The sequence below is a fragment of the Gracilibacillus marinus genome, assembly GCF_042651725.1.
Classification (GTDB): Bacteria; Bacillota; Bacilli; order Bacillales; family Amphibacillaceae; genus Gracilibacillus; species Gracilibacillus marinus.
This window is the reverse complement of sequence record NZ_JBHSDV010000001.1, coordinates 770,543-828,213: the sequence shown is the minus strand read 5'-3', so window position 1 is coordinate 828,213 and position 57,671 is coordinate 770,543. Positions and strand designations below refer to the sequence as shown.

Annotated in this window: 60 protein-coding genes and 1 other annotated feature (1 of these 61 cut by a window edge); of the genes, 23 read left to right on the top strand and 37 right to left on the bottom strand. The window is 33.7% G+C overall.

What is annotated here, in order from left to right; translation table 11 throughout:
* The 4 genes from ACFOZ1_RS03615 to ACFOZ1_RS03600 form a co-directional block, all read right to left on the bottom strand.
* Window positions 1-2,197, bottom strand: the 5' portion of a protein-coding gene (locus ACFOZ1_RS03615) for a nitrate reductase subunit alpha (RefSeq protein WP_390198048.1). 1,490 nt of this gene lie to the left of the window's left edge; 2,197 of the gene's 3,687 nt are visible here — the first part of the coding sequence; it begins with the start codon at window positions 2,195-2,197; its stop codon lies off the left edge, out of view.
* Window positions 2,181-2,465, bottom strand: coding sequence for a hypothetical protein (locus ACFOZ1_RS03610; protein WP_390195972.1), 285 nt, complete (start codon window positions 2,463-2,465; stop codon window positions 2,181-2,183). The genes ACFOZ1_RS03615 and ACFOZ1_RS03610 overlap by 17 nt, the downstream gene beginning before the upstream one ends.
* Before the next feature lie 68 nt (window positions 2,466-2,533).
* Window positions 2,534-2,827 carry a hypothetical protein gene (locus ACFOZ1_RS03605; protein ID WP_390195969.1) on the bottom strand — a complete coding sequence of 98 codons (294 nt, stop codon included), beginning with the start codon at window positions 2,825-2,827 and terminating at the stop codon, window positions 2,534-2,536.
* A gap of 15 nt (window positions 2,828-2,842) precedes the next feature.
* Window positions 2,843-3,259: a hypothetical protein gene (locus ACFOZ1_RS03600; RefSeq protein ID WP_390195966.1), complete on the bottom strand. Its 417-nt coding sequence runs from the start codon at window positions 3,257-3,259 to the stop codon at window positions 2,843-2,845.
* Between the two features lie 394 nt (window positions 3,260-3,653).
* Between ACFOZ1_RS03600 and ahpC the strand changes: the two genes are divergently transcribed.
* From ahpC to ACFOZ1_RS03585, 3 genes are all read left to right on the top strand, one after another.
* Window positions 3,654-4,217 (top strand): alkyl hydroperoxide reductase subunit C, encoded by a 564-nt coding sequence (gene ahpC, locus ACFOZ1_RS03595; RefSeq protein WP_390195963.1) that lies wholly within the window; start codon window positions 3,654-3,656, stop codon window positions 4,215-4,217.
* Window positions 4,218-4,234: 17 nt separating this feature from the next.
* A complete protein-coding gene (gene ahpF, locus ACFOZ1_RS03590) occupies window positions 4,235-5,761 on the top strand; it encodes an alkyl hydroperoxide reductase subunit F (protein WP_390195962.1) in 1,527 nt (508 codons plus the stop codon).
* Between the two features lie 266 nt (window positions 5,762-6,027).
* Window positions 6,028-6,618, top strand: a complete 591-nt coding sequence (locus ACFOZ1_RS03585) for a cell wall hydrolase (RefSeq protein ID WP_390195959.1) — start codon at window positions 6,028-6,030, stop codon at window positions 6,616-6,618.
* 66 nt (window positions 6,619-6,684) lie between these two features.
* Here the strand turns inward: ACFOZ1_RS03585 and ACFOZ1_RS03580 are convergent, their stop codons facing one another.
* Window positions 6,685-7,347: a DUF3298 and DUF4163 domain-containing protein gene (locus ACFOZ1_RS03580; RefSeq protein WP_390195957.1), complete on the bottom strand. Its 663-nt coding sequence runs from the start codon at window positions 7,345-7,347 to the stop codon at window positions 6,685-6,687.
* A gap of 109 nt (window positions 7,348-7,456) precedes the next feature.
* On the opposite strand from ACFOZ1_RS03580, the gene ACFOZ1_RS03575 reads away from it, so the two are divergent.
* From ACFOZ1_RS03575 to ACFOZ1_RS03560, 4 genes are all read left to right on the top strand, one after another.
* Window positions 7,457-8,638 carry a cation:proton antiporter gene (locus ACFOZ1_RS03575; protein ID WP_390195955.1) on the top strand — a complete coding sequence of 394 codons (1,182 nt, stop codon included), beginning with the start codon at window positions 7,457-7,459 and terminating at the stop codon, window positions 8,636-8,638.
* Between the two features lie 51 nt (window positions 8,639-8,689).
* Complete coding sequence (locus ACFOZ1_RS03570; RefSeq protein ID WP_390195953.1) at window positions 8,690-9,409, top strand: alpha/beta hydrolase; 720 nt, start codon at window positions 8,690-8,692, stop codon at window positions 9,407-9,409.
* A gap of 3 nt (window positions 9,410-9,412) precedes the next feature.
* Complete coding sequence (locus ACFOZ1_RS03565; protein ID WP_390195950.1) at window positions 9,413-9,838, top strand: GNAT family N-acetyltransferase; 426 nt, start codon at window positions 9,413-9,415, stop codon at window positions 9,836-9,838.
* Window positions 9,839-9,918: 80 nt separating this feature from the next.
* A complete protein-coding gene (locus ACFOZ1_RS03560) occupies window positions 9,919-10,593 on the top strand; it encodes a DUF421 domain-containing protein (protein ID WP_390195947.1) in 675 nt (224 codons plus the stop codon).
* Window positions 10,594-10,684: 91 nt separating this feature from the next.
* On the opposite strand, the gene ACFOZ1_RS03555 is transcribed toward ACFOZ1_RS03560, so the two are convergent.
* From ACFOZ1_RS03555 to ACFOZ1_RS03545, 3 genes are all read right to left on the bottom strand, one after another.
* On the bottom strand, window positions 10,685-10,975 hold the full coding sequence (locus tag ACFOZ1_RS03555; protein ID WP_390195944.1) for a hypothetical protein: 291 nt from the start codon (window positions 10,973-10,975) through the stop codon (window positions 10,685-10,687).
* Between the two features lie 65 nt (window positions 10,976-11,040).
* A complete protein-coding gene (locus tag ACFOZ1_RS03550) occupies window positions 11,041-11,289 on the bottom strand; it encodes a hypothetical protein (RefSeq protein WP_390195941.1) in 249 nt (82 codons plus the stop codon).
* Between the two features lie 75 nt (window positions 11,290-11,364).
* Window positions 11,365-11,736, bottom strand: coding sequence for a CotO family spore coat protein (locus ACFOZ1_RS03545; protein ID WP_390195938.1), 372 nt, complete (start codon window positions 11,734-11,736; stop codon window positions 11,365-11,367).
* Between the two features lie 196 nt (window positions 11,737-11,932).
* Between ACFOZ1_RS03545 and ACFOZ1_RS03540 the strand changes: the two genes are divergently transcribed.
* Entirely contained in the window at window positions 11,933-12,430 is a 498-nt protein-coding gene (locus ACFOZ1_RS03540) for a CotY/CotZ family spore coat protein (protein WP_390195935.1), read from the top strand.
* Between the two features lie 215 nt (window positions 12,431-12,645).
* Complete coding sequence (locus tag ACFOZ1_RS03535; protein ID WP_390195932.1) at window positions 12,646-14,178, top strand: glycine betaine uptake BCCT transporter; 1,533 nt, start codon at window positions 12,646-12,648, stop codon at window positions 14,176-14,178.
* 106 nt (window positions 14,179-14,284) lie between these two features.
* Here ACFOZ1_RS03535 and ACFOZ1_RS03530 read toward each other — a convergent pair whose 3' ends face one another.
* From ACFOZ1_RS03530 to mgtE, 4 genes are all read right to left on the bottom strand, one after another.
* Entirely contained in the window at window positions 14,285-14,677 is a 393-nt protein-coding gene (locus tag ACFOZ1_RS03530) for a thiol-disulfide oxidoreductase DCC family protein (protein ID WP_390195929.1), read from the bottom strand.
* Between the two features lie 68 nt (window positions 14,678-14,745).
* A complete protein-coding gene (gene fabI / locus ACFOZ1_RS03525) occupies window positions 14,746-15,525 on the bottom strand; it encodes an enoyl-ACP reductase FabI (protein WP_390195926.1) in 780 nt (259 codons plus the stop codon).
* A gap of 96 nt (window positions 15,526-15,621) precedes the next feature.
* Window positions 15,622-17,466, bottom strand: coding sequence for a monovalent cation:proton antiporter family protein (locus ACFOZ1_RS03520; RefSeq protein WP_390195923.1), 1,845 nt, complete (start codon window positions 17,464-17,466; stop codon window positions 15,622-15,624).
* A gap of 4 nt (window positions 17,467-17,470) precedes the next feature.
* Window positions 17,471-18,841: a magnesium transporter gene (gene mgtE / locus ACFOZ1_RS03515; RefSeq protein WP_390195920.1), complete on the bottom strand. Its 1,371-nt coding sequence runs from the start codon at window positions 18,839-18,841 to the stop codon at window positions 17,471-17,473.
* A gap of 194 nt (window positions 18,842-19,035) precedes the next feature.
* On the opposite strand from mgtE, the gene ACFOZ1_RS03510 reads away from it, so the two are divergent.
* The gene (locus tag ACFOZ1_RS03510) at window positions 19,036-20,226 is read left to right on the top strand and encodes an FtsW/RodA/SpoVE family cell cycle protein (protein WP_390195917.1); all 1,191 of its coding nucleotides are present in this window, start codon (window positions 19,036-19,038) and stop codon (window positions 20,224-20,226) included.
* A 28-nt stretch (window positions 20,227-20,254) separates the two neighbouring features.
* Window positions 20,255-20,986, top strand: a complete 732-nt coding sequence (prpE, locus tag ACFOZ1_RS03505) for a bis(5'-nucleosyl)-tetraphosphatase PrpE (RefSeq protein ID WP_390195914.1) — start codon at window positions 20,255-20,257, stop codon at window positions 20,984-20,986.
* A 50-nt stretch (window positions 20,987-21,036) separates the two neighbouring features.
* Here prpE and ACFOZ1_RS03500 read toward each other — a convergent pair whose 3' ends face one another.
* From ACFOZ1_RS03500 to yjbM, 3 genes are read right to left on the bottom strand one after another with little or no spacing between them, the layout of a single operon-like run.
* Window positions 21,037-21,930: an RluA family pseudouridine synthase gene (locus tag ACFOZ1_RS03500; RefSeq protein WP_390195911.1), complete on the bottom strand. Its 894-nt coding sequence runs from the start codon at window positions 21,928-21,930 to the stop codon at window positions 21,037-21,039.
* Window positions 21,931-21,946: 16 nt separating this feature from the next.
* On the bottom strand, window positions 21,947-22,750 hold the full coding sequence (locus ACFOZ1_RS03495) for an NAD kinase (RefSeq protein ID WP_390195909.1): 804 nt from the start codon (window positions 22,748-22,750) through the stop codon (window positions 21,947-21,949).
* Between the two features lie 15 nt (window positions 22,751-22,765).
* Entirely contained in the window at window positions 22,766-23,389 is a 624-nt protein-coding gene (yjbM, locus tag ACFOZ1_RS03490; protein ID WP_390195906.1) for a GTP diphosphokinase, read from the bottom strand.
* 205 nt (window positions 23,390-23,594) lie between these two features.
* Here yjbM and ACFOZ1_RS03485 point away from each other — a divergent pair, with 205 nt between their 5' ends.
* The 4 genes from ACFOZ1_RS03485 (at window position 23,595) to ACFOZ1_RS03470 (ending at window position 26,139) form a co-directional block, all read left to right on the top strand.
* The gene (locus tag ACFOZ1_RS03485; RefSeq protein WP_390195905.1) at window positions 23,595-24,164 is read left to right on the top strand and encodes a CYTH domain-containing protein; all 570 of its coding nucleotides are present in this window, start codon (window positions 23,595-23,597) and stop codon (window positions 24,162-24,164) included.
* Window positions 24,165-24,371: 207 nt separating this feature from the next.
* Window positions 24,372-24,773 (top strand): globin domain-containing protein, encoded by a 402-nt coding sequence (locus tag ACFOZ1_RS03480; protein ID WP_390198045.1) that lies wholly within the window; start codon window positions 24,372-24,374, stop codon window positions 24,771-24,773.
* On the top strand, window positions 24,770-25,666 hold the full coding sequence (locus ACFOZ1_RS03475) for a ClpXP adapter SpxH family protein (protein WP_390195902.1): 897 nt from the start codon (window positions 24,770-24,772) through the stop codon (window positions 25,664-25,666). The genes ACFOZ1_RS03480 and ACFOZ1_RS03475 overlap by 4 nt, the downstream gene beginning before the upstream one ends.
* A gap of 275 nt (window positions 25,667-25,941) precedes the next feature.
* Entirely contained in the window at window positions 25,942-26,139 is a 198-nt protein-coding gene (locus tag ACFOZ1_RS03470; RefSeq protein WP_390195899.1) for a hypothetical protein, read from the top strand.
* A gap of 578 nt (window positions 26,140-26,717) precedes the next feature.
* On the opposite strand, the gene pepF is transcribed toward ACFOZ1_RS03470, so the two are convergent.
* From pepF to ACFOZ1_RS03410, 12 genes are all read right to left on the bottom strand, one after another.
* Window positions 26,718-28,547 (bottom strand): oligoendopeptidase F, encoded by a 1,830-nt coding sequence (pepF, locus tag ACFOZ1_RS03465; RefSeq protein ID WP_390195897.1) that lies wholly within the window; start codon window positions 28,545-28,547, stop codon window positions 26,718-26,720.
* 55 nt (window positions 28,548-28,602) lie between these two features.
* A complete protein-coding gene (locus ACFOZ1_RS03460) occupies window positions 28,603-29,691 on the bottom strand; it encodes a competence protein CoiA (RefSeq protein WP_390195894.1) in 1,089 nt (362 codons plus the stop codon).
* 49 nt (window positions 29,692-29,740) lie between these two features.
* Complete coding sequence (locus ACFOZ1_RS03455) at window positions 29,741-31,135, bottom strand: MDR family MFS transporter (RefSeq protein WP_390195891.1); 1,395 nt, start codon at window positions 31,133-31,135, stop codon at window positions 29,741-29,743.
* 257 nt (window positions 31,136-31,392) lie between these two features.
* Entirely contained in the window at window positions 31,393-32,076 is a 684-nt protein-coding gene (gene mecA / locus ACFOZ1_RS03450) for an adaptor protein MecA (protein WP_390195888.1), read from the bottom strand.
* Window positions 32,077-32,506: 430 nt separating this feature from the next.
* Entirely contained in the window at window positions 32,507-32,902 is a 396-nt protein-coding gene (spxA, locus tag ACFOZ1_RS03445; RefSeq protein ID WP_390195885.1) for a transcriptional regulator SpxA, read from the bottom strand.
* 213 nt (window positions 32,903-33,115) lie between these two features.
* A complete protein-coding gene (locus ACFOZ1_RS03440) occupies window positions 33,116-33,715 on the bottom strand; it encodes a GNAT family N-acetyltransferase (RefSeq protein WP_390195882.1) in 600 nt (199 codons plus the stop codon).
* A gap of 294 nt (window positions 33,716-34,009) precedes the next feature.
* Complete coding sequence (locus ACFOZ1_RS03435; RefSeq protein ID WP_390195879.1) at window positions 34,010-35,227, bottom strand: putative glycoside hydrolase; 1,218 nt, start codon at window positions 35,225-35,227, stop codon at window positions 34,010-34,012.
* A gap of 223 nt (window positions 35,228-35,450) precedes the next feature.
* The gene (locus ACFOZ1_RS03430) at window positions 35,451-36,368 is read right to left on the bottom strand and encodes an ABC transporter ATP-binding protein (protein WP_390195877.1); all 918 of its coding nucleotides are present in this window, start codon (window positions 36,366-36,368) and stop codon (window positions 35,451-35,453) included.
* Complete coding sequence (locus ACFOZ1_RS03425; protein WP_390195874.1) at window positions 36,365-37,411, bottom strand: ABC transporter ATP-binding protein; 1,047 nt, start codon at window positions 37,409-37,411, stop codon at window positions 36,365-36,367. Before ACFOZ1_RS03425 ends, ACFOZ1_RS03430 begins: the two co-directional genes overlap by 4 nt.
* Before the next feature lie 17 nt (window positions 37,412-37,428).
* Complete coding sequence (gene opp3C / locus ACFOZ1_RS03420; RefSeq protein ID WP_390195872.1) at window positions 37,429-38,577, bottom strand: oligopeptide ABC transporter permease; 1,149 nt, start codon at window positions 38,575-38,577, stop codon at window positions 37,429-37,431.
* The gene (gene opp3b, locus ACFOZ1_RS03415) at window positions 38,577-39,509 is read right to left on the bottom strand and encodes an oligopeptide ABC transporter permease (RefSeq protein ID WP_390195869.1); all 933 of its coding nucleotides are present in this window, start codon (window positions 39,507-39,509) and stop codon (window positions 38,577-38,579) included. The genes opp3C and opp3b overlap by 1 nt, the downstream gene beginning before the upstream one ends.
* A 135-nt stretch (window positions 39,510-39,644) precedes the next feature.
* Window positions 39,645-41,315 (bottom strand): peptide ABC transporter substrate-binding protein, encoded by a 1,671-nt coding sequence (locus ACFOZ1_RS03410; protein WP_390195867.1) that lies wholly within the window; start codon window positions 41,313-41,315, stop codon window positions 39,645-39,647.
* A 517-nt stretch (window positions 41,316-41,832) separates the two neighbouring features.
* Here ACFOZ1_RS03410 and ACFOZ1_RS03405 point away from each other — a divergent pair.
* Together ACFOZ1_RS03405 and trpS are read left to right on the top strand one after the other, a co-directional pair.
* Window positions 41,833-42,183 (top strand): DUF3899 domain-containing protein, encoded by a 351-nt coding sequence (locus tag ACFOZ1_RS03405; protein WP_390195864.1) that lies wholly within the window; start codon window positions 41,833-41,835, stop codon window positions 42,181-42,183.
* 441 nt (window positions 42,184-42,624) lie between these two features.
* Window positions 42,625-42,799 (top strand) — a binding site (T-box leader).
* 90 nt (window positions 42,800-42,889) lie between these two features.
* A complete protein-coding gene (gene trpS / locus ACFOZ1_RS03400) occupies window positions 42,890-43,885 on the top strand; it encodes a tryptophan--tRNA ligase (RefSeq protein ID WP_390195861.1) in 996 nt (331 codons plus the stop codon).
* Window positions 43,886-44,697: 812 nt separating this feature from the next.
* On the opposite strand, the gene ACFOZ1_RS03395 is transcribed toward trpS, so the two are convergent.
* From ACFOZ1_RS03395 to ACFOZ1_RS03375, 5 genes are all read right to left on the bottom strand, one after another.
* Window positions 44,698-45,453: a DUF3603 family protein gene (locus ACFOZ1_RS03395; RefSeq protein WP_390195859.1), complete on the bottom strand. Its 756-nt coding sequence runs from the start codon at window positions 45,451-45,453 to the stop codon at window positions 44,698-44,700.
* A 76-nt stretch (window positions 45,454-45,529) separates the two neighbouring features.
* Window positions 45,530-45,742: a hypothetical protein gene (locus ACFOZ1_RS03390; protein ID WP_390195857.1), complete on the bottom strand. Its 213-nt coding sequence runs from the start codon at window positions 45,740-45,742 to the stop codon at window positions 45,530-45,532.
* Window positions 45,743-45,951: 209 nt separating this feature from the next.
* Entirely contained in the window at window positions 45,952-47,193 is a 1,242-nt protein-coding gene (gene fabF / locus ACFOZ1_RS03385; RefSeq protein WP_390195854.1) for a beta-ketoacyl-ACP synthase II, read from the bottom strand.
* A gap of 27 nt (window positions 47,194-47,220) precedes the next feature.
* Entirely contained in the window at window positions 47,221-48,156 is a 936-nt protein-coding gene (locus ACFOZ1_RS03380) for a beta-ketoacyl-ACP synthase III (RefSeq protein WP_390195852.1), read from the bottom strand.
* A gap of 229 nt (window positions 48,157-48,385) precedes the next feature.
* Window positions 48,386-49,351 (bottom strand): BMP family ABC transporter substrate-binding protein, encoded by a 966-nt coding sequence (locus ACFOZ1_RS03375; protein ID WP_390195850.1) that lies wholly within the window; start codon window positions 49,349-49,351, stop codon window positions 48,386-48,388.
* 226 nt (window positions 49,352-49,577) lie between these two features.
* Here ACFOZ1_RS03375 and ACFOZ1_RS03370 point away from each other — a divergent pair, with 226 nt between their 5' ends.
* Window positions 49,578-49,751, top strand: coding sequence for a DUF2929 family protein (locus ACFOZ1_RS03370; protein ID WP_390195847.1), 174 nt, complete (start codon window positions 49,578-49,580; stop codon window positions 49,749-49,751).
* A gap of 159 nt (window positions 49,752-49,910) precedes the next feature.
* A complete protein-coding gene (locus ACFOZ1_RS03365; protein ID WP_390195845.1) occupies window positions 49,911-50,609 on the top strand; it encodes a Crp/Fnr family transcriptional regulator in 699 nt (232 codons plus the stop codon).
* A 138-nt stretch (window positions 50,610-50,747) separates the two neighbouring features.
* Here the strand turns inward: ACFOZ1_RS03365 and ACFOZ1_RS03360 are convergent, their stop codons facing one another.
* Both ACFOZ1_RS03360 and ACFOZ1_RS03355 read right to left on the bottom strand, forming a co-directional pair.
* Window positions 50,748-51,059 carry a metal-sulfur cluster assembly factor gene (locus ACFOZ1_RS03360; protein WP_390195842.1) on the bottom strand — a complete coding sequence of 104 codons (312 nt, stop codon included), beginning with the start codon at window positions 51,057-51,059 and terminating at the stop codon, window positions 50,748-50,750.
* Between the two features lie 75 nt (window positions 51,060-51,134).
* A complete protein-coding gene (locus ACFOZ1_RS03355) occupies window positions 51,135-51,899 on the bottom strand; it encodes a prolyl oligopeptidase family serine peptidase (RefSeq protein ID WP_390195839.1) in 765 nt (254 codons plus the stop codon).
* A 144-nt stretch (window positions 51,900-52,043) separates the two neighbouring features.
* On the opposite strand from ACFOZ1_RS03355, the gene ACFOZ1_RS03350 reads away from it, so the two are divergent.
* Complete coding sequence (locus tag ACFOZ1_RS03350) at window positions 52,044-52,889, top strand: Cof-type HAD-IIB family hydrolase (RefSeq protein ID WP_390195837.1); 846 nt, start codon at window positions 52,044-52,046, stop codon at window positions 52,887-52,889.
* Between the two features lie 133 nt (window positions 52,890-53,022).
* The gene (locus ACFOZ1_RS03345; RefSeq protein ID WP_390195834.1) at window positions 53,023-53,214 is read left to right on the top strand and encodes a DUF3813 family protein; all 192 of its coding nucleotides are present in this window, start codon (window positions 53,023-53,025) and stop codon (window positions 53,212-53,214) included.
* 53 nt (window positions 53,215-53,267) lie between these two features.
* Here the strand turns inward: ACFOZ1_RS03345 and ACFOZ1_RS03340 are convergent, their stop codons facing one another.
* Window positions 53,268-53,702: a hypothetical protein gene (locus tag ACFOZ1_RS03340; RefSeq protein ID WP_390195832.1), complete on the bottom strand. Its 435-nt coding sequence runs from the start codon at window positions 53,700-53,702 to the stop codon at window positions 53,268-53,270.
* A gap of 132 nt (window positions 53,703-53,834) precedes the next feature.
* On the opposite strand from ACFOZ1_RS03340, the gene ACFOZ1_RS03335 reads away from it, so the two are divergent.
* Complete coding sequence (locus tag ACFOZ1_RS03335; protein ID WP_390195829.1) at window positions 53,835-54,098, top strand: NifU N-terminal domain-containing protein; 264 nt, start codon at window positions 53,835-53,837, stop codon at window positions 54,096-54,098.
* Window positions 54,099-54,523: 425 nt separating this feature from the next.
* On the opposite strand, the gene ACFOZ1_RS03330 is transcribed toward ACFOZ1_RS03335, so the two are convergent.
* A complete protein-coding gene (locus tag ACFOZ1_RS03330) occupies window positions 54,524-55,354 on the bottom strand; it encodes a BsuPI-related putative proteinase inhibitor (protein ID WP_390195826.1) in 831 nt (276 codons plus the stop codon).
* 89 nt (window positions 55,355-55,443) lie between these two features.
* Window positions 55,444-56,292, bottom strand: a complete 849-nt coding sequence (locus tag ACFOZ1_RS03325) for a YitT family protein (RefSeq protein ID WP_390195824.1) — start codon at window positions 56,290-56,292, stop codon at window positions 55,444-55,446.
* Window positions 56,293-56,570: 278 nt separating this feature from the next.
* On the opposite strand from ACFOZ1_RS03325, the gene ACFOZ1_RS03320 reads away from it, so the two are divergent.
* Complete coding sequence (locus tag ACFOZ1_RS03320; protein ID WP_390195822.1) at window positions 56,571-57,434, top strand: DegV family protein; 864 nt, start codon at window positions 56,571-56,573, stop codon at window positions 57,432-57,434.
* Window positions 57,435-57,671: the final 237 nt, after the last annotated feature.

The window sequence follows — 57,671 nt, the reverse complement described above, 5'->3', positions numbered from 1 at the left end:
CTAATACTTGATCATCCCCACCAATGAGATGCTTCACAAAATACTCATGTCCTTTACCACTATCACCAAGTAAATTGGAACGCCAGTTAAAAAACACTCTCGGGAAATTATTAGGATGATCAGGATGCTCAATTGCCCAATCTAACTCACCTTTTTTAATCTTTTCTGTTACCATTCCGATAATTTGCGACTCTGTTATCGCACCATCTTTCTTGGCATCTCGGATGATATCAATACTATTTTGAGTTAATTGTGGATAGGAAGGCAACCATCCTAACCTTGCCGCTAAAGCATTGACATCAGCTGGATGCATTTTTTGATATTTGCTATTCCATTGACCTTTTTCAGTATCAGGTTTTTCTTCATATCTAAATTGATCTGTTGCAAAATAGAAAAAAGATGTTCCATTTTGCAGACGTGGTTGGATTCCCCAATCTTTTGCAAATGCTACTTGTTGCCATCCTTCAATTGGCCTTACCTTTTCTTGACCAACATAATGTGCCCAACCACCGCCATTCACGCCTTGGGAGCCTGTTAATAGAATGAGATTAAGAATAGAGCGATAAATTTGATCGCTGTGGAACCAATGATTTGTTCCTCCTCCCATTGCTATCATAGCTTTCCCTTGTGTTCTTTCAGCAGTATCTGCAAATTCTCTCGCTACTTGTATAACATGTTGACGTGGAACTGTTGTAATACTTTCTTGCCATGCTGGAGTATATGGCTTTGGATCATTATAATCTGTTGGATAATCACCTGGTAATCCTCTATTCACACCTGTGTGTGCCATCATTAGATCGTAAATTGTGGTAACATATTGTTTCTTTCCATTGGACAGTATCATTTCTTTTACAGGTACCCCGCGTTTTACGACATCCCCGACCTCTTTAGCAAAGTAAGGAAATTCCACTTCGATAATGGTCGAATGATTATGCAAAAAACTCAATTGAGGATCGATTTCGCTACCATCCTCTTTAGTCAATTGTAGATTCCATTTATTTGAACTATCCCAGCGATGCCCTTGTGTTCCATTAGGGGTGTCAATTGCATTTGTTACACTATTCCAAACGACTGGCTTCCATTCTCCCAATTCATGCTCATTGGATACATCACTCGCATGTAAAAATCGTCCTGAACGATAGCCATCACTTGTCGGCTCCATACAGACAACAAAAGGCAAATCCGTAAATCTTTTTGCATAATCAATAAAATAAGGTGTTTGTCTGTCCACATAAAATTCTTTTAAAATTACATGTGTCATTGCCATTGCAAGTGCACCATCTGTCCCTGCTCGTGCAGGTAGCCATAAATCTGCAAATTTCTCATATTCAGCATAATCAGGACTTACCCCTACAACTTTTGTACCGTTGTATCTTGCTTCTACCATAAAATGTGCATCTGGCGTTCTTGTTTGAGGTAGATTCGTCCCCCAAATAATAAAATATTTTGAATTATACCAATCTGCACTTTCTGGCACATCCGTTTGATCTCCCCACACTTGTGGAGAAGCAGGTGGTAAATCTGCGTACCAATCATAAAAACTTAAAATTGTTCCACCAATTAATGATAAGAATCTAGATCCTCCCGCATAACTTACCATTGACATTGCTGGTATTGGACTAAAACCAACTACTCGATCTGGACCATATTTTTGTATTGTTGCAATGGTTGCACTCGCAATCATTTCACAAATATCTGTCCAATCTGCTCGTACAAATCCACCTTTTCCTCTTGCTTTGACGTATCTTTCTCTTTTTTCGCTATCTTTTGTAATGTTAATCCATGACTGTACAGGATCAAAGCCTTTTTCTTTTTCTTCTTTCCACATCGCATATAAATCTCCACGTACATATGGATACTTCACTCGTGCTGGGCTATACGTATACCATGAAAAACTCGCTCCTCTTGGACAGCCTCTTGGCTCATACTCAGGAAAGTCTTTACCTGTTGTTGGATAGTCTGTTTGTTGAGTCTCTGAAGTAATAATCCCATCCTTCACATATATCTTCCAACTGCATGAACCGGTACAATTTACACCATGTGTAGACCTAACGACTTTATCATGTGCCCAACGGTCTCTATATGTTTTTTCCCAATCTCGACTTCTTTTGCTTTCCTCAGTAAAACCTTGATTTATTTTGTTTCCTGGAGTTAAGAATTTGAGGTGTTTAAATAATGGATTATCTGTCATTTGAATCACCCTCTCTTTTTAAATGTGCAACCGGATTGAAACGTTCACCTACTAACTTAAAAGAACGATTTCCCTCATACATTTCTTCTATAAAAAGAGATAGTGTAGGAACATTTGCGGCAACTAGAATCAAACGATCGATTGTTTCATAATCTTCTATTGTGTATAATTGTTCTTCTAGTTCAGGGGGGAGTTGTCCAAAACGCATGTATAAAATCTCAATTAAATCTTGTCTATCTTGGCCTATCTGCATTTCTCGTTCATAAAAAAACATCACATTCCCTCGCTTCCATATATTTTATTGGATTTGCTTCCGTCATACTTACTTGTAAAGATATACTCTCAATTCATCATTTTGAAATAATCTTTTAACAAAGTTTCTTTACAAGATTCCCCAATCTTTTCACAAAAATCTAAATAGGATTGATCTACGTTCTTTTTTATATGTGATGAGAAAGTAACCTGCTGCTTTTGTTGAAAACTTTCACCGTAGTAAGCAATAATTGTGATTTTATCTTGTTCCTCTAAAGCGTATATTTGGATATCAAATGAATGAATGTTTACTTTTTTTAATGTATCAATTAGTTCTTGATATAGATATGGTGAAACAGTGAGAAGCGGTTGTTGTGCGGACATATTATAAACACCACCTTAATGATTTGGTAGAACTTTCATTTCATCTGCGTTATGGTATTCATCTATAATAATTAATGTGTGAAGTTGTTTTATACTGTGCTCAGTAATCCCATTGTGAATAAGTTGATCTTTCAGCATAGCAACGATTCTACGCATTAAGTCATGATCACGGATTAATTGCGTAATGATTCGTTTTTTTTCTTCTGATTCTGATGCAATTTCTAAATATAATCCCTCCTCCTCTGCCTCGGCATGTGCTAATGTTCTCGTTTCCCAGTGTTCAATAGCAATAAGTGCAACTTGTAAAGCTCGCTCACGATCATTATTTTTCATTAGATTTTCAATAATGTTCGTCAGCTCTCTTGCTTCTTGTAATGCAGCGTCGTGAATTGCTTCATGACTCGTTACTTTTCTTAAAGCGGGTCCAGACATATGCTCATCTCCTTTACTAAATTGAAATGTTCACAAAAAATTCATAATTTTACCTATCACTAATGTAACTAAATTTCACTTTATAGTCAACTACTTGTAAGTAAGCGTAATCTTTACCATTACATCCACTCAAAAAAACATTTACAGTATGCACTTCTACACCATTTCTTAAACCTTATAATTTTAACCTACTTCTGATTTATTAATTAATTTATTCAAATGAGAAATAATTTAAAGCGCTTACACTTAAAAGGCTCAACAATTCCTTTATTCACTATTCTTGACATTCATTTTCCCTTTATTATAATGAGTATAGATTAATAATTATTTTATTTGCATGAATTTCTGCGAATGAAATAATACTAAAGAAAATCAATTCAAGGAGGACAATTACATGTCACTAATAGGTAAAGAAGTACTACCATTTCAAGCAGAAGCATTCCGTCAAGGAGAATTTTTAACAGTATCTAACGAAGATTTCAAAGGACAATGGAGCATTGTTTGTTTCTATCCTGCAGATTTTACATTTGTATGTCCAACTGAGCTAGAAGATTTACAAGATCAATATGCTGCATTGAAAAAACTAGGTGTGGAAGTATACTCTGTATCAACAGACACACACTTTACACATAAAGCATGGCATGAAACTTCTGATGCAATCGGTAAAATTGAATATACAATGATTGGAGATCCATCTCATATCATATCTCAAAACTTTGATGTATTACGTGAAGAACAAGGTCTTGCTGATCGTGGAACATTCATTATCGATCCAGATGGCGTGATTCAAGCAGCTGAAATTACTGCTGAAGGTATTGGTCGTGACGCAAGCCAATTACTTAACAAAATTAAAGCAGCACAATATGTACGTAACAATCCAGGTGAAGTATGTCCAGCTAAATGGCAAGAAGGCGGCGAAACATTAAAACCAAGCATCGATTTAGTTGGAAAAATATAAGAAAAGAGGGTCCACACATGCTTGATCAAGAAATTAAATCACAACTACAAGAATATTTGAAACTATTAGAAAGTGAAATTGTTATAAAAAAACAAATCGGTTCTGATAGTGTATCAAAAGAAGTAGACGAACTTGTTCAAGAAATTGCAAGTATGTCTGATATGATTTCGATCGAGGATGGGAATTTTGATCGTACTCCATGTTTTAGTATTAACCGTACAGGTGAGGATACTGGCGTAGCATTTGCTGGTGTCCCACTTGGTCATGAATTCACATCACTCGTTTTAGCATTACTACAAGTAAGTGGTCGTGCACCGAAAGTAGAACAAAAAGTTATCGAACAAATTAAAAAACTTGAAGGTTCTTATCATTTTGAAACATATGTGAGTTTATCTTGTCAAAAATGTCCGGATGTCGTTCAAGCTTTAAATATTATGAGTATTGTACATCCTAGCATTACACATACAATGGTAGAAGGTTCTGCTTTCAAAGAGGAAGTGGAATCAAAAGATATCATGGCTGTTCCTTCTGTATATCTAAATGGCGAGCAATTTGTTGATGGTCGTCAAACAATCGAAAGTATTTTAGAAGCTTTAGGTAGCAGTGTAGATATAAACGAATTAAATGAAAAAGATCCATTTGATGTATTAGTTGTCGGTGGTGGCCCTGCTGGAGCAAGTGCTGCAATTTACGCTGCTCGTAAAGGGATTCGTACAGGTATTGTTGCAGAACGCTTCGGTGGACAAGTACAAGATACACTAGGTATTGAAAACTTCATTACAACACCTTACACAGAAGGCCCTAAGCTTGTTGCAAACATGGAAGAACATGTTCGTGAGTACAATGTAGATATTATGAACTCTATGCGAGCTAAAGCATTACACAAAAAAGATGTATTTGAACTTGAATTAGAGAATGGTGCTGTGTTAAAGAGTAAAACGATCGTGCTTTCAACAGGTGCTCGTTGGAGAAATATTAATGTACCTGGTGAAGCAGAGTTCAAAAACAAAGGGGTTGCATATTGCCCACACTGTGATGGTCCCATTTTTGCTGGAAAAGATGTTGCAGTTGTTGGTGGCGGGAACTCTGGTGTGGAAGCAGCCATTGACTTAGCTGGTATCGTAAAACATGTAACAGTTGTAGAATTTCTGCCAGAGCTAAAAGCAGATAAAGTGTTGCAAGATCGTTTGTTTAGCTTACCAAATGTTACTGTTATTACAAACGCAAGAACTTCAGAAATTTACGGTTCAGATAAAGTACAAGGTTTAAAATATGTAGATAGAGATACAGAAGAAGAAAAAGATATTGCACTTAGTGGTGTATTCATCCAAATTGGTTTAGTACCTAATACAGAATGGTTAGATGGTACTGTAGAGCGTAGCAAATTTGGTGAAATCATTGTAGATAACCGTGGAACAACAAGTATTCCTGGTGTATTTGCAGCTGGTGACTGTACAAATAGTGCTTATAAACAAATCATTATTTCAATGGGTTCTGGTGCGACAGCTGCATTAGGCGCATTCGATCATTTAATTAGAAATTAATTTCCCACCCATTCGTTCTAATATAGAGCGAGTGGGTGTTTTTTTATGAATAAATCTAGCAATTCTAGAGTTTACAAAACGATTACACTTGACATATTTATAGTAATATTTCTCAAGTTCCCCACATTTTATAGTGAACATATCTAATGTTAATTTTTTCTGCCTCTTGTCGCTCCTACTATTCTATCATCAGGAAATTTTTTCATACTGAAAGTTTATGTTACAACTGCTAGTCTAGTAATTAGATCATCACAGGGGGTAAGCATATGTTTAAAAAGGTAAAATTTACAACACTCGCTTCAATCATTTTTACTAGTTTACTATTATTTCCATCTGCATCACATGCCTATACTGTAAAATCGGGTGATTCTTTATGGAAGATTGCGACAGAGCATGGAGTCTCATTAAAAGAACTCCAACAAGCGAATCATTATAATGGTACGACTATTTATCCTGGTCAATATTTTAAGTTACCTGATACCATATCTGATCAAGACAAGGCATTAATGGCACGATTAGTTCATGCAGAAGCAAAAGGTGAACCTTATGCTGGAAAAGTAGCTGTAGCAACAGTAATACTAAATCGTGTTGATCATGCTGACTTTCCAAATAGTATTAGTGGTGTAATTTATGAAACATATAACAATGGTGTACACTTTGCTTTTAGCCCTGTAAAAAATGGGTCAATCAACCAACCAGCAGATAAAGCAGCATTAAAAGCAGTAAATGAAGCGATTGCTTTTAGAGGACAAGGTCAAGGATCTATATACTTCTACAATCCAAATACTGCTGTTAACAACTGGATTACAACACGTGAAACGACAATTAAAATAGGTAATCATGTGTTTGCTAAATAATGAATTCAAACTGAAATACGCAGAAACGTAGTGATTCTGATACGTTTCTGCGTACTTTTATTCTTTTCACTTATATATACTTGAAGGAATCACAATTTCTTGATTTCCTGAAACATATGGTGCGATTTCGTACTGTTGAAATACTAATACAATCCCATCATCTGTAAAATAGAAAGCAGTGTCTTTTGTTAAATTAATATCTTCTTTCTTTAAATCTGGATAAAAGATATCCGGTCTCTCAATGGCATATTCCCATACATAATTTGTTACTGCATTGATCTGTTCCTCTGTTGTCAAAATATCAGTTAAATATATCCGCTTCTCTTTTTCTTCACAATAATTAAATGATTGTACAACAGTATTCCCATGCGCACCTCCACCGAATGCATAATCACTTGTAAGAACACTCAATTTCGGTTTTGTATTATATTTCACTTCATATGTTGTCACATATTGCCCTTCAAACCCAAATTGTTCTGCTTGTTTCATTATTTCTTTATATTGTTTATATGAATTCTTAATATATTGATCAAAATCTTTATTGATTTTCTCTTCAAACTTCTTCTTTTTCATATCACTTACTTGGGGATACTTTAAAAATTCCTTATCTTTATACATATGTGTCGTTACAGTTGCTGTATTTCTTTTTTCGGAAGCATAAAGACTACCACATACAAGACAAGAAAGGATTAACATAACAAGGATTAACATCCAATTTTTCTTTTTCATTTTACACACACCCTTTTTGCTTTTAGGATGTGATAAATCTTTGTATTCATACATCATGTTTCTTATAAAAATTTATGGGAATAGTTTAATTAGAAGGATGGTGTTAGAATTGGAATTGATTCAACTAATTATTTTATTATTAATCGGATATATAGTATTTACCATTGACACAAAACAAGAAAATTTCCCTGTTCCAACAGTGTTACTCTTAATTGGTATGGGATTATCTTTCTTGAGTTTTTTTGGTTCTATTAAAGTAACAGAAAATGTGATTTATCATATTTTTATTCCTGCATTGTTATTTATTTCTGCATATCAATTTCCTATAAGTGGTTTGAAAAAAAACAAACAACTAATCACATTACTTGCTACAGTGGGGATTGTGCTCACAGTCCTTCTATTAGGTTCTATCACATGGGGAATTAGTTTGTTATTCATGCCTCTAAGTTTTGTTAGCGCGCTCGTTATTGCCGCTATCCTCACACCTACAGATCCTGTTTCTGTTGTATCGATTATCAAAAAGGCTACTGGAAATGAACAACTTGCAAATACTGTAGAAGGAGAATCGATGTTAAATGATGGGACGAGTATCGTTGTCTATACATCGTTAGCAGCATTATTGCAAAAATCTACATCATTTCATATTACTGATTTTTTTGTTGATTTTGCTATTACTTCCATTGGTGGTATTACTGTTGGATTAATTTGTGGATTTTTGGTAACAAAAATGATTCACTATTCTCATCATCGTCAATATCAATTAATGTTAAGTATTATTCTTGCATATGGTTCATTTATGCTTGCTGAACAGATACACGTATCAGGAGTATTAGCAGTAGTTGCAAGTGGAATGATGATTTCGAAAGCATATGGTAATTCAGAGAAGGAAGACCATTTTAGAGCGTCACTGGACGGATTTTGGGAAATAATCGAAGTAAGTTTATTAGCGCTGTTATTTTTGTTAATCGGCATCGAAATAACTGAATATTTGCAAGTATCTTATTTCGTTTTTGGTCTATGTATTTTTATTTGTACAATTATCGTAAGATTCATTGTTATTTATTTAATGTCTTCCATCGTACAAAAACATGATTATCGCTATAACTTACTTATGTCTTGGGCAGGGTTAAAAGGATCCATGTCTGTATTCTTAATTCTATCTTTAAGTGCAACGAATGGATCAAGTGATGTCACAGACAAAATTGTTGGTATCTGTTTTTCCGTCGTCATCCTATCACTCATTGTCCAAAGCTTAACTATTTCTCCCTTAGCAAAAAAAGTGCTAAAATAAAATCGCTAATACTATTTTGCACTTTTATGAAAACAGTAGGAGGATATCATTTTGGGACGTAATGGAAAAATGGGAGATATGGTAATCAATAGCACGTATCTTAATGAAGCAATCGAAGTAAGATGGTATCTTCCAGAAGGATTCACTCCTTTTAAGGATTATACTATTTGTTATGTACAAGATGGCAATGATTATTTTCAAATTGGCAGAATGGCAACAATAAGTGACAGATTACATGAAGAAATGTTGATTGAACCTACAATATTTGTCGGTATTCATTATCAGAATAAAATAGATCGTCGTAAGAAATATCATCCAGATGGCGAACTTCATGAAGCATACGTTACTTTTTTAATGAGAGAAGTTATTCCACAAGTAGAAAATCATTTACATGTAGAGCCTGTTGCTAGAGCATTAATGGGTGATTCTTTAGCAGGTACTTTCGCATTTATTGTTGCAAGTATGTATCCAAGTACATTTCAAAAAGTCATTATGCAATCCCCTTTTGTTAATGACATCGTACTAGAGCAAGCAAAAACAATGGATCATACTTCTGTTGTAATATACCATTCCATTGGACTAGAAGAAACCATTGTACATACAACAGATGGACAAAAATCTGACTTTTTAACACCGAATCGTGTTTTAAACCAGATTCTAAATGAGAAAAATTTCACCTATCATTATGAAGAATTTAATGGTGATCATACATGGACTTATTGGCAAAAAGATTTAGCAAAAATTATAGAATGGATGTTTAGAGAGGTGTAGGGATTGAAACTTTATGTAGTCGAAAATGACAAACAATTAGAAGATGCTTTTCAAGTGCGTCGAGAGGTGTTTGTAAAAGAACAAGGCGTGCCTATTGAATTAGAAATTGATGACAAAGAACAAGATGCTACACACTTTATCGGATATGTTGAAGACAAACCAATTGCAGCTAGTCGGGTTAGATTCGGGGACGATTATGTGAAATTAGAACGTATATGTATTATGAAATCAGTTCGTGGGAAACACTTCGGAAAAGATCTAGTACTTTTTATGGAATCATATGCCAAAGAAAAGAATATAACTAAATCAAAATTACATGCACAAGTTTATGCAATCCCGTTTTATGAAAAATTAGGATATGTGGTCACATCAGGTGAATTTGATGATGCTGGTATCCCACATGTTTCTATGAAAAAAGAATTTAACTAATCCTTATTATTACGTATGATTCCCCTTCTTTTCGTCAATGATGGGAAGAAGTATAACTTTTTGTTATTGGGGGATTTACCATGCACTACGGATCTATTTTTGTAGAAACATTGTTTGGATTTGTTACATTATTTATACTAACTAAAGTGTTAGGGAAAACTCAAATTAAACAATTAACCGCATTTGATTTTATATCTGCATTAATATTAGGTGAATTAGTTGGAAATGCATTATATGATAAAGAAGTCGGTATTTTGGAAATCGGTTTTGCTGTATTATTATGGGGAATTCTAATGTACATTACAGAATTTGTCACACAGAAATATAAAAAGTCACGATCATTGTTAGAAGGTCAACCATCTATCGTTATTCATAAAGGTAAATTACAACGTGAAATAATGAAAAAAGGTAAATTAGATATGAATCAATTGTTACATTTGCTTCGTTCAAAAGATGTATTTACTGTACAAGAAGTCGATTATGCCATATTAGAAACGGATGGAACCGTTTCTGTTTTAAAAAAAACGAATTTCCAAACACCTACACGTAAAGATTTACAATTGCCTTTGGAAAATGTCGAGTTATCATTCATGATTATCAATGATGGAGAAATCATCTATGATAATTTAACAGAAGTCGGTTATGATGAAAAATGGTTAACAGAAGAATTAAAGAAACAACAAATATTCTCTGTTCAATCAATCTTTTATGCAGAGTATTCAAAATCAAATGGACTGTATGTGCAAAAGGCTTGACTCTAGCTCCATATTAATAAAGACAAGTGCCCGATCAGAAACTAGTAAACTTCACTACGTTTCTAATCGGGCGACTATAGTTAATATTTACTCACGCTTCTGCAATAAAACGTTTCCCTTTTCCAGTGATATTCGCATAGATTTGTTGATTTTGTTCTTTAACAAATGTTAGTTTTTCTTTATCAGGAAGTTCCATTTCATTGTTATCAGCTTGTGTAGAATTACTTCGGGTAAACTCTTCTTCTGTATTTTTATAATGATATTGTTGTTGAAACGGAATCGGGTACAATTTTTCAATTGGAAAAGGGTCTTTCTCCTCTTTCGTAACACGTTCTTGATATTTCTGGTATTGATAATTATCAATTGGCATGATATAACCCATGTTACACCCTCTCCTTTGTTATATTGTTATACAACAATATACCCGTTTCATGTAGTTATGAAACATTATAACCAAGAAAATGGTGGTCTATCATCATGTTTTTTTTCCTCATGATCATCATGATCGTGTCTGTGCTTATTCTCATGTTCGTCTCTTTCTTCATCTCGATGATGTGTACGTTGTTCTTCCACGTCTTCAACCCTTCTCTGTCTCCCACCGAAAAAAGGGTCTCGATGATGAGATGATTCTATGATGACATTATCTGCTTTGATTACTAAATCCTTCACATATATTACTTTCTTTTTATCAGACATTTTCTTTCTCCTTCCTAATCTAAAATATATCCATAGTATCTTATGCGACTCACGATATTTTTGGGAACAAAAGATTTAAAAGCCAACAATATTTATTTCGTTTATTTGATCTATTGGAACGGCCACTTCATCAATTTTACTTGCTGTTTTTATCATAACCATACTATTTTGATAACCATGAATGAATCCTACATATTTTCTTCTTTCTGTGACAACCTCACATCTGACACGTGGTAAATGAACAGGAATCGATGCAAAATACTCCACTTTATCCTTAACAGTCATATCTCTAAATCTTTTCTTTTCTTTATCTAATACTTTTTCAGTTGTTTCATCATTCAAAGTAGTAGTTTTAAAGACTCCTTGCATTTGTACGAAGGGTGATTGTAGTTTTGGTTGATGAATATATAATTTTGGTGATGGATTGTTCTCTTTTACAGAATCCATGATACTAGCCTCCTATTGTCACAAATCTATATAGCATTGTATGATATGTGCCTAATTTAAGTGCATATATGTGCAAACATTCCAAACAAAATATCTAAAAATAAATGCTATATATGGCATTCGTCTATACACAAATCTCCTTATGTCATAAAGTATAGTGTTAACGAAAACTTAACTTGAAGGAGTGTTAATATTTATGGGAAAACATGGACATTGTGATGAGGTAAGTCCAATAACTTCGAATGATTGCGTATGTGATGTGGTACGTGCGATTGCAGACGCTCAAGATGCTGTAGTAGATCAACACTGTGATGTAAGCTGTTCTCAATCTATCCGTAATTTAGTATCTCCAACGACAACAAATGGATATGATACTGTACCATTTATTCTTTACGGAAAAACATTAAAACCATTTAAAGCTTCTGGTGTTGTTGTCTCTAATCAAGGTGGTAGCAATAACACTAAATTCGAATGTGTGGAGAGCTTTATCTTCCGCGTAAATGAAGTGAGTGACGATTGTTGTGCAGTATTAGAATTACTTGCATTTGATGGTGACAGCAATGCTTGTGATGAGCCTTGTGACCAACTAGATAATGAAAAAGTAGAAGATTTAGAGCGTACTGGCATTTGTATCACAGTAGATTTATCATGCTTCTGTGCGATTACTTGTCTTCCAGCAGTATCCGTATTGTAGTATTCGTACAATTTAAATAAGGACTTTCTCTTCCTAGAGAAAGTCCTTTTCTTTTGAAAATAAATCCATAATTATCCTATTTAAAAGTATATTATTTGCTTTTCACTCTATATCTTTGTTATGATGGATAACGTTGTATTTTAAAAATGCATGATTACTCTTAAATAAGGGTAATGTATAAATGCACTGATAATAAAGACAGAAAGGATGATAAGATGAAAAAGGTATCAAAAGTTTTCTACATTTCATTAGCGATTTCATTACTATTTATACTGTGGGGAATTATTCCTGAGAAAACTTTACCTGAATGGAATCTAAATCACGTAACCTCGTTAATTCAAGGATTTCTTGTGACACGTTTTGGTTGGTTCTATTTATTAACAGCAACAGCATTTTTAATTTTTGCAATTTTCCTAATTGTTTCCAAGTACGGAAACATTGTTTTAGGGAAAGATGATGACAAACCTGAATATAATTTCTTAACATGGTTCGGGATGTTATTTAGTGCAGGAATGGGAATTGGTCTCGTATTCTGGGGAGCAGCAGAACCAATTTCACACTTCCACACACCTCCATACACTACAGAAACGGAAGCAGAGGCAGCTCGAGTTGCATTACAATACAGCTTCTTCCACTGGGGATTCCATCCATGGGCAATTTATGCAACCATTGCTTTAGCATTAGCTTACTTCCAATTTAGAAAAGGTGAACCAGGATTAATTAGTAGTACATTAAAACCACTATATGGTGACAAGATGAATGGTGGATTTGGTACATTAATCAATGTAATTGCTGTATTTGCTACAGTATTTGGTGTGGCCACATCACTTGGTCTTGGTGCCCAACAAATTGGTAGTGGGATCGAATATATAACTAATTTCAGTAATTCGATTAGCTTACAGATGATTATCATTATTGTTGTAACAATACTATATATGCTATCTGCATTAACTGGCTTAAATAAAGGGATTAAATATTTAAGTACGACTAACGTAGTTGTTGCCATTTTATTAATGTTATTTTTACTATTTACAGGACCAACAAATTTTATTATGAATTTCTTTACAACAACACTAGGTTCCTATATCTCTAATTTACCTGAGATGAGTTTTCGAATGGCTCCATTTAACGAAGACAATGCATCATGGTTAGAAGGATGGACGATCTTCTATTGGGCATGGTGGATTGCATGGGCACCATTTGTCGGTATGTTTATTGCACGTGTATCAAGAGGGAGAACTGTCAGAGAGTTTGTTACTGGTGTATTATTGGTTCCAACTATATTTAGTGCATTATGGTTTAGTGTATTTGGTGGATCTGCCATTCATTTAGAGATGAATCAAGGAATTGATATTGCCAGCATTATGAGTGATGGTGGCACAGAAACAGCACTATTTACTGTATTAGAGAATTTCCCCCTATCTGTAATCATGACAGGTTTGGCGGTAATTTTAATTAGTACTTTCTTTATTACTTCAGCGGATTCTGCTACATTTGTATTAGGTATGCAAACAACAAATGGTGATTTAAATCCAAATATGACTGTAAAAGTAATTTGGGGACTTGTTCAATCAGGTACTGCAGCTGTATTACTATGGCAAGGTGGATTAGGCGCACTCCAAACCGCCTCCATAATCGCCGCGTTCCCATTTGCGATTATATTAATACTAATAGTCATTTCTATTATCAAAGCATTTAGAGAAGAAGCAAGAGTCTCACCATTAAAGAGAAGAAAAAGAGAACATTAAAACAAAAATCAAAGCTACAAGCAATTGTATAATAACGTAGCGAATAAAAAACGAACATACAGGTCTACTATGGCCTACATGTTCGTTTTTTTATAAAGATAATTATTCATTCTTTAAATCGTTCCTTCATGCCTTTAGTTGGTAACATACAAGAATCTTTCTTACCAAACCACTTATATCGATTTTTAGCAATATATCGATAGAAAAGATCTCTAATTGGTTTAGGAATGATTATAAAGCAATAGAGAAGTGGATACATTCCTTTTAATTGTTTAGCAATACGTAATGCCGCAGTTGACTCCACATAATAATTTTTTCCTTCTATCAAGACAACACTATCCGTTTTGTCTTGGATATTGTATTCTTTTCTCAATTTTTGTCCTATATCACTTTGTAAAGAAGCAAATTGAAATTTCGCTTTTGGATCACGCTTTATAATAAATTGGACAGAGTGATTACACAAATTACATATTCCATCAAACAAAATAATACGTTCCAATTTACCACCCCAATCATTTAATGTATAAAAAAGAGAACAACCAATAATTTGGTTCTTCCCTTTAGAATTTATGATAAACCTAATATATTATAACCTGCATCTACATGAATGATTTCTCCTGTTACACCTCTTGATAAATCACTCAATAAGTAATACGCAGTGTCTCCTACTTCTTCTTGTGTAACAGTACGTCGTAATGGTGCTTCCTCTTCAATCTTTTTAGTTACACTATTAAAATCACCGATACCTTTTGCAGATAATGTTCGAATGGGTCCTGCTGATATTGCATTTACGCGAACACCATTTTTTCCTAAATCATTTGCTAAATACTTCATAGTTGCATCAAGGCTTGCTTTCGCTACACCCATGACATTATAATTTTTAACAACACGTTCGCCACCTAAATAAGTTAGTGTGACAATTCCTCCACCTTCTGTCATTAGTGGCGCACATGCACGACTAACAGCAACAAGAGAGTATGCACTTATATTGTGTGCTAATAAATAACCATCTCGACTTGTATCAACAAATTCCCCTTGTAAATCTTCTCGATTAGCAAACGCTATACAGTGTGCTAATCCATGAATGGTGCCGACATCTTGTTTGATTTGTTCAAATGTAGTAGCAACTGCTTCATCATCTGTCACATCACATTCATAAAATAATGCATCTTGTCCTTCTAATGTAGATACTAAATCCTTTACTTGTTGACTGAAACGATCATTTGCATAGGTGAAAATCAATCGTGCACCTGCAGCGTGTAAAGAACGCGCAATTCCCCATGCAATGCTTCGTTTATTCGCAACACCCATAACCACATACGTACGACCTTTCAAAGAAAAATTCATTCTCAAGCCTCCCTGAAATGTTATAACTAGTTCTATAACTTAGCATTATTACCTGATACTATATTAACTAATCTTTGGTAATTGCACAACATATTTTTACACATATTCTAATAAGCGTTGTAATTCTTGTACATACTCTTGAGACCCTGTTACGATTAACCGATCGCCTAATCTTAATTCTGTATCTCCATGTGGAACAATTGAATCTTTCCCTCTAAATATTCTAACCATGATCACATCACCAGTAAACGGAAATTCTCGAAGCATGATGCCATCATAATGGCTATTATTCATATTAATTTCATATAATGCACTGTCTTGTTGGGTAAAAATATTCACAACATTAGGTGCTTCAATTAATGCTTTTAGCAGTGTCTTGGAAGAAAGTAATACAGAGAAGACATCTACACCAATTGCTCTTAGATTTTTTTCAATGGATGGTACTTCAATACGTGCAATTACGCGCTCTACACCTTTATTTTTTGCATATGTAGCAATTTCTTCATTTTTTCGTTCGTCACCTGTTGATACAACAACAATATCATGATTAAATACACCAGCATAATCCAATGTTTGCACATTATAATCGGCCATTTCATTAATATCGAAAATTGATCTACTATGCTTGTCATCAATATTTTCTTGTTTTGTATGAAATAAATGCACTTCAAATTCATTAGTATCTAATTCTCTAACAACAGGAATGGTTGCTTGATTAATGCCAATAAACGAAATTGTTTGCATATATTCCACTTCTTCTTGATTAACGAAGAATTTTTTAAAAAAGGATGGTGTAATAATACAGGACAATACCGCAACCATGACAAGTGCTCCATTCATCTCACTTGTTATAACACCCAGTCGCTCACCAATTGTTGCTGCTGCAATGACTAATGATAATGTGGATGTTAGTAACATACTTGCTGCAAAAACTGTTTTTGTATCATACCATTTTTTTAATAATGCTACTGGAATGACTTTTGATATTAATAATGCAATGAATAGAAGTGGAATGAGTAAAAGTACTTTTGGTTCATCAAATAATGCCCATAAATCTAACTCTACACCTACCATTACAAAGAAAATCGGTATCAAAAATCCATAACCAAAACTATCTAATTTTTGTACTAGATCTTGATTAGGCGCAAGTAATGATACGAGCGCACCTGCTAAAAAGGCTCCTAAAATATTCTCAGCACCAACAGATTCTGATAAAGCGACTAAAAAGATAATCAATGTAAATACTGCTCTTGTCCCAATTTGAATCGTACCTTTAGACATCGCTTCTAAGAAAGACTGATTTCTAAAGTACTTGCCGACAAAGTAAAGTAGAAAACCGACACCGAATAAGATTAATAGTAACCACATATTTCCTGAGCCTTCACCATAGAATGACACAAATACAGCTAATAAAATCATTGTTGCTAAATCTGCAATCACCGCAATCAGCAAGATAGTTTGTCCAATTGTTGTCTGCATTGCTTGCGCTTCTTTCAATGTGGGCACAACTACACCTAAAGAAATGGTTGAAATAATCAATGTCATTAAAAAGATATTATCTATAAATCCAAATAAAACAAATAAGTATGATAATCCAGCTGACAAAATGAAGATTGCGATAAAGATAAGTGTTGCAATCATTACTGGATTTGGCATGTTTGTCGTTGTCTTATTCTTTCTTCGCTTATTTGAAAATAGTGTGAAATCAATTTCTAATCCACTTAGAAACATTAAAAATATAAAACCTAGTGTAGAAAGTGTCTCTAACCAACTGCTTTTATCAACTAAGTTAAATCCTGTCTGTCCAATAATTAAACCAACAATAATCTCAGCGACTACAACAGGTATCATTTTTAATTTAAATCGATGTAAGAGGATTGGTGTTAAAAATGCTGCAATAACTACAATTACTAAAGAGCTTATTGATTCTCCATGTTCCATCTATTCATCCTCCTAATAATAAATTCATAAATAGTGTTGCAAGTCCAAAATATATAAACATAGATATAATATCATTTAATGTAGTAATAAATGGACCTGATGCAACAGCAGGGTCTATATTAAAACGATGCATCACAAGTGGTACAAATGCTCCCGCAATTGTAGCAACAATTAATGTTGCCATAATAGAGATGCCCACAAGTATACCTAGATATAATTCACCATACCAAAATGCAACGATGAGTGTAATCAGAACACCACATGTTGTACCAGTTATGACACCAGTTTTGGCTTCTTGCCACATAACTGACGCCTTGCCAATCTTATCTATATCGCCTGTAGAGATACTTCTCACTGCAACAGCAAGTGCTTGTGTTCCAGTGTTCCCTGCCATTCCTGCAATAACTGGAATAAATGCAGCTAGTAATGCAACTTGGTCTAAAGTATGTTCAAAACGACTTATAATACTTGCTGTAAACATACCTAAAAATAATAATGCAATTAACCATGGTAGTCTTTTTTTCGCTGATTGTAGTGCTGTATCTCCAAAGCTTTCTACATCTGAAATACCAGCAAGTTTCGAATAGTCATCACTTGCTTCTTCTTCCATAACATCCATAATGTCATCGACAGTAATAATCCCTAATAAATGATTTTGGAAATCGACGACAGGTAATGCTAGAAAGTCATAATCTCGCATCATTTGTGCAATATCCTCTTGATCTTCACCTACCGGAACAGAAACGACGCGCTCACTCATTACTTCTTGAATTAGCCAGTCTCCTTCCGCGATAATTAAATCACGTAAAGAAATGACACCAACTAATTTCTTAAATGAATCCACAACATAAATATAATAAATTGTCTCTGCATCTGGTGCTTCTTTTCTTAAATGTCGCATGGCTTCTTTCACTGTCATTTCATGATGAATAACAACAAATTCTGTTGTCATAATACTACCAGCTGTTTTTTCTTCATAATGCAGCAATTCTTTTATCTCTTCTGACTCTTCTTTATTCATAATTGTTAAGAAGCTTGCTACTTTATTTTTATCTAATTCATTTAATATATCTACAGCATCATCTGTCGACATTTCCTCAAAGACCTTTGCCGCAAAAGCTGGTACCATTTCAGCGATGAATGTCGTCACTAAATCTCGATCAACATGTTCCATAACCTCTGCCATCTCTTTTGGTGATAAATATGTGTATATTAAGAAGCGAACTTCTCCATCTTGTTCCTCAAAAATCTTTGCTTGATCATATGGGTGCAATTCAAGAAAATCCGCTCGGAACTGATCAATTTGTTCATTCATTAAAGCTTGTTGGATATTTTCCCATATTTGCATGCGTTCGTGTTTTTCTAATTGTTCCATTTTTCTTGCCCCCTTGCTTCAACAACACAATTAGTTTTCTTTTTTAAAAGAATAACATACCATACTTCAAATTACGCATAATTTACATTAATTTTAACTTACTTTTTCCTTATTACATTATTTTCATTTCTCAAAATGTATGAAATACTCTATACTATGAATAGAGAATTATATCAATAGAAAGGTACGTATACATGTCTGAAGAAAATACAAATTCAAAAATTGATTATATGCTTATATTTATCGTTATCTTACTTGGTGTCATTAGTGTTTTTACATTATATACACTTGATCCATTGCTTGCGCAAACAAAATATGGAGATGGCTATTATTTAAAACAAATACAATGGTATATTGTTGGTGTTGTCGTTATAACTGCAATTATGTTTGTAGACTATGATAGATTACGGCAAGTATCCTGGCTTTTTTATGGTTTTGGGATTATTACATTATTGATGTTATATTTTCATTTCCCTCCATATATTGCTCATAATGTAAATGGTGCTTGGGGTTGGTTTAAAATACCTGGATTTGGAACCATTCAACCAGCGGAATTCATGAAAGTATTTCTCATTATTTTTCTGGCACACATTATTGTTGCACATAAAGAAAAATATCCTGAACATACTGTGAAAATGGATTTACTTTTATTAGGGAAAATTGCATTAACCGCTCTTGTTCCTATATTCTTTCTAGTAAAACAACCTGACCTTGGTGGTGTCTTAGTATTAACTGCAATTACTGTATGTATGATTTTAGTATCAGGAATTAAATGGAGAATAATATTTGCGATTGTGGGTAGTGTACTAGTAACAGGTGTGCTCATTGTTGGCGTGTATATACTTCTGCCAAATCAAATGAATGACTTTCTAAAAGCATCTGGTCTTGATCATGTGCAAGGTCGGTTTAATGCATGGTTGAATCCAGAGGAATATAGTCAAGGAGATGCCTATCAATTAGTTCGTGCAATGCGAGCTATAGGCTCTGGCCAATTGTCTGGAAAAGGTGTGCATGGATTCGAAGTAACCCAAGGAATACCTGAAAATCACACAGATTTTATTTTTACAGCAATTTCTGAACAGTTCGGTTTTATTGGAGCAAGTATTGTGATTACAATTTATTTCTTACTAATATACCGTCTCATACATGTTGCATTAAAATGTAAAGATCCATTTGGTAGTTACTTAATCACAGGTATTATAGGAATGTTTGCATTTCAAGTATTTCAAAATATCGGTATGTCCATACAGCTTCTACCAATTACAGGATTACCTCTTCCTCTAATTAGTTATGGAGGAAGTTCCTCTTTAACCTACTTAATTGCAATTGGAATTGCTTTAAACGTCTATTACCGATTAAAAACGTACATGTTCGATGAGTCTTAATTTATTTCTAATTAAGTGAGGAGATTGGATGAAACTCGATATCATTGGTGATGTGCATGGTTGTTATGAAGAATTATTGTTACTAATTAATCAATTAGGATATCAATTTGTTGATGGTATCCTTATGCATCCTAACAATAGGAAGTTAGCATTCGTTGGAGATTTAACAGATCGAGGTCCAAATTCTTTGAAAGTAATCGAGCTTGCATATCAGCTCGTAATTGAACAACAACTGGCATATTATGTACCAGGAAATCATTGTAACAAATTGTATAGATATTTCCTTGGTAATAATATAAAACTACAGCATGGAATTGAAACAACAGTAGAAGAATATAAGCAATGTCCAATAGAAAAACAAAAAATAATCAAGCAAAAGTGGATGACATTATACGAACAATCATCGTTATATGAGATAATCACAGAATTAAATCTCGTTATTGCACACGCAGGTATAAAGGAATCCTATATTGGAAGTTATTCAAACAAAGTAAAAACATTTGTACTGTATGGAGATATTACTGGAGAAACATTACCTGACGGCAGACCGGTACGAAGAGATTGGGCGTCTTCTTATCATGGAGAGAGATGGATTGTATATGGCCATACTCCTGTATTAGAACCAAGGTTTGTGAATCATACTGTCAATATTGACACAGGATGCGTTTTTGGTAACAAGTTAACTGCGATTAGTTTCCCAGAGCAACGTATTACAAGCGTTCCATCTAAACAACCATTTATTAAAGAGAAATTCCAATAACTAATACAGCGTGCATAACATCTCACTTATGATGATACGCACGCTGTTTTTTATCCATTATTTTTTAAATTCTGCTCTATCTGTTTGATGTCATCATGCAATCCTATTGTGAATACCATCCGTTTATTTGTAATAGGGTGCACAAATTCTAACTTAATACAATGTAATGCTTGTCTATTTATAACCTGTTTTTTGCCACCATATAATGTATCTCCAGCTAATGGATACCCTTTGTCCGAAAGATGCACTCTGATTTGATGTGTACGCCCTGTCTCTAAATTCAATTCAACTAGAGAGTGTCCTGACCAATAATTTAACACACAATAATGTGTGATAGCCTCTTGACCATCTTCTGCTACCATTCGTTTCAAAATGGAATTAGGATCTCTATTAATAGGTGCATGAATCGTTCCACTGCTAGGTTTTACAATTCCTTCAACGACTGCATTATAGGTTCGTTTCACTTCACCTTTTTGTTGTGAATGAAACAGTATCGCATGAGCATATCGATGTTTTGCAATTAACAAAAGGCCGGATGTATCTCGGTCCAACCTCGTAACAACATGGACAGTATATGGTAGCTTTTGTTGGTCATAATGATGTAGCACGCCATTTGCAATCGTATGATTCGGATGATGTATCGAAGGAATTGTTGCAATATGTGGCTGCTTGTTAATCACAAGTACATCATCATCCTCATAAACAATGGAAAGTGGAATAGGTTCTGGTTTCATATATGCACTACGTATCTCAGGTGGAAAAATCACTTGAATGATGTCACCTTTTGCAACAACATACCTTACTGTTTTCGGTTCATTATTCACTAGGATCTTACCACCATGATATTTTACTTGTGCTAACGTTCTTTTGGAAAAGCCACAAACGTTTCTTAAATAATCACGTAATAATGTCTGATCATGATGTGTATCAATTTGCCATTTCAATTTACTTACTCCTTACCTACCTCTGGTCTGTAATAAACGAATCATGTACTCTTTTCCAAAATGGAAATGAACGGAATCGAGCAAATCGGATTTTTTTTTCTGATACTCGACATTCGATTGTATCAATGTTCGTATATGAACCTGTGTGATGATCAATTGTAATTAAAAAACATTTATCATGATGAAGTGGTTTTAAATCACATACATGATGTTTCGGTAATATTAAAGGGGAGCCAATTGTACGAAACACCCGATTATTTATCGAAGCCATTTCTGTAATTTGATAGGCGTCTAGTGATGGGTGAATAATGGCACCACCTAATGCTTTATTATATGCTGTACTTCCTGAAGGTGTAGAGATACACAATCCATCACCTCTAAATCTTTCGAAATGAGCACCATTTATAAAGAAATCCATTACGACAGTCCCATCCGTAGATTTGACGGACGCTTCATTTAAAGCGAGAAATCTTTGTGTTTCTCCACTATTCGCTGGATGAATAAATATATCTAATAGCGGATATTCTACAATCTCATAAGGGTTCTTAGCAATCTCAATAATCAATTTTTCGATTTCATCTGGTAACCAATCTGCATAAAAACCTAAATGACCTGTATGCACCCCAATAAATGCGGTCTCTTCCAATCGATTTTGATATGTATGAAAGGCTTCTAGAAATGTTCCATCTCCACCGACAGATATAGCAAGATCTGGCTCTTTTTCATCATATACTAAAGAGAATTCTTCTAAATACTGGCGCATTCTACCTTTTAATTTATCTGATTTCTGGTCACCTTTTGACAGGATACTAAAACGCATTTCAAACCACCTCTATTATGTATGATTTTCTTTATTTGAGTGATATACTCGTTGTGCTTCTAATATTTCATCTTTAATTTTTGACATTTCTTCATCTAATTTGAAAGCTGCTTCTGCTGCATTCTTCAATCTTGCTTGCACTTTTTCTGGCATTTGACCAGCATATTTATAATTCAATGAATGTTCATTTGTTGCCCAAAAATTCATCGCTAATGTGCGTATTTGTATTTCTGCAACTAGAAACTTAGTTCCATGAATGGTTTCGACAGGGTATTCAATAATTAGATGATAGGATCGATACCCACTTTCCTTTTTGCGTCTAATATAATCACGTTCTTCGATTACTACAAAATCTTGACGTGATTTCAGACGCTCTACAATATCATAAATATCATCAACAAACTGACATACTACTCTTACTCCCGCAATATCTTGTAAATCACTTTCTATTTTATCCATAGGAATATTCTTTCGATTCATTTTCTCTTTTATACTAGAAATAGGTTTCACTCTTCCAGTCACAAATTCAATTGGTGAATGATTTGTTTCATGTTCAAACTGACTACGCATGCCCCTTAATTTAACTTTTAATTCTTCTACCACCTGTGCATAAGGTGCCAAGAAAGTTTTCCAATTCATGCCGTGCACCACCTATTCTTTATCTATGTATATCTTACCATATTTAACAATTAGTTTACGAAAACTTCTTATCTTTCGAGTATAATTTTTGCATTTTTTTATAAATACACGCACAATAAGAATGAAGAGTGACTAATACTTTTTGGAGTTATTTAGATGAAAACAAGTAATGGTCTAATAAATATTGTAAAAGGAGGCATATACTTTGTCTCAAGAAATAGAAATTGAATATAAGAATTTATTGACAAAAAATGAATACGAGCAATTATTATCTTTTTTTCAAACTTATCGTTATACAGAAAGTACGCAAGTGAATCATTACTTTGAGACAAAAGATTTCTCACTAAAGAAACATGGTGCTGCACTTAGAGTTCGTCTAAAAAATAATATGTACATTGCGACACTAAAAGAGCCCAATCCAAATGGACCTGGATTATTAGAAACACACGAACAAATTTCAAAAGAAACATTTAACAATTGGATAACAAACAACATTGATTTACCAAAGAAAATTCTGATGCAACTTTCTGATATAAATACGAAGTTACTCAAATATGGCGGGAAATTAGAAACAATACGTATGGAAATCCCTTATCAGGATACATTAGTGGTACTCGATCATAGCAAATATAACAATAAAGAAGATTATGAATTAGAATTAGAAACAACAGATGCTGATTTTGGAAAAAAAGTTTTTGGCGAGATACTGGCTAAATTTCACATACCGAAACGTGATACGAAAAACAAAATTCAGCGTTTTTATGATTCAATCTAAGCTATAATCTAATACCTAACTGTTCAATAACAGTTCTTCTTTATAAACACTGTACTTTATCATGAATCACTTTATTTGCTAGTTTATCTGTCTAACTGTTACAATATAGTAACAATTATGAACTTTCTTTAACAATTTAAGAATTCATAAATTGTTAAGAGTATTACATGTTTTACCCATAATACGTGGATGAAAGGTTTGGAAGAAATGAAAGAAGCAGGATCTATTTATGAAGCTATTGGTGGACAAGAAAAAATCAATCAATTGGTAGAAGCATTTTATAGCAGGGTAAGTAAACATCCAGATTTAATCCCTATTTTCCCAAATGATTTCACAGAAGTAGCTCGTAAACAAAAGCAATTTTTAACACAATTTTTTGGTGGACCACCGTTATATATACAAGAACATGGACATCCAATGATGAGAAAAAGACATTTACGCTTTCCTATCACTCCTACAAGAAGAGATGCTTGGCTTTCTTGTATGGAAGGCGCATTAGATGAAGCAATGATTGAAGAACCAATTAGGAGTGTCATGTTCGAACGACTAGCACTCACAGCCAATCACATGATGAATACACCTGACGAAGAGAAAGGAGAATCAATGTGAATTGGAATTCTACAGGGTCTTGGCAACCTCAAGATCGTAATCATACGACACAATTTCGATTTATTGATGTGTTAAAAAAACCTGTTGAAATATATGTATTTGTTGATCCACTTTGTCCGGAATGTTGGTCATTAGAACCATATTTAAAGAAGTTATCTGTAGAATACGGTAGATTTTTTACGATTCGAACAGTTTTAAGTGGTCAATTAACAAATTTAAACAAAGACAAATTTGAACGTCCTCGTAAATTAAAAGATATTTGGGAAAAGACAGCGAATCGCACAGGAATGTGTTGTGACGGAGATATTTGGTTAGAGAATCCAATTAGTGAACCGAAACTTACATCTATTGCTATAAAAGCTGCTGAATTACAAGGTAAAAAAGCGGGGAAAAAATTCCTTCGAAAGGTACAAGAACTTGCTTTTCTTGAAAAAAAGGATATCTCTAGCGAATCAATCTTATTAGAGTGTGCGGAGTCGTTGCATTTAGATGTTGATGAATTTCATCAAGATTTGCATTCGCAATCTGCTAAAAATGCATTACAATGTGACTTAAAAATAACGAAAGAAATGGATGTAGAATACATTCCGACAATGGTTTTCTTTAATGAATCAGATGAAGCAGAAGGGATAAAAATATCTGGTATATACCCGTATGATATTTACGTGAAAGTATTAAAGCAAATGTTGCAAAGAGACCCATTACCTGCAAAAAATCCTGCTTTAATTGACTTTTTATCACACTATGAATTTGTAGCAACAAAAGAAATTGCTGTAGTATTTGATTGGTCTATTGAAAAGACAGAACGAGAAATGAAAAAATTATTATTAAAGCAAGTTGTGGAAAAAGTTCCAGTTAAGTATGGATCTTTCTGGCGATATAGCCAATCTTAACTATTTCATGCCATTATTTTTCAATATTACTAAGCAATAAAAAAATCCATGTTTCGCACATGGATTTTTTTATATCTATTACTAGATAAGGGATGGGAGAAAGTTTAGGTCAAACAAAGGGGTTTTGTTTGTAAACATTTCATACTTATACTATAGCAAGCATTTTTTATTTTTACAACACATATGTTCAACAATTCACAAAAGTGTCACACTTCTATTCTTCTCTCTTTATGCATAATGTAATACTAATTCATTACGTTATGGAGTGATGTCAGATGCGTATCGTTTGGACCATTTTGATAGTGTTTGCAATTGTATTAAATCTATTCGGGTTGATGCGTTTTATCCCTCTTTATTTCACAGCTCCATTATTATTTATTGTTTTTTATTTAGCAATCTATTACTCCTATGGGCGAAAAACATTTAAAGGATATAAAAAAAATGTCACCTTTCCATCTATAAGAAATCGATAATAAGTAATTATTTGATTGTTGGATGTGAATGTAAAATTAGGACAAAAAAATTCTTTAATTACACAAATCCAAATGATTCGAAAGTTATTTACCGAATCATTTGGGTTTTGTTTATTTTAGATATTTCTGTTTGGTTACTTTGGGATTTTATTTGTTTTTTGCAACTGCTTCAGCTATGATTTTGTTTTTAGAGTACGTATCATTATAAACAATATAAGCTCCTATTTGTAACAATCTAAAATATATTCACTTGCAAACATTGTAGAACTTCACCTGAGCGGGGTATACGTACATCATTCATTTTACAATTAATAATTAGAGTGGTGTCGTATCATCCCTTTATTACGAAACAATAAATGTGGCATCATTCGTATTTTGTGCGGTGGACAGACATGTGTATGCACCTATTTCATTATAGTGTGATGCGTTACGCGAATGTACGTTCTACACACACTATACAATATGCTACAAGATATGTATAGCTATTTCAAGTAACTTTACATTAAGTTTACACGTACATTATGCTGAATTACATAAATAAGAAGTCGAGTGTAATATTCGACTTCTTATTTTCTGGATTAATTCATATTTAATTCTTCCAGCAACTGTTCCATCTCTGTTAGTTTGTCCTCAAATACTTTTAACGCATTGATAACAGGTGTCTTTTCTGTCATATCCACTCCTGCACGTTTTAGTACTTCAATAGGATAATCACTACTTCCAGCACTTAAATAATCAATATAGCGTTTTACAGCAGGTTCTTTTTCATTTAAAATTTGATTCGCAAGTGATTGTGCACACGCGTAGCCTGTAGCATATTGATAGACATAGTAATTGTAGTAAAAATGAGGGATTCTAGCCCATTCTAGACCTATTTCTTCATCTATGACTAAATCTTCACCAAAATATTTTTTATTTAATTCATAATACATAGTTGTTAGGCTCTCTGCAGTTAATGCTTCTCCGTCTTGAGCATGTGTATGAATCATATGTTCAAATTCTGCAAACATTGTTTGTCTAAATACAGTTCCTCTAAAACCTTCTAAAAAGTGATTTAGTAAATATAACTTTTCTTTTTTATCTGTTGTTTTTTCCACAAGATACTCATTTAATAATGCTTCATTGCATGTAGATGCTACTTCTGCCACGAAAATAGAGTAATTACCATAACGATATGGTTGGTTTTCATGTGTATAATAACTGTGCATAGAATGACCTAATTCATGTGCAAGAGTAAATAAATTATTTAAATTATCTTGCCAATTCATTAAAATATACGGATTTGTAGAATAAGAACCTGACGAATATGCGCCACTTCTTTTACCTTTGTTTTCTTCTACATCAATCCATCTATCTGTAAAAGCTTTTTTCATAATAGATAAATAATCTTCACCTAAAGGTTTTAATGCTTCTAACACCGTTTCTTGTGCTTTCTCATAACTAAATTTCATATCAATATCATTAACGAGTGGTGTATATAAATCATACATGTGCAATTCATCTAAATTCATCACTTTCTTACGTAAGGCAATATATCTTTGAAGTAAGGGTAATCCATCATGTATTGCTTCAATTAAATTATCATAAACGGACTCTGGAATATTGTGTTGATTTAATGCCGCATGACGCGCAGAATTGTACTGACGTATTTTCGCATAAAAATTATCCTTTTTTACAGTTCCTTGCAATGTAGACGCAAATGTATTCTTAAAGTTTCCAAATGTTTGATACATTGCTTTAAAAGCATCTTGACGAACACGACGATCTTTTGATTCGAGAAAATTAATATATCTGCCGTGTGTTAAATCCACTTCCTCTCCATTCTCATCTTTTATGCTAGGGAATGTCAGATCAGCATTATTTAACATACCGAAAGTTTGCGATGCATTATCAGTCACTTCTGAAGCTTCTGCTAATAAAGCTTCTTCTTTCTCTGAAAGCACATGTGGACGCTTTCGATTGATTTCATCCAATGTATGTTTGTACAAGTGTAATGGTTCGTATTGTTTCACAAACTCAGTTAGCTTGTCTTCTTCTAATTGTAAAATCTCAGGCACAATAAAACTCATAACACTAGACGCTTGTGTAATTAAATTCTCTGCCTTACTATTCATTGCTTGGTAAAAAGCATTTGTCGTATCTTGATCGTATCTCATATGTGCATATGTATATAGTGTACTTAAACGATCAGATACTTCATCCTGTAATTGAAATAATTCAAATAATTTCTGAGCTGATTGACTTAATTGACCTTGAAAGGAAGAGAAACCAGATAACAATTCCTTTACATCTTGCCATTCCTTATCCCACAATTCATCTGTTGCAAAAATATCTTCTAATTTCCATGTAAGTTCTTCAGGTATCTCTGTTCGTAATGGTAATGATTTTTGATTTTTGGCCAATCTCATTTCCTCCTTTGGTATCTTTTGTCTACTTCTTTATTATAACTTACAATCAGCATAATCATACAGTCACACGAATTACTTCATACATATTTTGTCCATTACTTCTTAAAATACCTATACGCTCAAGTAATTGAAAATATTCCGCAATGGGATGGTTATAGAAGGAGAGTAAAGGAAATTCAGATGGGTTGATAAGGTGTGTGCGTAGTAGATGTTCTGCTTCATTTAGTGTGAACTTTTTCTTTTTTACTATTAGTTGAATATATAAGCGGCTTTGCCAGACCCATGGGGGTAGTTTGAAGTACATTTGATTGGCTATTGGTAGATGCGTATAGTATGGGAGTGTGTGGACAGAGAAATGATTCAAGTACAACCATTGTCTAAATGCCGTTTCCACTCTGTTGTGAAAAGGCACAGGCCTATTTCTCCAATTAGATAATTCATATTTCCAGGCTTTGACTAATTGACCTTTGTTCAGTTGTTTAACTGTGAATAATTCTTTCCATGTAGCTTCTTGTAATGGATAGATTGTCATATTTGCAATGACGTTAGATGCGGATAAATAATGAATGTCTCGATAAAGAAGAAATAATTTTTGTTTACTACAATAATAATAGAGAGTATGTGGGAAATTTTCATGGAATTGGTGAATATAAGTAGCATCTAACTTAGAAATTCTTAATTGATTGTTACTAATTCGCTTTATTCTGTTGCCACCTAATATCCATATTGGAATAATGTTAATTGCTCTATATTGATTGGATCGTTTGATCATTTCTTTTGTCGAAATTGTTGCACATTGATATTCAATTGCAATTGTTTTAGATCCTAATTTCACCAATAAATCAGGTCTTTGTTTGATTTCTTTTAAATACACTTCTAACATCACTGGTATCTTTTGATTACGGAACCACTCAAACAAATCCATTTTACCATTCTCATGATATGCCCCTTCTCCACTATGACAACAAGCCGTTTTTGTTTGATGTGCAAAATGAGGAATGACTTTTTCACCCGCCTTTATAATTACTTCATCTTTACACTCTGGACAATAAAAAGATTCCTGTTGTTTCAATTGGCTAATCTCTTGCTTGGTTAAGCGAAATAAAGCTATTTTTGATCCGTCTGCTAACTCTGCTTGTAACAAAAAAATCACCTCCATATCATTAATTCGACATGAAGGTGATTTTTCCTGCTTAATTAGATAATTTTCCTGGTATCGAGTTTTTAATATAGAATGCTAAAATAAAACCACAGATTGCAATAACACCCGCAACAAAGAAGGATATATTCACACCGTGTAGCATTCCTTCTACTCCATTATTTGGTTCGGCTTGATTCAACATAATGGAAACAAGCAGCGCAGTTCCTAAAGCTCCTGCCATTTGTCTCATTGTATTATTCATAGCAGTGCCATGCGAAATCATTTTGTTTGGTAATTGATTTAATCCTGCTGTAGTCACTGGCATCATTACCATCGCAATCCCGAACATCCGAACTGCATTCACGAGAGTTAAGTATAAAAAGGTTGTCTCCGTTGTAAGAAAAGAGAACATAAATGTTGTAATGACAACAAGCCCTAAACCAATTATTGCCAACCATTTCCCACCGAATCGATCAAATAATCTACCTGTAATTGGGTTCATTAATCCCATTAGAATTGCACCTGGCAATAGCATGAGACCAGATTCAAATGCACTAAATCCTAAATAATCTTGCATCATTATTGGCAATATAATTGCTCCACCAATCATAGAGAAAAAAGAAACCATTCCGATAATTGTTGTTAATGTAAACATTTTGTATTGAAAAATTCTAAATTCAAGTATTGGCTGAGACAATTGATACTGTCTCTTAATAAATAAAAATAATGTGATTGCTCCAATAAGTAATGGAATATACACAAGTGGACTTGTCCAACCATGATTCACGTCACCTGCAATACTAAAACCATACAATAATCCACCGAAACCGAGTGTGGATAAGATAATGGATAGAATATCAAGTTTAGGATTCGTCTTTTTCGTTACATTTTTTAAGATTTTATATGCAACAACGATATCAATAATTGCAATTGGCAAAACAACATAGAACAAACTTCTCCACGGAAAATGTTCTACTAAATACCCAGATAATGTAGGTCCTATTGCTGGTGCAAATGCAATGACTAGACCAAACATTCCCATTGCAGATCCTCTTTTGTCAATCGGGAAAATAAGAAACATAATTGTTTGCATTAATGGCATCATTATCCCTGCACCGCTCGCTTGTAATACTCGACCAATTAACAATACATAAAAACCTGGGGCAATTGCACAAACAAGTGTACCTAAAGCAAAACTACCCATTGCTGTTAGAAATAATGCACGCGTAGAGAATTTTCCAATTAAGAAAGCGGTTATTGGTATCATAATCCCATTTACTAGCATAAAAATAGATTGAAGCCATTGCGCTAAACTCGGTTCAATCTGCAAATCTGAATAAATATGAGGTAATGCTGTACCAAGTAGTGTCTGATTTAAAATAGCAACAAAAGCACCAGAAATAAGTACAGCCATTAATGGTATTCGATTTATTTTTTCTTCGGTCATAACTTTGATTCCTTTCTGTCATACTTTATGTTACGTCATTCTTTTGCTTTTTATTCCATCATCACTTCTCTATAGTAACACAAAATATTTCGTAACCCGAAATATTTGTATAAAAAAGGTGAATTAAAAAATGGTGTAACTTCTTATATCTTACTGGGTGTGAAAATAAGTAGAATTTCTTGATGTGGACATTGGACACATTCAAACCCTCCCACTACAAAAAGGAAAAACTAGGTATTTCGTGGAGAAATACCTAGTTAACAATTAAAATGTTCTTTCATTTGAGTTAATGCCTCTTCTTCAAAAATGACTTTTCCATATTCCTCTACAATAAACATTGTCTCACTTGATTCATTACCAAATTCTAAAATTTGGCTAATCAAGTCTTCTTGTTCATCATCAGATAAATATTCCTCATCAAAGCGTGTAATTAACATATATTTATTTTTATAATGATATAAAGACTCCCCCATGCCTGCTACTGGTTCAAATACATGGCTTAATTGGATAATATCTTCTAAATCATTAAAACTAACAACAACAACAAAATCATGTCCATAATGATCTTCTACTTCAGGTTCGTTTTTATGCAATGGACCAAATTTCTCTTCCAATAATGACTCAATTTTGTCATCAACTGGCATATCTACTGTTTTACCTGACTCTGTTGGTAATTTTAGATTTTGACCATCTTTTGAAAGTTGAGCCTTTGTTACAATAATTTCTAGTCCTTTTTCTAATGCCTGTACTTGGATCCATAATGGCCCGTCTATTTGAAATTCTTCTTCATTATAATTTACTTCATCCATCACTTGCCAAAACAACTGTTCACTTTTCTCACGGTTATACCAAATCTCTTCTCGATCAAATCCTCGATCTTCGATATCCATATAAGAAATATAAAATTTAATCGTGTTCTCATTTATTCTTTCAATTTCCATTACATAACTCTCCCTTCTTATTAAGGTAGTTGGGTTGGAAGGGAATTGCATTATTTATATCTAAACCCTTTTGTTCTCATACCCTACATCAATGATTTACAACAAAATAGTTAAGTTGTTATTTCTATTGTATGACATTCATGGCTTATTTGAAAACATAAAATCTTAAAATAGGTATTTAATTTTCAAATGATTTGTAATATAAAGTTGTATTTATTGATTGTAGCTTATTCTATACAATTTGTCATTTAATATCTTATGATAAAATATAAAAAGCAGATCTATTTATACAGATCTGCTTTATCAATAATTATCGTACTTTTGATTACGATAATTTCTAGCCACGGCCATGTTCTACTCATTAGCGTATACTATTGCATCGCTATATATAACTTCGCATGAAATCAACTATATTCACATACTAATTCAGCTAATTAACCATTCGCTGTGCTTCACGAAGTTGGAATGTTCTTACAGTACGTGGTAAGAATCTTCTGATTTCATCTTCGTTATAACCAACTTGAAGTCTTTTCTCATCTAATATAATAGGTCTTCTAAGTAAACCAGGATTGTCTTGAATTAATTGAAACAAATCTTTCAATGGTAATTGATCAAGATTTACGTTAAGTTTTTGAAAAACTTTTGAACGAGTAGAAATAATCTCATCCGTACCATCCTCAGTCATTCGCAATATTTCTTTAATTTCATCAAGCGATAATGGTTCTGAGAAAATGTTGCGTTCACGAAATGCAATATTATGTTCCTCTAACCACGCTTTCGCTTTCCGGCAAGATGTACAACTTGGCGAGGTATAAAGTGTTACCATGTAACTTCACTCCTCAAATGGATTTAATTTATAATGCAGATGTTTTCTATTACATCCTTTATTACATTAAAATTAGTATAATCTACTAACTATGTACTAAGTATACTACAACTTACAAGGGAATGATAGAGTATTACGTGATTTTATTCACTTTTTCCACATTCTTTACTTATATTGTAGTATTCCCTCTCTAACCTTTAATAAACATAAAGTTTACTTATTTTTTTTAAAGGTTTCATTTAAAGTTTTAAAAATATCATCTACTTCTCTTTCTTCGCCATATGTTAACACTTCATCAACGGGTTCATATGCTTTTCCATACACTTCCGTATCTTTATATGTGTGAATATCCTCATACATTCTCTTCATTTGTTCGTAAATCTGTTCTTCATTTTCGCCTGTTGGAGACCAATATAGTATTTCAAGTGTATTTGCTTCATTTGTTGCTAATGACTTTCTTGTATATCCAATCGAAAGTGCATGTTTGAACCCTTCTCTTTGATAAAATCGTAAACGTTTGGTCGAATCTGTATCCTTATAATCATATGGTTCCACTTCTAAAATAATTGGTTTGCTTTTACTTTTTAATTTTTCAAATAATTGGTGTCCGATTCCTTGCCCTCTTGATTCTGTAGAAACATAAACATAATCAACAAAAATAAATGTTGGAAATTCGGCATACATTAACACATGATGTGGGCCTTCGTCTTTGTAATACACATCGCCTTTTTCCTTTAATAATAATTCCATATGTTCTCTTGATTTCATTTCTTCTACTGGAAAGTATTGATTCAATTTCTCGTACCAGGTCAAAAAAAGCCCTCCCGACTAAAATTCTACATTCTATTCTTCTCTATTATCGTCATTACTATTCCCTATCTTAATAAAAGCTAAACGTAAATGATACCAAAAGCTAAAAGTGACCGCTTAGAAACGTAGCAACTGGAGTGAATTCATCAAAATAAAGGAATCACGATGAGCTTGCGAATCGATGATGACTTATTGTAGATGAATTAACGAAGTTGCCTAGTTTCTGGTCACTTGTGCTGGATGAACCAAAAGCTAAAAGTGACCGGTAGAAACATGAAAACCCCACAATGTGTGAGGTTAATCAAGTGGTGTATAATCTACACCTTCTGTATACGTATTTCCTGCATTCCAAATTAAAAATTCTTTAATTCCATTCTCATTTAATGCTTTTATTTGAGCTTCCACTTCACTTTTTCCATATTGGAATGTATTTCCGCTATATAACCAAGGTGCTTCAAAGTCTTGAATCCAAGGTCTTGAAACTGGTTTTGAATCCAAATTACCTAATACTTCATTCTCTACTTTTGCATATTCTGTTACTAATCGATATGGTTCCTTATCTGGAAAGTCAATACCGAAGTAAGATGTCCAATGACTTGGATAGATCATCGATGAAATCACATCTACGTTTGATGAGATTTTCGAAAAATTCTGTCCTATTCCTGGCGCTTCTTCGATTGTTGCAGCATATCCGAATATATCTACAGACACATCTACATCATAATGTGCTAATTCATCTTTTGCGTATGCAACGAAATCAGTGACTGCATCTACTCTTCGTTTGACATCGCCTAATTCTGAGTCTTTGTAATCTCCAAGGTCGTATGTTAATTCTTTGTCTCGCTTTTCAAAGCCCTCAGGGAATCGTACGTAATCAAATTGAATTTCTTGAAATCCCAATTCTGCAGCCATTTTTGCAATTTCTACATTATATTCCCAAACTTCTTTCTTAAATGGACTAACAAAAGATTCATTTCTACTATTTGCCCATACTTCTCCATTTTCTGTGAATGATAAATCAGGTCTTTTATTAGCTAACTCAGAATCTTTAAAAACAACTACGCGTGCAATTGGGTATATATTCTTTTCTTCTAACTTCTCAAGCAATTTACGCGCATCCTTTATGTAATTTAAAGAGATATCAGCGTACGGAGAATTTTCATCAACTTTGAATGTTAGATTTCCATGATCCTCTTTTACATCAATCACCATTGCATTTAAATCTGTTTTCTCGATTAATTGCAAGAGACTACCCATTTTGCTTCCACCAGCAGAAGGGCCTGTAACATATATGCCTCGAACCGCATCAGGATATGTAAACTGTAATCCAGATTGAAAAGTAAATCTAGCAAAACTTTTAGGAATTGTAAATTTTTCTAGATTTGATTGCTTTGTCACATGATGCTCCGCTTTTAATGAATCATTAGATTCCTCTGCATTCAAATGAATGGGTATCCACCCGACTAAAATCATAATCATGAAAACTTTTGTAATTTTCCTGTTGACTTTCTGCATTTTACCAAACTCCTAGTATTTTTTTGACTTCTATTATTTATTATATAGAAAATACTGTACAATTTGTGAGGAAAAGAGAAATTTGTATTATTTTTTTCTTTTTTGTCAGTTTATCTTAGAGAAACCAAGTTGTTATAATGATATGAATCCATTTAAAAAAAGTGCATTCATATATGTAAAGAACTGGTGTAATTCTAATTACACCAGTTCTTCCATTAGTTAATTATTTAATTAGTTGTTTGTACTCTTCTTCTGTGCACAATACCCAGTGACCTTCTTTAACTTCTCTTAGTTCCGAATTTGTCGGATCATATTGATCTTTGTCAAAAATAATTCGTTTTCGATTTCGTTCATAATCAGGATCTGGAACTGGAATTGCTGATAATAACGATTTTGTATATGCATGAAGTGGATTATGATACAACTCATCACTATCAGCTAATTCCACAATTTTCCCTGCAAACATTACAGCAATTCGATCACTTATATATTTAACCATCGATAAATCGTGGGCAATAAACAAATACGTTAAACCACGCTCTTCTTGTAATTCTTTTAATAAATTTACTACTTGCGCTTGAATCGATACATCTAATGCAGATATCGGCTCATCCGCAATAATAAACTCCGGATCTACTGCCAATGCTCTAGCAATCCCAATTCTTTGGCGTTGTCCACCACTGAATTCATGTGGATATCTAGAAGCATGTTCTTTATTCAACCCAACTGTTTCTAACAATTCATGCACTCTGTTAGTTTTTTCAGCATCATTTTTAACTAATCCATGAATTTCTATCCCTTCAGCAATAATATCTTTTACTGTCATTCTTGGATTTAATGAAGCATATGGATCTTGAAAAATCATTTGCATTTGTCGATTAAATGCTTTCAGTTCTTTTTTGGACTTCGTTCTGTGTACATCTGTACCATTAAAAATGACATCTCCACTCGTTGCATTGTATAAACGAATAATCGTACGACCTGTTGTAGATTTACCACATCCAGACTCACCCACTAATCCAAATGTTTCTCCTCTATATATATCAAAACTAATCCCGTCAACTGCTTTTATTACACTTTTATTATCAGTTTTAAAGTGTTGCTTTAATTCTCTTACTTCCAATAATTTTTCTCTTGTCATGATTGTTCTCTCCCCTCAGCAGCAATACCTTTCATTCGTCTTTTCACAGCTTGTGGAGGTTCGATTTTTGGTGCATCTTCATGTAACAACCATGTAGCAGCATAATGTGTATCTGATACTTTGAATAACGGTGGTTCTTCCTCAAAATCAACAGCTAATGCATATTCATTTCTTGCAGCAAATGCATCCCCTTTAGGTGGATGTATTAAATCAGGTGGCGTACCTGGAATTGCAACCAATTTCTCATCTGCACTATCTACTGTTGGCATTGATCCTAATAATCCCCATGTATATGGATGTTTAGGATTATAAAATACTTCATCAACCGTTCCTACTTCTACAATTTTTCCTGCATACATGACAGCAACACGATCAGCAATATTTGCAACTACACCTAAATCATGTGTAATAAAAATAATCGATGTGCCCATTTTTGCTTGAATGTCTTTCATTAATTCAATAATTTGTGCTTGAATTGTTACATCTAAGGCAGTTGTTGGTTCATCAGCGATTAGTACTTGTGGATTACATGCTAATGCGATTGCTATAACAACACGCTGTCTCATCCCACCTGAGAACTGGTGTGGATATTGATTGATTCTTTTTTGAGGCTCTGGAATACCAACAAGTTCTAGTAATTCAAGTGCTCTCTTTGTTGCAGCTTGTTTACTTAGTTTTTGATGGAGAATTAACCCTTCCATTATTTGTTTGCCTATTTTCATTGTTGGATTTAATGATGTCATTGGATCTTGAAAAATCATCGACATCTCTTTTCCTCTTACCTTTTGCATTTCTTTATCTGATAATTGTACTAAGTCTTTTCCATTAAATAAAATTTCACCTTGGGGAATCCTCCCTGCCGGTTTTGCAACGAGACCCATTAATGCTTTTGTTGTAACAGATTTACCCGAACCTGATTCTCCAACAATTGCTAATGTTTCTCCTTTCTTTAATGAAAAGTTCACTCCTCTAACAGCCTGTACACTTCCACCATACGTATCAAACGTCACATGTAAATTCTTCACATCTAAAATAGTTTCCATTTTTGCCACCTCACTTTCTATCGTCTCATTTTCGGATCTAATGCATCACGTAAACCATCTGCTAAGATGTTAAATCCAATCATTAATAAAGATATAATCACAGCTGGGAACAATAGCATATACGGATAAACTCGATAATCATCGAAAGCTGTATCGATTAATGAACCTAATGAAGCATGTGGCGGTTGTAACCCTAAACCAATAAAGCTTAAAAATGACTCGAAGAAAATCGCACTTGGAATTGTAAACATTGTATTAATAACAATCACACTCATCACATTTGGAATTAAATGTTTCATTAATATTCGCTTGTCATTAGCACCTAATGTTCTAGCTGCTAATACAAATTCTTGATTCTTTAATTTTAATACTTGTCCACGCACAATTCGAGCCATACCAATCCAACCAGTAATCGTTAACGCAATCGTAATTGCCAATAACCCTGGCTTCAAAATCATAATCATTAAAATTACGACAACTAAATTTGGTATACCTGATAATACTTCTATAATACGTTGCATCACATTATCTGTTCTACCACCGTAATAACCTGAAATACCGCCATATAACACACCAACAACCATATCAATCATTGCTGCTAAAACACCTATATATAAAGAGATTCGTGTTCCTTCCCAAATACGTGTCCACAAGTCTCTCCCCATATTATCAGTACCAAACCAAAAGTACTGATCTTCTAATCCATTCGCTGCATACATATCGACATCTAATGAGACTTTAAAATATTCAATATCATCCCCATTTGGTTCTTCTATAACAGTAGAATCTAGTACAAATTCTTTATCAATTTCGTATCCTTCTAATCCGCGAGTAATCGCATCGTCTACAGATGTTCCTTGTACTTCAATTGTCGAAATCCCATCAAATCCTAACCACTCTAACCCTTTTACTTTTGGTGGTAGATACGCCGCATCATAATTCTCATCATTCATGCCATAACTGTTTAGAAATGGACCAATAAATGCTAACAAAAGTATGACAACAATTAAAATAAGGCCTGTAATGGCACCTTTATTCTTCAATAATCTTATCCAAGCATCTTTCCAGAAGGATAATTGTGGACGAGCTAATTCTTCACTTAACTCTTCTTTCACATGGACACGTTGAAATTTATTTTCATGTAAGTTGTTTGATTCTTTGTCCATCAATTTTTCCCTCCTTGCAATCTGATTCTTGGATCAATCAAGCCATACAATAAGTCTACAATTAATATAACAACAACAAACAGTACTGCAAATAGAATAGTTGTCCCCATTATCACAGGGTAATCACTCGTACTAATAGATAAAACAAATTGCTCACCAATACCTGGTATGGCAAAGATTTGTTCAATAACTAATGTTCCTGTCATTAAACTTACAGTCATTGGTCCAAGTACTGTAACAACTGGTATTAATGCATTACGCATTGCATGTCTAAACATAATGCTCGAATTCTTAACACCTTTCGCTCGTGCCAATTCAATATAATCAGACCCTAACACTTCTAACATTTCTGTTCGCATGAAACGAGCACAGATTGCCATAGGGAAAATCATTAGTGCAATCGTTGGCAAAACAGTATATATTGGCCCTTCCCAAAAAGAAACGGGGAACAGTTGTAATTTTACTGCTAAATAATATTGCAATAACCCCGCAAAAACAAAGGAAGGAATGGAGATACCTAATACTGCAATAATATTCGAGCCATAATCAATCCAGGTATTATGCTTAATTGCTGCAATCATACCTAGAATCACACCTAATATTGATCCTATAATTAAAGCTTGAGCTCCTAAATGCGCACTTGGTCCAATTCTATCTAGTATTATGTCTGTAACTGGACGATTATTATATTGAAATGACACGCCAAAATCACCTTGCACCATTCCCGTCATATATTTAAAATATTGTACAGGTAATGGTTGATCAAGACCATATTTCGCCTCTAAAAGTACCCTTTGTTCATCGGTCATTTTGCCACCTAAATTATTAAATGGCGAACCAGGCATCATTTTCATGAGGAAAAATGTTGCTGTAACGATAATAAAAAGCGTTATCAGCATATATATGATACGTTGAAAGAGATACTTCCTCATATTCTCCACCTCCTAATATACTTCAAATGAAATTGCCGCAAAATTTGAACAATTCATTTAATAGGGCAAAAGAGAGTATAACTCATATAAATCATGGCTATACTCTCTTTCTATAATTTGATTCATCTAGCTGATTTATTTTTGGATATCTACATACTTGAAGCTATAGTTGTTTCCAAATGGATTCATTTTCTCTAATCCTTTTACATAACTCTTAGATAAAACAGATGTTTTACGTTGCATAATTGGCGCAATTCCTGCTTCTTCTAATAGAATATCTTCCGCTTGTTGTAATGATTCAAAACGTTTTACTGGGTCATTAAACAATTCTGTTTTGGCTGCTTTTACTAGCGCATCGTATTCTTCATTTGAATAACCAACATCATTATTCTCTCCACCAGTAACGAAAATATCTACAAAAGAAATAGCATCTTTATAATCAGGTCCCCAACCAGAAACTGCTAATTCATAATCACCTGAACGCATTAAATCTAATTGTTGTGCCCAAGGAACGTTTACTGTTTCTAATGTCAATCCTGGTAAATTCTTTTCTAATTCTGTTTTCATTACTTCACTTATTTTTTTAGCAACATCAGAATCTCCACTTAAGAAACTTACAGATACTTCTTCAAAGCCTAATTCTTCTTTTGCTTTATTCCAAAATTCTTGTGCTGCTTCCACATCGTACGCCAATGCTTCATTTCCAGTTTGGAAGTCTTCACCCGATTCTGGATGTTGAACAAATTCATATGGTACTAACGTATCTACAGGTACAGAATCATTTCCATAAGCTACATCAATATATGCTTGTTTGTCAAATCCTTTTGCAATTGCCTTACGGAAGTTCACATTTTGCATATATTCACTTTTTTCAGTTGATTCTTGATTTAATTTCACATAGAAAACACTTGATTCTGTTAGTGACATAAATTCAGGATTTGTACGATTTTCGTTAACTTGTGAACCTGATAATGTTACGCGATCTAAGTCGCCAACTTCATAATTAGAAAGTGCTGTGTTTGTTTCTTTAATTACTTTTACATTAATAGCATCTAATGCTACATTTTCAGCATCCCAATAGTCTTCGTTTTTCTCTACTGTCCAACCATTGTCTGCTTTCCATTCAGTAAGTTTGAATGGACCATTTGATAAAATACTATCAGGAGATAAAGAGAACTTGTCCCCTTGTTCTTCCACAAATTCTTTATGTGCTGGTAAGAAGTTAGAATTAATTACATATGAATCAAAATACGGAATAGGAACTTCTAATTCTACTACAAATGTGTAATCGTCTGCTGCTTTGACACCTAACTCTTCTGGTGCCATATCTCCTGCAAAAATTTCAGTAGCATTTTTGATTTTACCACTCATTAAGTAGTTACCGTAGAATGATCCGTTAGCTGGGTCTGTCGCACGTTGCCAACCATATACGAAATCATGTGCTGTAACCGGATCTCCATTTGCCCATTTCGCATCTTCACGTAAATGGAATGTATATGTTAATCCATCTTCACTTACTTCAGTTTCTTCAATCTTTGCAATACCTGATACTATTTCGCCACCTGGTGCTTGACGATAAAGTCCTTCATAAATTGTATCAATCCATTGTGTCGATACATTATCCTCTGTCATGATAGGATCTAATGTAGGGATATCTGAAGAAGACGAAATATTTAATACTTTCTCTTCAGAAGTATCATCTGCTGCTCCGTTGTCTTGTGCACTGTCATCGTTTCCAGAACCACATGCAACAAGTGTCATTGTGAATAATGTAACAAGCAATAAGTAAAGCCATTTGCTTTTCATAATTGTTACCCTCCTAGAAGTTTAATGTATTGAATGTAAAGTTTTTGTTAAAACTCATGGATATTATTATACATTCATCTTTTTTTATATTCATTATTTATTTGTTATTTTCTGAATAATTGAATCTTTATACTTATTAATACCCCTACTAATTAACTATTTTCACGAAAGTATTTTGAATACACTTTATATTGGCAATAGTCTGATTATTATAAAAATTCAAAGAAAAATTACAATTAATTGCCCGACACCCTTTACAATAGGTATACTAGTACAAAAGCTAAAAGTACCCGTTTAGAAACGTAGCTACTGGAATGAATCAAACAAAATAAAGGAATCACGATGAGCTTGCGAATCAATGATGACTTATTGATGGTTGATACATGAAGTAGCCTAGTTTCTGGGTACTTGTGCTAGACGATACAAAAGCTAAAAGTACCCGTTTAGAAACGTAGCTACTAGACAATATCTGAATTAAACTTTTCGATTAACAAGAATTAGAGTGAGGTAACTATCAATGAAACAGCTTAACTATTTTTTCATTCATATAATAGTATGTGCCGTATTTGTATTTTTAATTTATCAAGATCTACGTTTTATCTATTTTATTAACATTACTTTTTTTGTTGGAGGCGTATATGTATGTATAGGGTTATTCCTTTACGTGACATATCGACAATTCTTTGATATTACTGTAAGCAGTTTTCAAAAAGTCTTTCAATCAAAGAAAAAGCAATTTGAACAGTCTTATATTGAAAATAAAGCAATGTCTGATCATGTTCGTCCAAGTACCATCAAGTTTTTTATCACTCAAGGAATTGGACTACTTAGTTTATCCATTGTGCAATTGGTGATTTATTATTTATAATCATGACATACTATAGTAATTGAAATTTCACTAATATAAATCTTGAAACTTAATATTTTTCTATACTTTAAAGAGGTTTGTTAAATGAAGGAAATACAGAATATATAGTAATGAGAGTCATACAAAAAGCGGGTAATTAGCATCGGATTAATAATCCAATACTCCCTAACTTCATAATTCATATACATATTCTAATAATGCATCAGAGCTTTCACGTATCCGAAAATACTCTTCCATTGAGACAAAATGATTATGATATTGGTTCATCTCCATTCACCCTTTTTTTAGTGTACTTTCTTGTTTTATTTTAATAGTATTTGTTAAGCTATACACCTCTTTATTTATGTTCATTTGACAGTATCATTTACTTATTAGTTGTCTTTACTATGTATCAGGTATTGCTTTTATGCTAAACAATATATATAATATAAAAAAGTAATATGACTAGCTATGAAAAAGGCGTAGTACAATAACCCGCTGATTTTTAGAGAGCTTGTGGTTGGTGAAAACAAGCATCAAGGTGAATTGGAATTGGACTTTGGAGCTAATTTAGATTTGAAGTGATTCTGCATTTGCGGAATAATAAGGGTGGCACCGCGGTTCATTCGTCCCTTTCTCTAGGGAATAGAATGGGCTATTTTTGTGTGAATTTTTAATAATTCTTTAGATGAAAGTAAAAATCTTATTATTTGATGAGGTGAAAAAATTGAAAAAGATATTTTCAGGAATTCAACCTAGTGGCACATTGACATTAGGTAATTATTTAGGAGCAATGAAACATTTCGTTGATTTACAAGAAGAGAATGAATGTTATTTTTGTGTAGTTGATGAACATGCAATCACAGTACCACAAGATCGTTTAGAATTACGACACAACATAAAATCATTAGCAGCATTATATATCGCTTCTGGAATTAATCCAGAGAAATCTGTATTGTTTATTCAATCAGAAGTACCTGCACATACGCAGTTAGGCTGGATGCTTCAAACAGTCAGTTACATTGGTGAGTTAGAGAGAATGACTCAATTTAAAGACAAAGCAAAAGGTAAAGAAGCAGTATCAGCAGGGTTACTAACATACCCACCATTAATGGCTGCAGACATTTTATTGTATCAAACAGATATTGTACCAGTAGGAGAAGATCAAAAACAACATTTAGAACTAACGCGAGACCTTGCACAGCGATTTAACAACCGCTACAACGATATTTTTACTGTGCCAGAAATTAGCATTCCTAAAGTAGGAGCACGTATTATGTCATTACAAGACCCTACTAAGAAAATGAGTAAATCGGATGAAAATCAAAAATCAGCTATATATATGCTCGATACAGAAAAACAAATTGAGAAAAAAATAAAAAGTGCCGTAACAGATTCAGATGGCATTGTGACATATGATAAAGAGAATAAGCCAGGCATTAGTAACTTATTAACCATTTATGCAAGCTGTACTGGTGAATCTATTGCATCTTTAGAAGCAAAATATAAAGGTAAAGGTTATGGGGAATTTAAGCAAGATACAGCAAATGTAGTAATCGAAACATTACGACCAATTAGAGAGAAATACAATCAACTTATGGAATCAGAAGAACTTGATCAATTACTTGATGAAGGTGCAGAAAAGGCAAATTTTGTTGCAAATAAAATGTTAAAGAAAGCCAAAAAAGCAATGGGATTAGGAAGAGTAAAAACAAAAGCGTAAGTGCCCGTTTAGAAACGTAGTGACTGGAACGCATCAACAGAAATAAAGGAATCACGATGAGCTTGCGAATCGATGATGACTTATTGATCGTTGATTCGTGAAGTCACCTAGTTTCTGGGCACTGGAGCTGGATGAAACAAAAGCGTAAGTGCCCGTTTAGAAACGTAGTGACTGGAGTGAACCAACTGAGATAAAGGAATCACGGTGAGCTTGCGAACCGATGATGACTTATCGTAGGGAGGTTTACGAAGTCACCTAGTTTCTGGGCACTGGAGCTGGATGAAGCAAAAGCGTAAGTGCCCGTTTAGATGACTGCGTTGAACCCGCTACGGCTTGTCCATTCCCCTTTCCGTGGTTTTTTTCCTTAATAGTGGAAATGGACGCCTATGCTTTTTATATTCTACACCTTTTGTAAGTATAAAAATGTTGCCTATATTCCATATAGACTATGATTTAGTTATTTAATTACGTATCATAATGAACATAATAAGCTCATATCTGTAACATCCCAATATATAAGCACCTTCAAACATTGTAGAACTTCACTAAGCGAAGGCGAAGGCGCACACTCCCACTCCTATGGGATTCTTTTTCCTGAAGATCCACTTTTCCAAGTGATCTTTGCTTGGAAAAGTTAGTTGAAGAAAAAAACCCATGGAAAGAGGAGTGGGCAAGCAGGAGCGATTACAACGCACATATAAAGATTCAAAATTACCAGTTAGAGTTATATACGCACAAAATCCAAACGGTTCGATAAATAGTTATCGCATCGTTTGGATTTTTTAGATTAAAAGTTCTTTTACCTAATCTCATTAATTTACTGTTTTTGAAATTTGGCCATTTTGCTCTGACTCAATGATATTCTCATAAAAAGATTGACCTTTCATGATTTGTTGGCAAAATTGTTCGTGATTTACTGACCATCCAGTTACTAAATCTTGATAAAGTTCATTCCAAGCTGTTTTGAAATCCATCTCTTTAATCATTATATAATCTTCTGGTCTCCACTCTGTTAACCAATACCTTACTTCCTCTATACATTCAGAGACTTGTAATTGATCTAACGCAATCATTAACAATTGTTTTAATTGACGTTCTTTTCTCGTTAATCCAATCATTGCTTCAGGTGATAATGATAAGATGTGGTATTCTTTTTCCTCTGTATCTGTTAATTCATATATTTTAGGATTCCTACCTTCAATCAAATCTAATACTAACCGTTCCTGTCTCGGAATTAATCTGCTCTTTCGAATTGGAATATGATATCCCATCGTGTCAAATGCTAATATGGATTTTCCATTTGTCACAATTGCTGCATATTCTAATACATTACGTTCTTGATTTTTTCTTACATATGCCCGTTTATAAATTTGGTCTAATACTTCTTTCGGAATATCGTGTAAGTCGTTTTCAATGGAATGATATGTTTTATTATCAATATAGAGTACCGGAATTTGATCTAATATTTCTATACCATCAGATGTTCGCCACTCATGAAATGGACATATGTTATAGCCATTTTCTTCACCTTCAAACCAATTCACCCACACATCATGTAAATATAACATAGGAAAACCCTCACTTTATCCAAATTTCTTATCCATCAGTATGACCAAATCAGACTTAATTATTCTTTTTATGTTATTATTTTACAGACATAACTGTTAACTTATTTAGCGCAATCCCCATTAAAATAATGCCAATTATAAAAAAATAACATTCCATTCTTGTTTGAATAACAGATAAATAATCAGCAAACGGTAAACCTGCAGGGATAAAATTTAAATACAATATAATAGAAACACCACCTGATATAGCAAAACCAAATCCAAGTAAAAATAATAGAGCATAGATCATTTCTTTCACCTGCTTGTCCATTTTTTACGTTAATGTTGTCCGTTTAATCCAAGGCCGAACCGATTTGAAATCACTTAGTAGAACATGTATGTAAATTCTCACTAATTATTTCTATATATATGAATACATTTTTTATTTTAGTAAACAAATAGACAGAAAAAAGCGAAGAAAGTTTTTATACTTTCTTCGCTTTTAATTCTGTTATGTCGTTAGTTTTGAAATTTCTTGAAGATAAGTGAAACATTATGTCCACCAAAGCCCAATGAATTACTTAATGTAACATTGATTTCTTTTTCTTTCGCCTCATTAGGAACATAATTCAAATCACAATTCTCGTCTGGTGTTTCATAATTGATTGTTGGTGGTGCAATAGATTCCTGAATCGCTTTAACGCAAGCAATTGCTTCAATTGCACCTGCTGCACCTAATAAGTGACCTGTCATAGATTTTGTAGAAGATACATCTAATGCATATGCATGTTCACCAAATACAGACTTAATTGCTGCTGTTTCAAATGAGTCATTGTATTCCGTACTTGTACCATGTGCATTAATATAATCGACATCTTCTACATGGATACCCGCATCCTCTATTGCTTGTTTCATTGCTCGTGCAGCACCTTCTCCTTCTGGAGCTGGTGATGTAATATGATAAGCATCACCTGATGCGCCATACCCAACGATTTCTGCATATATTTTTGCACCACGTTTTTGGGCTGACTCTAATGATTCTAATATGATAATTCCTGAACCTTCTCCCATTACAAAACCATCGCGATTTTTGTCAAATGGTCGACTTGCTGTTTTAGGATCATCATTAAATGATAATGCTTTTGCTGTGGAGAATCCTGCAAATGACATAGGTGTTAAAGGCGCCTCTGCACCACCTGTAATCATGAAATCCGCATCTCCACGTTCAATTACTTTGTATGCATCTCCAATGGAATTAGCACCTGAAGCACATGCAGTTACAGAACAATTATTAATCCCCTTTGCACCTAGTTGAATAGAAACTTGACCTGAAGCCATATCTGGAATCAACATCGGTACGAAAAATGGACTTACTTTTTTATACCCTTTTTCCATGAATCGTCTGAATTGTTCATCATATGTTGCCATTCCACCAATACCTGAACCAATCCACACACCGACACGTGGAGCAATGTCATCTGTAATTTCAAGATTAGCATCCTCTACTGCCATTCTAGCTGCTGCGACAGCATATTGCGTAAACAAGTCCATACGTTTAGAGTCTTTACGATCCATATATTTTGTTGCTTCAAAATCTTTTACTTCTCCTGCCACTTTGGCTGGGAAATCATCTTTATTTACTTTTGTCACATAATCAATACCAGATACGCCTGATTTTAAATGATTCCAAAATGTTTCTACATCGTTACCAAGTGGTGTGATGGCACCTAAGCCAGTGATTACTACTCTATTATTAGCCATTCTATTTCCTCCTTCAATCCAATTTCTTTATCTTCCCCACTTTATTGCAACAGCACCCCATGTTAAGCCGCCGCCAAAACCTACTAATACAATTAAATTATCATCATTAATTTTACCGTTTTTTACGCTTTCTGACAAAGCAATTGGAATAGATGCTGCAGAAGTGTTCCCATATTTGTTCACATTTACTGCTAATCTATCTTCAGGGATTCCTAATCGTTGTCTTGCAGCTTCCATAATACGAATATTTGCTTGGTGTGGAATCAAATAATCAACATCTTCTTTAGCATATCCTGCCTTTTCCACTACATGCACAGATGATTCTGGCATTTGTCTTACAGCAAATTTAAATACTTCTCGGCCATTCATTTCAATATGGTTATTCTCTTCCGCTAAGTGTTTTCCACCAGATCCATCAGAACCTAATTCAAAAGAAAGAATACCTCTCTCTTCACTTACCGGCCCCATTACTGCAGCACCTGCACCATCACCGAACAGAACACAAGTATTACGATCTGTCCAATCCGTAATTTTGGATAATTTGTCAGCTCCGATAATGAGTACATATTTATATGCGCCTGTTTCGATAAATTGCTTTGCTGTAATTAATCCATACATAAATCCAGCACAAGCTGCACTAATATCCATTGCAGCAGCATGGGTTGCTCCTAATCGATCTTGTAATTTACACGATACTGTTGGAAAAGATTGATCTGGTGTTACTGTTGCTACTAAAATTAGATCTAATTCTTCTCCTTTTATTCCTGCTTCTTCTAATGCATTACATGCAGCCATATAAGCTAAATCAGAAGTATCTTCATTATCACTTGCGATTCGTCTTTCTTCTATACCTGTACGTGTACGAATCCATTCATCACTTGTATCTACTATTTTTTCTAAATCAGCATTTGTTAATACTTTTTCTGGTGCGTAATGACCAGTTCCAATTATTCCAGCTTTCATATTGATCCTTCCTCTCAAAGGAATTAATAGCAATTATTAAGACTTGGTACTAATTTTAAAATATTTTCTCAATAATTTCAAGTACTATATTTTCTCCTTTTCTTGACAGAAACCACTAAAAAATATTTTAAAAGCAGTTATACTTCATCTCAACCATGTAATATCGAAGCTTTATTTAATACAAAAAGCGAGAAGAATCAAAGTTTCTTCTCGCCTTTCACTACTATTTTTATTGTATTTGATGCGGTAATAACCCTGTTTCGATATATGTCTTTATATACGTATCTATTTTATCTTGATATTGCTTTGGAATACGTTCACTATATGGTCCCATAGAAATGACTTCTTGTTGAAAACCATAATTATATATACCTCCGGCAAGTTCCTCATTCATTATTTGCTCTACGGCATAAAGATATAATTTATCAACATGTTGAATCGTACTAGTTAAAACAGAATCTCCACCGATTGATTGTTGATCATTTACATATCCAATAGAATAAATATCGTCTGCTTTGGCTGCTTCTATTAATTGAATACTATATGCATCTCCTGCTGGGTAAATCACATCGACACCTTGTTCTACCATTTCATTATAATACTCTAGCGCTAATGGAGACTTATCCCAACTATATACATACTTTATTTCGACATCGACATTCGGATTTTCAAATGCTACACCTTCATAGAAACCTTCTACTTCAGGTTGCCATTCGTATGCAGCGATAATGCCAACTTTTCCCGTTTCCGACATTTTACCTGCAATCATTCCAGCGAAAAAACCCATAGATAGAGAATTAAAATTTAGACTTGTTAAATTCTCATCTGAATATGCACCATTTACATATAAAAATTCAATATCAGGATATGCCGCTTGAAGTTTATGAAAATACTCTCCATATATACTACTATGACCAATGATTAATTGAACACCGTTATTTACAAATTGCTCTACAGCATAGTTTACTTGTTGTTGTGTGTTCACACCTTCTTGAAAGAACACTTCGACATTATGTTCCTCTTGTATTGCAAGTAGTCCACGATACCCTTTATTTCCCCATGTCTGATCATTGATAGAATGCTCAATTAACATGCCAACTCGTGTAATATCACTACCACCACTTGCCTTCATACAACCAGTTGTACTCACTAAGAACAAGATTAGTATTAAGATAATTCCAAATCGCTTCTTCAATGTATGCACTCCTTGGAAATGTTCACAATTTTCTTTATAGGACTATTTTAACGTTTTCCAGCGATAACGTAAACATAGAAAAGATTACAAAAAGGTTACAACTGTAAATCAGAAATAATTATTTATTTTCTTTAAAACATTTGGTAAGATATAAGTATATGTTTTATTTACAGAATGAATGCAGCAAATACATAGATTTTGAAGAGAATATGAGGTGAACATTATAATGAAGTATGTCATGACAATATTTTGGGCACTACTTATCAGTTTAGTTGTAGGATATGTATTAGCAAGTATGGCTGGTGATGCGATGAACATTCCTGGTACGTTAGCTGTAGCAGCAATTTTTAGTATCATCGCAATCATTTTAGGTGATGGAATTTTAACTGAAGAAAATTAAGCCCTTACGTCTACCCCTTGTCAGCATGATGGCAGGGGGTTTACTTATACAACAAAAATAGAACCACTTATTTTGTCGTACACTTACGCTAGAACTCGCCATTAGTGTTGGTTAAATTTGTCCACACGTGTTTATTTTATAAAAAAGGGGGATATTCTGTTGATTGAGCAATCTATTGTACGTATTTTACATGCGATACCTATTTTTAAAGAACTGAGTGACTATGAAGTAAATGCATTAAAGGAAATTGCTCATACAAAAAGATACAAAAAAGGTACCCATGTGTTCATGCAAGAAGAACCATTAACAAATGTCTATTTTATTCTTGAAGGTACAGTAAAGATTTATCGTACAGATGTGCAAGGTAGAGAACAAATTGTGAATGTGTTAAATAAAGGAGATATGTTCCCACATCAAGGATTCTTTCGAAATGATGGCTATCCAGCACATGCTGAAGTGACTACACCAAGTTTGTTAGTCTATATTCCCAAAAAGCAATTTGAACAATTTTTAATTCAATACCCTCAAATAAGTGTAAAAATATTCAAAGTATTAGGTGATATTATTGTTGATTTACAACATCGCCTAGAAGAACAAATTTTACACACGACATACGAACAAGTAATGATGTTACTATTAAGATTAGTTAAAAAAGACGGTAGAGAGCAAAAAGATGGTTCCTATTTATTAACAAAACATTTCTCCAATCGAGAATTAGCGAACATGATTGGGACAAGTCGTGAAACAATCAGTCGTACTCTTAGTCAATTAAAAAAAGAAACATTTATAGAACAAAAGTCCAATCAAGAATGGATTATACATGTAAATAAATTAGAAGATAAGTTGTTTTTAGATTAAAACTAATAGCATATAGTTTCTGGCTTAATTGCACTAAAAAAATCAATACTGCATTTTTATGAACATACAAAACCCCCATTTGACTAGGAATAGACAAAATGGGGGTTTCCAGTGCTGATTTGATTACAAAGCGTTATATTAATCCGGAATACCTAATGCAATCTTCGCATATCGTGACATACGGTCTTTTGACCATGGGGGACTCCAGACAATATTTACAACTGTTTCTTTTACTTCAGGAATATCTTCCATTACTCTTTTCACATCTTGTTCAATATGACCAGCTAACGGACATCCCATTGCAGTAAGTGTCATTGTAACAGTACAAATACCTTCATCATCTAAATCCACGCCATATACAAGGCCTAAATTCACAATATCAATACCCAATTCTGGGTCAATTACATTCTCTAACGCACCCATTAAATTTTCTTCAAGCGCTTGATCCATTCATAACCCCTCCTTCTTCTCTCTAAAGATACTTTTATTATAAACGATAACAATATGTTTGGAAAATGATTTTCATCACAGCTTGTATTCTAACCAATTCGTAAATTCTACAATCGCAAGTCGACTTACTTTGTGTCCTCTATTTATTTCTTTAAGAAAATGAATGTTTTCTGGATTTTTGTAATCTGGGATTATTTCTTCATAAAAATCATAGGAATGTGCAAAAGGCACGACATCATCCTTTTCCCCATGCCAGAAAAATATTGGACGTCCAAATATTTTATCTTTCTGAACAGATAAATCAATTTCAGTTAATTCCTCTAATAATAGTGTTATTTGTTCATCAGGTACTGGAAAATTAGGTACTGATGCTTTCATTTTTTCAATCATATCTTTTGCAAATAGCGTTAATTTTGGTGTACCCATTAAGATACCAGCACATGTAACCCATGAAAATTGTGTAAGTGCAGCAGCGGTAGTAATACCACCCATACTCGTTCCCGCTAGACCAAATCGATCCACTTCTACTAATTCATTCATCACTAAATGTTCGTAAATTGTCTCAATGTCGTCTAAGTTTTGTTTTACAATATCAAAAAATTGCATTTGTAATGCTTCGGAAGAGATATTCTCTTCTCTCTCCCCATGATGCATACAGTCAGGTAAAATGACACGATATCCTTTCTCTGCCAATAAATATGCAATTGGTAAATTATGTTCTTTCGCACTTGTAATACCATGTATGTAGGTTAATGTTGGTAATGCCTCTTCTTTCTTTTGTTGATCCACCACATGTAACACAGGGATATTTGACCAGTATTCTTTCGTTATAGTAATCATTACACAATTCCTTTCCTTCCGCTTGTCTATCTCTATGATATAACTTCCTAATATTTCTTGCAAAAAAATGATACTAAACTATACAAGAACTTTACAATCATCCATATCAACTATAGACTATACTACATAATGAGGTGATAAATAATGAATTTTAAAAAGCATTTAATCGCATTAGATTTAGATGGTACTTTATTAAATGACAATAAGACAATTAATCCTTATACAAAATCCATTGTTGCCAAAGCAATAGCTGAAGGCCATATTGTTGTTATTGCTACAGGTAGACCCCATAGATCTAGTATTCGATATTATAAAGAATTGGGATTAGACACTCCTATGGTTAATTTTAATGGCGCTCTCATTCATCATCCTACAAATCGTTCATGGGACGTTGTTCATTCCCCTTTACCGAATCGTACCGCAAAAAAAATCATTCAAACATGTTATGACTTTGAAGTACATAATATCTTTGCAGAGATTCAGGATAACATGTATTTAGACAAATTTGACCAACATATCATTGATGCATTTACAGAGCCAGATGAGCGGGACCTCATCACAATTGGTAGTTTAAAAAATCATTTACAGGCTGATCCCACTTCTATTCTCATCCAACCGAGTGATCACCATATCGATGAATTACGTCAATATTTAGATGATGAACATGCATCTATGATTGAGCATCGCAAATGGGGTGTGCCATGGAATGTGATTGAAATTGTTCGAAAAGGAATTAACAAATCTGTTGGATTACATAAAATCGCACATTATTTCCATATACCTAAAGAACGGATTATTGCATTTGGTGATGAGGACAATGATTTGGAAATGATTGAGTATGCTGGAGTTGGTGTTGCAATGGGAAATGCAATCAAAGAATTAAAACAAGTTGCAAAATACGAAACAGCCACAAATGAGGGTGACGGAATCGGTCATTTCTTAGCAGAATATCTGTCGTTACCGAAAAATGTGTCTCTTGGTAATAATTAAATTGTATGAATTATAAGGAATTTCTCCATAATAAGCTTGACCACAAATAGTTGGTCTAGCTTATTTTTTCGTCTAACAGATTGTTGAAAAAATAAGCATACAATGCCTAATTGTAACTCTAAGGAGGATTCTTATGCAAAACAAGATGTTTGAACAAGCGAAAAGTGCTGTAGCGAATTTAATGAATGGAAAGAATTTAAATGAGAAAGACAAACAAGCAGCACAACAAGCCATTCAATCTGCATACACAAATGCAACAGCAGAAGAACAAAGAGAATTACAACAACTTGAACAACAGTTGCAACAAGAGAACGAATTGAAATAACGAAAGTCATCTTAAGCAGTGGGGATTATACCCCACTGCATTTTCTAATATTTCTATGATGAGACACGCCCTCTTTCCCATTTTACTAATAAATACATACTCAGTCCATAAATCACATGCGCACTAAACCATAAAATGATTGCAAAAAAATCATTGATTGCAGGTGTTGCTTTTATAGCCACTATCGTTAATGGAAAATAACTAATTCCTGCCACTATTCCAAGTAACACTGAAAAATAAAGTCGCTTCATATTGTTGCCTAATCGACACCATAAAAGAAGATATATCCAGACGATGATAAAAGAAATAATAAGATGGAAAGACCATTCCACCAATAACGGGAGTTGTTTACCCTGAAATATTGGAATAAAATCCACATTCATTAATAATACATATATTTTTTTATGAAATAGAATGTCAAGTCCATATAATATTCCTCCTAATAACAAACCAGAAATTGTCCCAATTCTAACAATTTGAATGAACATATTGTCACATCCTTCTATGTTTCTTATTATTGTAAGCTCTATAAATTAAGTTAATAAAATGAAATACTTTTTTAATCCTCCTTTTTTTGATATGATAAGGTTAAAGTACGGGAACAATAGGAGGAAATAAGCATGAGCATTCATGTAGAACCAACACCAAATCCAAACGCAATGAAATTTACAAGTGACAAAATGATTTTCGAAGGTAACAATAGTATATCTGTAATGCCAGGACAAACAAGTGAACATGATATTCTAAATGATTTAATGCAAATTGAAGGTGTTGACAATGTATTCGGTTTTCAACATTTTATCACAGTTAATAAAAAGATAGATGTAGAATGGGAAGTACTAACAAACAAAGTAGAAGAAGTCATCACAAACTACGGTTATTAAAACCAAAAGCGACAGTGCCTGCTTAGAAACGTAGTGACTGGAGCAGAGTAAACAAAATAAAGGAATCACGATGAGCTTGCGAATCAATGATGACTTATTGTAGGTGACTATGCGAAGTCACCTAGTTTCTGGGCACTGGAGCTGGATGAACCAAAAGCGACAGTGCCTGCTTAGAAACGTAGTGACTGGAGCAGAGTAAACAAAATAAAGGAATCACGATGAGCTTGCGAATCAATGATGACTTATTGTAGGTGACTATGCGAAGTCACCTAGTTTCTGGGCACTGGAGCTGGATGAACCAATAGCGACAGTGTCCGCTTAGAAACGTAGAAAACCAATAGATTAAAAAAACTCGACAAATTACGAATCTTTTTCGTGATGCCGAGTTTTTCTATATAGTTTTGTCACATTACTTTTACTTCTGTCTATTGAAACAATTCTAATTGGATTGGTAACTGTACAGAACGATTTTCATTATACAAGAAAAGAATGAGCGCGCCATTTGTTGGCAACTTATCTTCTGATATAGAAATCTCTATATCAAATTCTGTCCATTTATTATTGGCTTCAATTGGTATTTCTGTTGCGTCAATTAGATATTGATGACCATCTTCTACTTCATAAAAAAGTGTTCCAATTGCTCCATGAACTTCTCCACGAATCATATATGCACCATTATCTCCAGTCACTTCAACATTCTTTATCATATCCTCAGGTATCTCTTCTTCTTGATTCGATGTGTCCGTAGCTTCTTCACTTTCTATTTGAAGACTACCAGTAGTTGAAAACTTTTTTGCATCTACTTTCTCTTCATTTACTTCTGTAACCAACAAATGAATTTCTACATCGTATTCTCCACTTGCTAATGATTGATCATACTGCCATTCCTCTTCTAAGACTAACTGTTCGTTACTCTTTATGGTTTCTTCTGTTATTGCTTGTGTAAACATTTTATCTTTGGAATATTGATACACAATAGTGTCATCTTTAGAGACGATTATTTCATACTTTTGTGATGAAGGAAAAGTAAGTGTCACATCTTTTTCTGTTTCATTACGCAATGTAAGTTCAAAACGAACCATATCCTTTTCTTTTTCGCTAGATGCTGAGAACGAAAGCATCTCATCAACATCCATATTTGCCGAATCTTGTTCATTTTGTTGATTCACATCTTTGTCAGATGATTCGTTATTTGTTCCACAGGCTACAAGCGATATAGTACTTAATAGTATTAATGACATCATCACTTTTTTCATCATAGACATCCCCTTTCTTTTTGTACAACAATACACCGATCCACTACTTATAAGTATAGTCGAACAACAGCGGGAAAAAGTTACTCCTGTTAATCATTCCTTCTAAAGAATCCATATACGCCTGCTGTTTGTATGACATTTGTAAACGCATGTTCATCTACCTCATGAATAATTTTTTCTAAATCATACAATTCATATCTAGTTATTACCAAATATAACATGTGTTTGTCTTCTTTTGTATAGGCTCCTTTTACTGGCAAAATAGTAATACCACGAACCATTTTATCATGAATTGCTTGTTGTAATTCATCTGCTTTCTTAGTGACAATCATTGCAGTGACTTTCTCATGTCTAGTATGAATACCATCAAGTACTCGTGTCGTTACATATAACCCAACAAGAGTGTACAATGCATTCTCTGGCTCATTAATCAAACCAGCTATTAAGATAATTAGTCCGTTAATAATCATTAAATAGCCGCCAATTGGTTTATCTTTCATACGTGATAATACCATTGCAATGATATCAGATCCGCCTGTAGAAGCACCCCACTTTAAGGTAATCCCTACACCTACACCTGCTATCACACCACCAAATACGGCGTTTAACATAATGTCATTCGATAATGCAATCACTGGTAATATTTCTAAAAATAATGTCGTAAAAATAACCGATAAAAAGCTATATATCGTAAAACCTTTTCCTACCTTGAACCATCCTAAAATGGCAACAGGAATATTTAAAATTAATAATATAATACCTGTACTAATATTCATAATCCCTAAATATTCTGTAAATATAGTGGATAAAATTTGTGACATCCCTGTAAATCCACTTGCGTATACATGTGCACTAATTAAGAAAAAATTCAGTGCAATTGCATTTAATAACGCACCAACAATGACAATTGCGATACGTTTTGCTTCCATAATGAACAATGAAATCCCCCCGTAATAAAATCAAGTAGGTGTTCATTTAATATTACCCTCAAATGAACCTTATTAATCCTACATGATTCTTGAGTATTGTGCAATCATATTTTTAAATGTACTCGTTATCGTAATAAAGTTGTGAAATGTACCGTCCTTGCTCAGCAATTATGAATCTACTTCAAAAGTCTCACATTATCTTTGACGAATATAAAACTTATGCTTAAACTTATACTAAACAAATAAGTAGAAAACAATACATTTTATTATAAAGAGGAGGGATTTTTATGGCAATTAAGATATTAGCAGATTCAGCAAGTGACTTAACTCAATCTGATTGCGAACAATTTGGTGTAGAAATGTTACCACTTACAGTGCAGTTAGATGGTGAGAATTATGAAGATGGTGTTACCATTTCTTCAAAGAAAATCTATGATGCAATGCGTGAAGGGAAATCCCCAAAAACAGCACAAGTGAGTCCACAAGCATTCCAAGATGCCTTTGAAAAACATGCAAAAGCTGGCGATGATGTAATCTATCTTGCATTTTCATCTGAATTGTCTGGAACGTATCAAGCAGGGAAGTTAATGGAAGAACAAGTGAAAGAATCTTATCCTGATTTCAACTTGCATGTAATCGATACAAAATGCGCTTCATTAGGTTACGGTTTAGTTGTATTAAAAGCAGCAGAAGCTGTAAAGAATGGTAAAACTATCGAAGAAATTTTATCAATAAGCAAGCATTATTATGAACATATGGAACATATTTTTACTGTAGACGATCTAGAATATTTATACCGCGGTGGTAGAGTAAGTAAAACCGCTGCCTTTGTTGGAACATTACTTAAAGTCAAACCATTACTACATATGGAGGATGGGAAACTAATTCCATTAGAAAAAATACGTGGTTCCAAGAAAGTGTTTAAACGAATGTTAGAAGTAATGGAAGAACGTGGTGAGGATTTATCTAATCAAACAATTGGAATTAGTCATGGAGATGCACTCGAAACAGCTGAAATGATTGCATCTATGATTAAAGAAAAATGGCAAGTTAAAGAAATAAAAATAAATATGATTGGCTCATCAATAGGCGCCCACGCTGGCCCAGGAACAATAGCAATATTCTTTTTAAATGATAACTCAAAAGCGTAAGTGCCCGGTTAGAAACGTAGTGACTGGAACGAACCAACTGAGATAAAGGAATCACGATGAGCCTGCGAATCGATGATGACTTATCGTAGGGCGGTTGGTGAAGTCACCTAGTTTCTGGGCACTGGAGCTGGATGAACCAAAAGCGTAAGTGCCCGGTTAGAAACGTAGTGACTGGAACGAACCAACTGAGATAAAGGAATCACGATGAGCCTGCGAATCGATGATGACTTATCGTAG

Bases quoted from the DNA above. Each gene is read 5' to 3' on its own strand.
- ACFOZ1_RS03610 (WP_390195972.1), bottom strand. From the start codon at position 2,465: ATGTTTTTTTATGAACGAGAAATGCAGATAGGCCAAGATAGACAAGAT.
- ACFOZ1_RS03605 (WP_390195969.1), bottom strand. From the start codon at position 2,827: ATGTCCGCACAACAACCGCTTCTCACTGTTTCACCATATCTATATCAA.
- ACFOZ1_RS03600 (WP_390195966.1), bottom strand. From the start codon at position 3,259: ATGTCTGGACCCGCTTTAAGAAAAGTAACGAGTCATGAAGCAATTCAC.
- ahpC (WP_390195963.1), top strand. From the start codon at position 3,654: ATGTCACTAATAGGTAAAGAAGTACTACCATTTCAAGCAGAAGCATTC.
- ahpF (WP_390195962.1), top strand. From the start codon at position 4,235: ATGCTTGATCAAGAAATTAAATCACAACTACAAGAATATTTGAAACTA.
- ACFOZ1_RS03585 (WP_390195959.1), top strand. From the start codon at position 6,028: ATGTTTAAAAAGGTAAAATTTACAACACTCGCTTCAATCATTTTTACT.
- ACFOZ1_RS03580 (WP_390195957.1), bottom strand. From the start codon at position 7,347: ATGAAAAAGAAAAATTGGATGTTAATCCTTGTTATGTTAATCCTTTCT.
- ACFOZ1_RS03560 (WP_390195947.1), top strand. From the start codon at position 9,919: ATGCACTACGGATCTATTTTTGTAGAAACATTGTTTGGATTTGTTACA.
- ACFOZ1_RS03555 (WP_390195944.1), bottom strand. From the start codon at position 10,975: ATGGGTTATATCATGCCAATTGATAATTATCAATACCAGAAATATCAA.
- ACFOZ1_RS03550 (WP_390195941.1), bottom strand. From the start codon at position 11,289: ATGTCTGATAAAAAGAAAGTAATATATGTGAAGGATTTAGTAATCAAA.
- ACFOZ1_RS03545 (WP_390195938.1), bottom strand. From the start codon at position 11,736: ATGGATTCTGTAAAAGAGAACAATCCATCACCAAAATTATATATTCAT.
- ACFOZ1_RS03540 (WP_390195935.1), top strand. From the start codon at position 11,933: ATGGGAAAACATGGACATTGTGATGAGGTAAGTCCAATAACTTCGAAT.
- ACFOZ1_RS03535 (WP_390195932.1), top strand. From the start codon at position 12,646: ATGAAAAAGGTATCAAAAGTTTTCTACATTTCATTAGCGATTTCATTA.
- fabI (WP_390195926.1), bottom strand. From the start codon at position 15,525: ATGAATTTTTCTTTGAAAGGTCGTACGTATGTGGTTATGGGTGTTGCG.
- ACFOZ1_RS03520 (WP_390195923.1), bottom strand. From the start codon at position 17,466: ATGGAACATGGAGAATCAATAAGCTCTTTAGTAATTGTAGTTATTGCA.
- mgtE (WP_390195920.1), bottom strand. From the start codon at position 18,841: ATGGAACAATTAGAAAAACACGAACGCATGCAAATATGGGAAAATATC.
- ACFOZ1_RS03510 (WP_390195917.1), top strand. From the start codon at position 19,036: ATGTCTGAAGAAAATACAAATTCAAAAATTGATTATATGCTTATATTT.
- prpE (WP_390195914.1), top strand. From the start codon at position 20,255: ATGAAACTCGATATCATTGGTGATGTGCATGGTTGTTATGAAGAATTA.
- ACFOZ1_RS03495 (WP_390195909.1), bottom strand. From the start codon at position 22,750: ATGCGTTTTAGTATCCTGTCAAAAGGTGACCAGAAATCAGATAAATTA.
- yjbM (WP_390195906.1), bottom strand. From the start codon at position 23,389: ATGAATTGGAAAACTTTCTTGGCACCTTATGCACAGGTGGTAGAAGAA.
- ACFOZ1_RS03480 (WP_390198045.1), top strand. From the start codon at position 24,372: ATGAAAGAAGCAGGATCTATTTATGAAGCTATTGGTGGACAAGAAAAA.
- ACFOZ1_RS03470 (WP_390195899.1), top strand. From the start codon at position 25,942: ATGCGTATCGTTTGGACCATTTTGATAGTGTTTGCAATTGTATTAAAT.
- pepF (WP_390195897.1), bottom strand. From the start codon at position 28,547: ATGAGATTGGCCAAAAATCAAAAATCATTACCATTACGAACAGAGATA.
- ACFOZ1_RS03455 (WP_390195891.1), bottom strand. From the start codon at position 31,135: ATGACCGAAGAAAAAATAAATCGAATACCATTAATGGCTGTACTTATT.
- mecA (WP_390195888.1), bottom strand. From the start codon at position 32,076: ATGGAAATTGAAAGAATAAATGAGAACACGATTAAATTTTATATTTCT.
- spxA (WP_390195885.1), bottom strand. From the start codon at position 32,902: ATGGTAACACTTTATACCTCGCCAAGTTGTACATCTTGCCGGAAAGCG.
- ACFOZ1_RS03435 (WP_390195879.1), bottom strand. From the start codon at position 35,227: ATGCAGAAAGTCAACAGGAAAATTACAAAAGTTTTCATGATTATGATT.
- ACFOZ1_RS03430 (WP_390195877.1), bottom strand. From the start codon at position 36,368: ATGACAAGAGAAAAATTATTGGAAGTAAGAGAATTAAAGCAACACTTT.
- ACFOZ1_RS03425 (WP_390195874.1), bottom strand. From the start codon at position 37,411: ATGGAAACTATTTTAGATGTGAAGAATTTACATGTGACGTTTGATACG.
- opp3C (WP_390195872.1), bottom strand. From the start codon at position 38,577: ATGGACAAAGAATCAAACAACTTACATGAAAATAAATTTCAACGTGTC.
- opp3b (WP_390195869.1), bottom strand. From the start codon at position 39,509: ATGAGGAAGTATCTCTTTCAACGTATCATATATATGCTGATAACGCTT.
- ACFOZ1_RS03410 (WP_390195867.1), bottom strand. From the start codon at position 41,315: ATGAAAAGCAAATGGCTTTACTTATTGCTTGTTACATTATTCACAATG.
- ACFOZ1_RS03405 (WP_390195864.1), top strand. From the start codon at position 41,833: ATGAAACAGCTTAACTATTTTTTCATTCATATAATAGTATGTGCCGTA.
- ACFOZ1_RS03395 (WP_390195859.1), bottom strand. From the start codon at position 45,453: ATGTTATATTTACATGATGTGTGGGTGAATTGGTTTGAAGGTGAAGAA.
- ACFOZ1_RS03390 (WP_390195857.1), bottom strand. From the start codon at position 45,742: ATGATCTATGCTCTATTATTTTTACTTGGATTTGGTTTTGCTATATCA.
- fabF (WP_390195854.1), bottom strand. From the start codon at position 47,193: ATGGCTAATAATAGAGTAGTAATCACTGGCTTAGGTGCCATCACACCA.
- ACFOZ1_RS03380 (WP_390195852.1), bottom strand. From the start codon at position 48,156: ATGAAAGCTGGAATAATTGGAACTGGTCATTACGCACCAGAAAAAGTA.
- ACFOZ1_RS03370 (WP_390195847.1), top strand. From the start codon at position 49,578: ATGAAGTATGTCATGACAATATTTTGGGCACTACTTATCAGTTTAGTT.
- ACFOZ1_RS03360 (WP_390195842.1), bottom strand. From the start codon at position 51,059: ATGGATCAAGCGCTTGAAGAAAATTTAATGGGTGCGTTAGAGAATGTA.
- ACFOZ1_RS03355 (WP_390195839.1), bottom strand. From the start codon at position 51,899: ATGATTACTATAACGAAAGAATACTGGTCAAATATCCCTGTGTTACAT.
- ACFOZ1_RS03350 (WP_390195837.1), top strand. From the start codon at position 52,044: ATGAATTTTAAAAAGCATTTAATCGCATTAGATTTAGATGGTACTTTA.
- ACFOZ1_RS03345 (WP_390195834.1), top strand. From the start codon at position 53,023: ATGCAAAACAAGATGTTTGAACAAGCGAAAAGTGCTGTAGCGAATTTA.
- ACFOZ1_RS03340 (WP_390195832.1), bottom strand. From the start codon at position 53,702: ATGTTCATTCAAATTGTTAGAATTGGGACAATTTCTGGTTTGTTATTA.
- ACFOZ1_RS03335 (WP_390195829.1), top strand. From the start codon at position 53,835: ATGAGCATTCATGTAGAACCAACACCAAATCCAAACGCAATGAAATTT.
- ACFOZ1_RS03330 (WP_390195826.1), bottom strand. From the start codon at position 55,354: ATGAAAAAAGTGATGATGTCATTAATACTATTAAGTACTATATCGCTT.
- ACFOZ1_RS03320 (WP_390195822.1), top strand. From the start codon at position 56,571: ATGGCAATTAAGATATTAGCAGATTCAGCAAGTGACTTAACTCAATCT.